Here is a 55992-nt window from a genome sequence, read left to right as displayed (position 1 = left end):
ATGCCGTCGGCTCTGATCAAGAGCTATGTCTACGATCCCGCGGGCGCGATCCTGACGATCACCTTCGTCAGCGGTCGCGCCTACGCCTATGCCGACGTCCCCAAGGCCGTGGCCGAAGGCTTGCGCCTGGCCTTCGCCAAGGGCGAGTACTTCAACAAGAAGATCCGGGACCGCTTCGAGCATACCGTGCTCTAGCCGCCGCGACGAACCGTCGCCGTCGTTTCGGCCCGCCTCGTACCCATATGCTCCTCATGCCGAAAACAGCGATGCGCCCCGCCGAACCGGCGCCGGCGGACGGCCCCTCCGCCGCCCAGATCCTTCAGCTCGAAGTCACCGCCCGGCGCGAACGGTTCGAGGCCCATGCGACCGCCACCCGCCGGGTCCGGATCTACGAGCTGAACCTGCCCGAGGGCGCCGTGGTCCAGGCCCTGGGCGCGCCCGATCAGCTGCGCGACGCGCGCGACCAGCTGCAATTGATCGTGGCCCTGACCGGCGGCGGCGTCGGCAAGTTTCCGGGCGGGCTCCTGGCCCGCGTGCCGCTGACGGCGGCCGAGCGGTTCGAGGCCATGGCCGCGCCCTTGCTCGACGCCTATCTCGTGGCGATCGGCGCCGACGAGGGCTGCGCCGGGGCTTGAGGCCTGGTCTGTCGCGAGGATCACGCCATCGACGGGCGATCCGCCGCGACCGTCGGATTGCAGACAGCCAGGGCGTTGCGCCGTGCTAAGCTTCGCCGCATGGGGAATCCACCAAACACCTACACCTTCCTCTGCCTGGCGGAGAACCAGGTCGCCACGGTCGTCGACATGCAGGCGCTCGCCGCCGAGCGCGTCCGCTCTCACGCTTTCAGCCTGCTGCGCGAGCACGCCAGCGCCGCGTCCGTCGAAATCTGGAAGGACGAGGGCCTGGTGGACACGATCGCCCGCGACGGCGTCAGGCCCTTGCCCAAACTCGCCCTCGACCAGGGCGCGGCCGAGTCGACCTAGTCGGCGTCCCATCCGCCGTCCTGGTGAGGATGGGCCATGGCCTGCGGGCCCGCGGCCGGGTCGTGGGCGATCTCGCGCCAATAGTCGACCGGCCGGCCGGCGCCGGGAAGTTCAGCGGGGCGGATTGACGCCAGGCCCCTACACTGCGGCGGGAGCCTCCGACGCGGCCTTGCGCTTGGACCAGGGCTCGTCGGTGCGGTTCATGACGATGAGATCGTCGGGGAAGCAGCGGGCCTGGAAGGCCAGCAGGTCGTCGAACGTGCCGTTGAGCCACCGGTCCCATTCATCCCGGTGCAGCAGGACGGGCATGCGGTCGTGGACGGGGCGGATGGCCTCGTTGCACTCGGTCATGACCCCCGAATAGACCGGGCCCCATTCGTCGCTGATCCGCCAGAGACTTCCCCAGGCGAACAGCTCCTGATCCTTCACATTGAACCAGGTCCGCGTCTTCTTGCCCTCGGCGCCTTCGGCTTCGGCGAAGGCGGTCAGCGGGGTCAGGGCGCGCCACCGGGTCTTGCTCGCCACGCCCTTCCACATCGGCTTGGTCAGGTCGGCGATGTTGTTGACGGGCTTGGGTTTGGACCCGGGCTTCATCGTCTTCAAGCGCAGGGGAAAGCCCCAGGTCATCGAGGACAGCTGCAGCTGGCCCTCGTCATTGGCGTGGATCGCGTAGCCGGGGCCGCCGGGATAGACCTCCTCGCCGGCGTTGGACAAGGCCGGCGGCAAGGTCACGCCGAAGAAGGCGGCGACGTCGGCGGCGCTCTTACGCAGGGTGTAGAGGTTGCAGATGTGGACGGCCCCCCGCTTGCAGTGAACGCGCAGACTGTCTGACCTAACGCTTGCTATCAGATGTCCGGCCTGTTTGCGCGAGAAGCTCGCTGGCCAAGATGGTGTTCGCTACGCGCGCTCCAAACACATTGGCGACATCGGGATGCCAGTGCAATCTTCGGAATGTCGCGCGTACCGACCGATAGGTCGTTTCCATCTGTTCGTTCGTGCAAGTCTCCTGGGCAGTCCGGGTGCAGCCTCTTTGGCTTCCGGGCGCCGGTCTCAGATCAGGTCGGGTTCAGTGCTGCGGGCCGGGTGTAGACTCCGCCCGACACCATCAGCCGCCAAGCAATCCTGGCGAACTTGTTGGCCAACGCGACCGCGACCAGCTTGGGCGGCTTCCGCTCCATGAGCTTGGCCAGCCAGGGCGATGGCTTTGTATGCCCGAGGCGCACATGGCGCAGCAGCGCTGTGGCCCCGACGATCAGCGTTGACCGGATCGATGGATCTCCAGCCTTGGTGATCCCGCCGAGTCTTGATCGACCGCCTGTCGAATGGTCTCGCGGCGTGAGCCCCAGCCAGGCGGCGAAGTCGCGCCCGGAGCCGAAGGTCTCCGCCGGCGGCGCCTTCATGCTCAGCAACGTTGAGCCGATAGGGCCGACGCCGGGAATGGTGGCGATGCGCCGGCTCAGCTCGTCGGCGCGGTGCCACTTCATCAGCTTCGCGTCGATCTCCGCCAGGCGCGCCTCTACCGCGGCGTATTCCTTGGCTTGAAACTGGAAGAGCTCGCGCGCCAGCTCCGGCAGCGTGTCATCTTCGAGGACGCGCGCGATCAGGCCATTGACGTTCTGCCGGCCGGACGGGCCCACAATCCCGAACTCCGCCGCATAACTCCGAAAAGCGTTGCTGAGCTGCGACTTCACCATGACGAGCCGCTCGCGCACCGTCATCAACATGCAGGCCGCCTGACGGTCCTTGGACTTCACAGGCACGAAACGCATGGTCGGCCTGGTGACGGCCTCGCAGAGCGCTTCGGCGTCGGCCGCGTCGTTCTTCCCGCGCTTCACGTACGGCTTCACGTACTGCGGCGGGATCAGCTTCACCTCGTGGCCGAACGACTCCAGGAGCCGCGCCCAATGGTGGGAACTACCGCAGGACTCGATCGCGACAAGGGCCGGCGGAAGGTTCTCGAAATAGCGGATCATGTCGGCGCGCCGGAGCTGGCGCCGCAGAACTACAACCTCGTTCTCATCCACTCCGTGGAGCTGGAACACGGACTTAGCCGTGTCCATGCCGATACGCACTGGTGTGACCATGTGGCTCTCCTCTCGACTGGCTTGTTGACGCTAAGCGCCATCAAACCGTTGGGATGAGAGGCCGTCCACACCAACACATCCAGAGGCTCCAGCGGTTCGAGCGCGACCCTCGATCATCGATCGCGGGACGTCAAAAAAGCGTGGGTTGAGGCGGCTGGGACGCACGGCCGCGCACCCAGGGTTGGTCGGTCGTGTCGATCGCGAAGGTGTCGATCGGGCAGGGACGAAACTGGAATTCGATGACGTCGCGGATCGAGCCGGTCAGCCAGCGCTCGTAGTCCTGGGGGAGCAGGAGGCTGGGCATGCGCGGGTTGAGCGGCGCGATCTGGGGATGGCTGTCGCAGGACATGCCGGCGAAGACCGGGCCCCAGTTGTCGGTGTTGCGGCAAAAGCCGGCCCAGGCCATCGCCGGCTGTTCCGGCGCGGAGAACCAGGTCCTGGTCTTGGCGCCGGCCGCGCCCGCCGGTTCGGCGAAGGCGGCCATGGGGATCACGCAGCGATAGCGCGGATCCGGCGCCAGATCGCTCCACATCGGATTGGTCAGGTCGGCGACCAGGGTGACGGCCGACGGCTCGCCGCCGCGGGCGGCCTGCCGCGGAAACCCCCAGGTCATGCGATGCAGGCGCCGACCGGCGGCCGCCTGTCGCACGACCAGGCCCTCGCCGCGCGTGTCGATCTCGTCCAGCCCGGCCAGCAGCGCTTGAGCGGGCGGAGCGACGTCGAAGCGCTCGGCCAGGACGTCGGACGACAGGTCTTGCCTGAAAAGCCTGGTCATCGGCGATCCGTGCGGAACATTGCACGAACAAATACCGGGCGGGCGGACGAGTCAATCGTCAGGGTCCGGAGCGGGGGCGAGGCGCCGCGCCGTCCCGTGCTAGCGCAGCTGGCTGTCCTTGCTGCCGCGACGATTGATGCCGCCGATGACGATGCGCGCGTCGCGGCCCGACTGACAGGCCACGCAGGTCCGCGCGCCGGGCAGGGCGCGGCGTCGGGCCTCGGGAATGGCCTCACCGCACTCGTCACAAAAGGGCGCGCCCTCGCCGGTGGGCAGGCGCGCGCGCGCCGACGAGACGCCGTCGGTGATGGTGTCGATGATCTGGTCGAGCACACCGTCGGCATGCGTCCAGCCGGTCGCCATGAACGTGAAATTCCCTTTTTCGTGAGACACTTAAATGGGAATTCTGATGACCCGTTCTAGGGTTCGCGATCGGTCCGCGTCATTCCGCCACGCCGGCCAGGGGCTGGCCGAAGACCGGTTCGCCGCGGCGGGGCGGGAGGCGCGGGACGGGCGCGGCGAGGACTTGGCGCTCCAGATCGGCGGCGATCTGGCCGTGACGCGCATGGGTCAGGCCGTAGCGTCCAATCAGGCCGACGCCCGCGAGCAGGCCAAGGACCGGGATGCCGCACATCACCCACATCAAGCCGGCGGGATCGCTTGGCCCAAGATCCCCGGGGGAAAGTCCCACAAGGTCGAGCGCGGCGCCCGTCAGGGCGAAGGCCAGGCCGTTGCCGCATTTGATCGCCATCAGGAACACCGCAAATCCGGTGGCCTCGAGCCGGACCCCCGAGCGCCATTGGCCATAGTCGATGGTGTCGGCGATCATCGCCCAGCCCAGCAGCGAGGTGCCGCCCAGCACGAAACCGACCAGGAAAGCCAGGACGCAGGCCACCATCATCCCGCGTCCCGCGAAGGTCAGGAAAACCAGAAGAACGGCGGCGCCGACCAGGCAGGCGGCGCGCAGCGCGTCGCGCTTGTCGAACCGGCGACCCGCCCAGATCCACAGCGGCATGCCCACGATCTGGCCAATGGTCATCGACCCGAGGACGCCGCCCGCCGCCTGGGTTTGGGAAAGATCGTACTTGGCGAAGAACGCCACGCACTTGGCGAAGACCGGACCGGTGATCGAGGTCAGGCCCACGAACGCCACCAACCACCAGAGCTGATCGTTGGAGGCCAGGGCTCGAAGGGTTCGGGAGAGCGGCAGCGGCGTCGGCGGGGCGAGGGCCGGGCCATCGACGTCGCGGGTCGAGAGCCAGGCCAGGAAGATGGTGATCAGATAGGCCGCGCCGCCCGACGCCGCGACGGCCCACAAGCGATGTTGCTGGGCGACAAGGTCGCCGGCGGCGAACACGAAGACCGAGGCCAGAGCGACGGCCAGGCCGCCGGCCGAGCTGAACAAGGATCGAAGTCCCGCCACCAGGGTGCGCCCCCGGGCCGTGGCCGACACGCGCGCCAGCAGGGCGTTGTGAGGCACGTCGGCCAGCTTGTAGCAGGTGCGAAAGAGCAGGCTGGCGGCCAAGGCCGCGGCCAGGGCGGTGTCGGGATCGCGGGCCGGGGCTATGAAGCTCATGGCGAAGCTGGCCGCGCAGAGCGGGGCGCCGACCAGGAGATAGGGGCCGTAGCGGCCCAGCGGCGTGTTGGTCCGATCGACCATCCAGCCCATGAGCGGCTCGGAGACGCCGTCCCACACCAGGCCCGCCAGCAGGATCAGACCGGCCGTCTGCGCCGGCAGGGCGCAGAACTCCACCAGGTAGAAGATCATGAAATAGTCGACGGCGCTGGCCACGACGCTCTTGCCGAAGTTGCCGCAGCTATAGCCCAGCTGCTTCAGGGTCGACGACGAGGCGGCGCGGGTCATGGCGGTGAACCTGGATCAGGCGGGTCCGGTCCGTCCTAGCCGCCGACCATGACGGTTCGACGCGCGGCGGCCCTCAGCGGCGCGGAGAGCGGAAGGCTTCGATCAAGGCTTCTGGCTCGTCGGTCTGGAAGACGCTGACGCCGCGCGCGGCCAAGGCGCGCCAACTGGAGCCCGGGACCCGCAACCCATCCACATCGCCGCCCATGGAGGTGAGGCTCAGCACCCCGATCTGGGTCAGGGTGTTGGCCCACAGGCGCACGCCGGCCGGCGCGGCGGCGGCGCGTACGGCCTCAAAACGGGCGTCGTCCAGGAACAGCATTTCCACGGCCGGGATCTTGCGCGTTCCAAGGGCCTGGGCCGAGACGCTGGCCTGAAGGAGGGCGGGATCGGCGCCGGCGGAGGGGCCGATCAACGGCATGAACAACGCCTGGTCATAGGGCGCCTGACCCGCGAGCGGCGCCTGGGAGCGGTCGACCGGCGCCTTGGCCAGGACCTCGTCCAAGACGCCGGCCTGGGCGGCGGCCGCCAGCACCTCGGCGGGGTCGGCGGCCTTGATGTCGAGATTGACCAGGATACGGCCGCGGGTGCGGGCGAAGAACTCGGTCAGGGTCGGCACGGTCTGGTCGGTGAGGTCCGGCGCCATGGCGCCGCCGGTGTTTCGGCGCAGGCGCAGGCGCTTGATTTCCGTCAGGGTCATGTCCGCGACCCGGCCCGCGCCGTTGGTGGTGCGGTCGACGGTTTCGTCGTGCAGGACCACAAGGACGCCGTCCTTGGTCTTGCGCACGTCCATCTCGACCATGTCCACGCCCAAGGCCAGGCAGTTGTCGATCGCCGGCAGGGAGTTTTCCGGCGCGGCCTGGAGGCCGTGGCGGGGCGATGGATTGTGGCAGCCGCGATGGGCGACCACGACGATCCCTCCGTTGGGGTCGACGAACTTGCGGCGCAGGTCCGCGGCGCTGGGCGGCGCGGCGGCGGCGGATCCGGCCGCGGCGGCCAGCAGACCGGTGCAGAGCATCAAGCGAAGAACACGGCTCACGGGCAATCCCTGAGTGGGGCCGCCAGACGACGGGGGTGTCGTCTGGCGGCGTTTCAAACCGGAAGGAAGGGGGCGCCTTGCGGTCAGAAAGACGGGGTGAAGCGCAGGCCCAGCCAGAACACGGTCGGCACGGAATAGCTGTCCTTGAGCAGGTTGCGGTCCGGACCGGTCTGGCTGGTCATGCGCGCGCCGGTGACGTTGCTGACCTGGCCGTAGACGGTCAGGCCGGGGCGCACCTTGTAGCTGGCCTGCAGGTCGATCTGCTCGCGCGGCGCCCAGTACATGTCCTGCCAGGCCACGTCCGGCACGATCGAGCGCAAGGCCTTGCTCTGCTTGTTGTAGGCGGCCCGCAGCTCCAGGCCGCCGTGATTGAGGAACAGCGAATAGTTCTGCAGCGTGTCGGACTGGCCGACCAGCTGCTTGACCCGTCGGATCGCGCCGTTGGCGCGGCGCACGTCGATGTCGCCGTCCAGCAGCGACAGGTTGGCGCTGAAGCCCAGGTCGCGCAGCCAGGGCTGGACCCATTCCAGCGAATTGACGATGGCGTTCAGTTCCACGCCGCGGATCGAGGCGGCCGAGGCGTTCTGCGGGGTGCTGACCACGGCGTTGACATAGGTGACGCCGTTATAGGTGTAGCCAATCGACGAGGCGTTGAAGATCTCGTCCTTGATGTCCTTGTCGAACACCGCGACCGAGAGCAGGCCGCCGTAGCGGTTGGACAGGTTCCAGTTGAGGTTGGCGTCGAGATTGGTCGACAGGCGCGGCTTGATGTCGGGATTGCCGATGCTGACCGACACGCCGGTGGCCGCGCCGTTGCCCTCGTCCGTGGCGTTCTGGAAGGCGATCGAGGTGCGGGCCGCGTAACTGTCGTAGCTGGGACGGCCCAGGGTCTGGCTGGCTCCCAGGCGCAGGTCCAAGCTGTCGGTCAGGCGATAGGTCAGCACCGCCGAGGGCAGCAGCTTGTCATAGGACGAGGCCGAGGCCTGATCCTTCCAGACCCCGTTGATCCGGGCGCGGTACTGGGTGTCGATGTCGGCCTTGTCCACGTGCAGGCCGGCCTGGGCGTCCAGGCGATCGGTGCGGAACACCGCGGCGCCGTAGGCGCCGTAGACCTTCTCGGTTTGACCAAAGTTGTCCTGGTTGCTGAAGGCGGTCTGATCGGTCTTGTTGAAGGCGCTGGCCGGCAGGGCGCGGAACGCGGCGAACGCCCTGTCCGGATCGACGATCAACAGATCCAGACCGTTGGACCACTTCAACGGCGAGCTCGTCCGCGCTCCGGCGCTGGCCAGGGTCATCACCGGCGCGGTCGTGTTGGGCGCGTATTCCGTGCGGTAGACGTTATATTCCGGACGGCTCTCGGCGTAGCTGACCCCAGCCAGGACGCCCAGGCCGCGATCGTCGGCGTCCATGTTGAACTGGTAGTCGGCCCGGCCGCTATAGACGCTGTTGCTGGCCGAACGCTTGTAGTCGGGCCGGAAGTAGGTCGGGGTGTAGAGATCCAGATTGTAGTAGGCGCCCGGGTCGATCTTGAAGACATGGTTGAGCGCGCTGGTGTCGTAGGTGAAGGCGAAGGCCGGCGTCGCGCCCGACGAGGTGCCCGAACCGCCCGGGGCCGGGCGGGTCACGCCCGTGGCGTATTTCACCATCTGGATCGGTTCGCGATAGGTGGCGCGCGACGCCGTCGCCCGGACCGACAGCCGCTGTCGATCGTCGATCCGCCAATCCACGCCCGACTGGACCAGGTTGGTGGTGTTGACCATGTTCTGCAGCGAATAGCCGACCTCCATGCCGCCGCCGGCGAAACGGCCGGTGGTGGCGGTCTGGTCCAGGACCGTCCCGCGGGCTCGGGCGTCGACCAGCAGCTCATAGCGCTCCATGGTGTCGCGGAAGCGATATCGGCCCAGGGTCGTGAAGGCGTAGAAGCGGTCCGACGGCTTGGCCTCGAGCTTGGCGGTGAACCCCGAGCGCTCGCGGCGATCCTGGACGTACCAATACTTGTCCTGCTGGGGCACGGCGAAGCCGTTGCCCAGGGCCTCGCCCGACTGCAGTTGACCGGCGGTGTTGTAGAAGCCGTAGAACACCGTGTCGGTGGTCATGTGGGTTTCGGTGAAGCTGTTGAGCTTCTGGTAGTTGGCCGACAGCACCGCCCCGAACATCTGGTCAGGACCGAAGGTGAAGCTGCCCGTGGCGGCCGCGCGCGCGCCCAGCTTGTCCTGGCCCACCGGCTCGCCGACGTCGTCGGCCTGGCCAACGGCCGCGTCCAGGGTGAAGAACGGCTGGCCGCCGCCGTCGAAGGCGCTGCGGGTCTTCAGATCGATCGCCCCGCCGATGGCGTTGGGGTCGAGGTCGGCGGTGAAGGTCTTGATGACCTTCAGCTCACTGATCATCGACGAGGGCAGGATGTCCAGGCGCACGCCTCGACCGATCGAGCCGAGATTGGCGTTGGGCGTGCCGGGCGAGGCGACGGGCAGGCCGTCGATGGTGACGTTGTTATAGGCCGCGCCCAAACCCCGCAGGACGGGCGTGGCCGCCTCGTCGCGCGGGTGCTCGTTGTCGGTGGCCGGCAGGACCGACAGGCCCGGCACGCGGCGAAGGGCTTCGACGATCGTCAGGTCCGGCAGGGCCTGGACCTCGTTGGCGCTGATCACGTCGGTGACGCCGGTGGCCTTCAGCTTGCTGTTGATGGCGTTGAGGTTTGAACGACGGATGCCGGTCACGACGATGGTGTCGACGGTGGATTCGACCGCGGCGACGTCCGCGGCGGCGGCTTGATCCGCCCCGGACGCGGCTTCGGCGCGAGCCTGGGCGGCGAAGGTCAGCGCCAGGCACGAGGCCATGGCCAGAAGACGCGGCTTGAGCGACGGATGGTGAGACGACATGGACCCCTCCAACGAAATGTGGAGTCATACATACGGTATGAATTTCTCTCATTCCTAATGAATGATTGATGACGGCGCGGTCTGGGCTTAGCGTCCGCCGGCGTTTTCGAAACGGAGCTGCGCCGCGTGAGTCGTCCTGATCTGCTCAAGCCCGCCTTCCGCCAGGTTAGCGACGGCGGCCGGGGCGTCCTGGACTGGCTGCTGCGCAACGCCGGGGCGACCCTGGCCGAACTGACCCACGCCCAACCCCTGTCCCAGCCCGCCGTGACCCGCCTGGTCCATGAGTTCGAGCGCGACGGCCTGGTGACCTTGACCGCGCGGAAAAAGCCGGGCCCGGGCTATCCCAGCGCCACCGTCAGTCTGGCGGGCGACTACGCCTATGCCCTAGGGGTGTCGATGATGGGCGACGTGGTCTCCGCGGTCCTGTTGGATTTCGCCGGCCAGGTCCGCGCCGCGCGCCAGGTGTCGATGCCGGCCATGACCACGACCCTGGTGCTGGATCAGCTGCGCGATCTGAAGAGCGAGCTTCTCGCCGCCGAAGGGGTCGATCCGCGCCGCGTCCTGGCGGCCGGCCTTGGCGTATCGGGTTTTTTCTCGGGCGAGGGTCCCGGCGAGCGGCCCAGGTTCATCCTGGCGGGCAAGCTGCGCGACTGGTCAGGCGTCGATATCGAGACCGCCGTCTCGGACGTGCTGGGCCTGCCGGTGATGCTCGACAACGACGGCAACGCCGCGGCGATCGCCGAGAGCGTGTTCGGGGTCGGCCGCCGGTTCCCCAGTTTCGTCTATCTGCATTTCACCAACGGCTTCGGCGGCGCGATCATCGACAATGGACGGGCCTTCCGGGGGCACAACGGCAATTCCGGCGAGTTCAACATGATCTGGAACGCCTTGGGCCTGGACTATGGGCGCCATCCCAACCTGGATCGGCTGCGCGGCCATGTCGCCTCGCGGGGCGACGACTACGAGACCGTCGAGGCCATGTTGGCCGAACTGTCGCCGGACCATCCTGGCGTCGACGCCTGGATCGAGGAGGCCGCGCCGCTCTTCTCCCAGCTTTGCACCATCCTCACCTGGAGCTTCGATCCGCAGGCGATCGTCTTTGGCGGCCGTCTGCCGCGCGCGATCGCCGAGCGGCTGATCGCGCGCATCGAGATTCAGGGCGGCCAGCGCGCCGAGGCGGTCATGGTGCTGCCGCGCCTGTTGCCCGGCGAGGCGCCGGCCGACGCGGTCGCTGTTGGCGGGGCGCTGCTGCCGATGAGGGCGGCGTTCTTCGCCGGGTAGAAGGCTGGGCCGACTTCAGTAGAGCCCGATGGCGCGGGCCAGGTCGTTGGGGCCGGCGGCGATCAGGGCCGTCTCCAGGGTCGAAAAGGCGCCCAGCGTGGCCTGGCGCGACACTTCCAGCGACGGGTGGCGCAAGGCTCCGCCAAAACTGGCCTCCAGCTCGCTCACGGCGCGCTTGGCGCCGATGAGCGCGGCGGCCACCTGGGGCGTCTGCTCGAAATAGCCGACGGCGGTGTCGAGCATGACCGCGGCGTTCTTGAGGTGGATGTCGTTTCTGGGATCGAGCGACAGGTCGGTGACCTGGGCGATGAAGCCGCGCGCGGAATCCAACGGTTCAAGGACGTGGGCGAGGGCGGCGGAGCGACTCATGAGGGCGGATCTCCAGTTTGGAGATCCGAGCCTGGCTCGCCACGGCCAAGCTCGTAAAGCCGGTCGTGTTGTGCAGTGGTCGTCGGATGCGGCTTTGGGCCGCCATAGGCGGCGGCCCGCTGTCGAGAAGGCGGTCTAGTCGTCTGCGGAGACGATTTCGTCGTCGCCGCTCACCCGGCCGCCGATTTTGGCCTGCTCAAGCGCCTGGCGCACCCACTCTTCGTTCATGTCGAAGGCGGTCTGCGCTATGGCCTGGCGCACGTGGGCCGGAACCGACTCGCGCAACTGGTCACGAACATGCTTGGGCAGACTTTCGTCCAGACTGGCCAGCAGGCGCGCGGCTTCGGCGGGGACCAGCATGCCGGCGGCGCGCTTGTGTCGGCTCATGCCCACGACCGCCTTGTCGCTGGCCGACGCCTCAAGCAGCTCAGGCAGCCTCTGTCGACCGACCGACGTGGTGAGATGCCGTGCGGTGGGTCGAGGGGACAGCGCCTGTTGACGGCGTGAGGTCTCAGACATGCGAAATCGGTCCGTTCAAAATTCAGTCTTGAGGTTGAGCAGGTTCAGGGCGGCGGCAAGCCGAACGGCGGCCCGACTGGGTCGGCGCCGTCGGCGGTGTCGAAACCCTGGCAGATAGAGCGCGTGCGACAAGCGCCCGGCCCAAATTGACAAGAGCGCGATTCCGAAGAATCGCGCCCGCAAGGGACTGGTCGGCCGCAAAGCGCCCGGAGGGAGTCTCCGAGCGTGTCGAGGCCGTCGAGAACAAGCTCGTCGCGCGCATCGGCCGTGAGGCTGCCGGTGGTGAAGTCGCGGTAGGCGATCGCCGGCGTCGCCCAGACACGGATCGTCGGCGCGAGCGCGTTGATGGGCCGGTCGCTGAACAGGGCGGGGCCGGCGTCGGACAGCGTCGCGTCGTCGCCAAGGCCTATCAGGCGGTCAATAAGCTCCGACAAGCCCATGCGCGCGCCGGGAGGATCGTCGGGCGGCGTGGGGAACTGGTCGAAATAGGCAAAGTCGAGAATCAGATAGCCGCCGCAGCCAGGATCACGCACCACGACGAGGTAGGCGATGTGGTCGTCGGGCGCGAAGATCGGATAGGGCTGAGACAGGTCTTGCGTCTTCTCCAGCTCCGGCAGCGTCCGGCGCGCTTCGACGCGGCAAGCTTCGAAAGCTTTGATCCACTCGACCCCTCGGGCCTTGATGCGCGCGAGACGGCCCTTGGTGATCGTGAGTTTCAGCTCGGCTGGGGCACTGATCGCGCTCATCGGACGCTCCTGTCGAGTCGAGCGTCTCATGAATTTCAGCGCTAATCAACAAACTGTCGAAAGCAGACATTTTGTACAAAAATTCTCTTGCGTGTTTCCGCTGTTTTGTACAAAAGAATCTGTGCTGCGATGGTACGGTTTGTACAAAAGTCGTGGCCGAGCAGCGGAGGACGACATGTCGTTCGATGGGCGTCGCAAGAAGCTTCCCTGGAAGACGGTGGTGTTCCTCGCCGACCGGTTCGATCCTTCGGCGTCCGACCTGCCGGCCGAAGAGCGCGACGACGTCGAGCAGACCGACGACGAAACCTTCGCCGGCGTGGAGGAGGCGGTCAAAGCGCTGGGGCTGCAGTTCGAGCACGTGCCTTCGCCCAAGGCGCTGATCGACCTGGCGCCGGATCGGCGCGAGGTGGTGGTGTTGTCGACCTACGGCGGCAAAGCGTCGCGCAACCGCCTGCTGCTGCCGCCGGCGGTGTGCGAGACCCAGGCGCTGGACTATGTCGGGCTGGACGCGGTCGGCCACGCCCTGGCCAGCAACAAGCGCGACGCCAAGCGCCTGGCCGCCGACTGCGGGGTCCTGACGCCGATGAGCCGCGAAATTCGCCAGATCGCAGACCTGGCTCTGTGCGACGAATTTCCGGTCCCCTACGTTCTCAAGCCGATCGCCGAGGGGTCGTCGATCGGAATCGGCCAACGCAACCTGATCCGTGACGCCCGCGAGGGGGCCCCCTTGGCGGCCGAACTCCTCCAGCGATTCGATCAGCCGGTCCTGATCGAGGCGTTCGCGCCTGGCCTCGAGGCCTCGCTCGTCTGTGTGGAGACCAAGGAGGGGCGGGCTTCGGCCCTGGTTCAGGTCGCGGTCGAGGGCCGGCCGGACTATTTTGATCACAACCTGTTCGACGCCGGCGAAAAGCTTAAGCGCAGCTTGCCGCGTAAGGTGGTTCCGGTCGCCGAACCGCTCCATCCCGAAGACGAGGCGGCCCTCGATCGGCTGCTGCGGGCGATCGGCCACTACGGTTACTGCCGGATCGACGGTAAGCTTCACCAGGGTCGTTTCCAGTTCCTGGAACTGACCCCCGACGCCTGGTTGGGCAAGACGGGGCAGCTGGCCGCGGGCCTGGCCACCCTGGGCTGGGACTATGAGACCCTCATCGAGGCGATCCTCATGTCGGCGACCCTGCGGCCTCGCGGTCGAGCTGCCAATGGCTGAGCGCGATGGGGTGGTAGTCAAAGCCGTAGAGGAAGGTCCTGTCGGGATCTGGAGTCGTGGTCTCGCCATAGCGGAAGGCCCAGTAGGCGTCGTCGCCGCGAACCGCCCAGCCGGCCGCCCCCGGGCGGGCCAGCATCGCCTCGGCCTCCGCGTCGCGCCCCGCGCGGCGCAGCACATAGGCCAGAGAGAAGCAGACCGGCCACAGCACGTCCCGTTCGAGAAATCCCGGATCGTCGAGGATCGCGCCGGCCCGCGCGACGCAATCGGACGCGCCGGCCAGGTCGTCGACCCCGGCGTGGGCTATGGCCAGGTTGGTCAAGATCACCAAGTCGCAGAAATCGTCGCGCGAAGTGCGCATGGCCACCTGCAGATCGGTCACGCAGCGCTCAAAGTCCGGCTTCGGCGACAACAGCTCCACCAAGCAGCGGTTGTTGCGTACGATGTGCTCGTCGCGCACGAAGGCCCGCAAGGTTTGCGCCGCTTCGTCGACCAAGGCGCGGGCCCGCTCGATTTCACCCTGCCGGGCCAGGAACCGGCTGGCCGAAAGCGCCGAATACGCCGCGCAGCGAGGCAGACCGCAGGCGGTGAACCAGTCGACGCTGGCCAGGGCGGTCGTGGTCGCCTCGCTCGGCCCCAGCATTTCCGACAGCAGTCGAAGCGCCTGACCAACGAGCGGCGATCGCGTGGCCATGCCCTTGGCGGCGACCGCTTCAAGCCGGGATCGACCCAGATCCCAGTCTCCGCCGTCCAGACCGATCGCGCCCTCGATCAGGTCGCGATGCAGATGAACATCGGCGCGAACGTCGAGCGCCGCGCCCACTTGGCGCGCGGCCGCGTGCTCGCCATCCTCGATCAGGCAGTGGGCCAGGATGATCCGATCCTGATCGGTCGGGGTCTCCAGGGTCTCCAGCAGAGCCCTGCAGCGGCGGAAGTCGCAGACGTCATAGGCCAGGTGGGCGGCCCAGGTCGTGATGCGCCGGCGCTCGGAGGCCAGGAGTCTTTGGCCGTCCTCGACCAGCTCGACGATCACGTCGACATAGACACCCTGGTCGTTCGCGCCGGGCAGGGCGGCCTCGACATCGTCGAGCAGGGCCAGGACCTGCTGGGGGTCGTCCGCGCGGGCGCTCAGCATCAGGGCCCGGCGAAGGGCGATGGTGTGGGCTACAACCGCGTCGCCCCCCGCCTTGAAAACCTTCAAGTAGAAGTCGCGCAGAGCCGACTGCGCCAGGCGCTCGGCCGCGCCGAACCCGAGGGGCGCGCCGTCGAGATCCTGGACGAGGTCGTCGTGGCGCAGAGCCAAGGCGTCGAAGTGACTGACCAGCAATTGCTCGTCCTCGACCAGGCGCCGAACCCCGTCGTTGAGATCGAAGTCGGTCTCGTGAGGCGCCAGGCGCCGCGCGACCTCGAACAATACCGATCGGGGGATCGGGTCGGGATGGGCCGCCACGATGGCGAAGAGCAGGCGCTGGGTGGCGGAGAGCGCCTCGACCTGGTCGTTGAGCACGCTCTGGACGTCGATCGGCCCCTTCAGGAGGAGCGGCGCGGTGTGGGCGGTGATCTGGGTCCGGATCGCGGCGGTGTAGCTGAGCGTCTCCAGCTGGCGCAGGTTGCCGTTCCAGTAGCCGGTCGCGCGCAGCTCGATCATCTGGGAGGGAAGATCCAGCGCCCGCAGGACCAACGACAGGTGGTCGGGGCTCAACTCAGGCAGTTGCTCGATGTGGGCGTTGGGATGGGAGCGCAATTCGCGCAGCAAGAGCTTCTCGTGGTCGTTGGCCAAAGCTCGGTCGAGGCTGGTGTATTCCAGCAGAAACAGGTTGCCGCGCGCGGTGCGACTAAGGTCCAGAAGCGTCTTCAGGCTTTCGTGGTCGAGGTGCTCGGCCTGGCGGATCGTCAGCACCAGGTCGACGGTCCGCGTGATGTGATCGAGATAGGCTTGGCATGCGCTCACGGCGTCGCGAGTGTCGCTGACCAACAATTGGTCGGCGCTGTGACGACCGAACACGAAGGCCCTCTCCAGATATTCGAACGCCAGGCCATAAGCGTTCTCCCAACTCGGCAGCTTCTGAAGGGTGTCGTCCAGTTTGCGCGACTTCACCGACGTCCAGCGCCGAGACTTCAAAAACGCCCCGAACCTTTCGAACGCGCCCGCTTGCGCCGCGGCGTCCAGCGCCTTGGCGCACTGCTGGATGAAGTAGCCATCATAGATGGCGGTCTTGCCGCCGCCCGAGCGGATCATCGGGTCGACCATAACGACCGTGCACGCCAGACCCTGGGCGCGGATGCGCTCGGCCAACTCGTCGGTCAGGCGCGATTTTCCAAACCCCGGCGGCGAGCACAGAATGACGAGCGCCGGCTCGTTCGAGCCCGGCGGCAGGAAAGCGGACAGGAACGCCAATTCCCGAGTCCGGTTTACGAATGGCGGTTCCTGAGCCGCGTCCAAGCACCCCTCCCCAGATCGCGCCGGAATTGTAGCGCTTCGAAATACGTCCCGCCAGGAGCCTGACGATCATGAGCGTGACCGTCGACCTGGCGGCGATCGCCCACAACGCCGCCACCGTGCTGGAGGCGAGCCGCAAGGTCGGGTTCACGCCCGTGGCGGTGTTCAAGGAAGCCTACGCTTTGGCGCCGATCATCGCCGCGGTCGCCAGCGGCGGGATCGTCGAGCGCATGGCCTCCACGCCCACGGGCGCAAGGGCCGTCGATCGGGTCGAAGGCCCGGCCTGCGGATTGATGGGCCTTCTCGCCCCAGAGTTCCCGACCGATCTAGTGCGCGATCACCCCGAGACCGTGCACGTGGACTTCGCCACCGCTCGACGGGCCGCGACCATCTCGCCCTGGCACATCGTGTGGCTTGAAGTGATGACCAGCGACGGCCGCGAAGGCATGGCCGCAGCCGATCTGCTGGCGGGCCTGACGACCGACGAGGCCCTCACGGCGTTGTTGGCCACGCGGGTCGGCCTCTTCTTCAACTGGGGCTGCATGGGCGCCGCGCCCGCCGACGTCGAGGTCGCGTGGGCGGCCGACCTAGTCGCGGCGGTGGCGCGACGCCTGGGCCGGCCACCCCTGATCTGCGTCGGGGGCTCGAGCTTGCTGCCCAGCCTCGACGCCGTGTCGCGGCGCCTGCCCGGCGCGCGCCTTCGGATCGGTGAAGCGCTGATCGCCGGCGGCGTCCCAAACGATGACGGCAGGCGATTTGGCCTGCGGGCCCCCGTGGCGATCACCGCCACGATCACCGACCTTCGGTCGGGCGGCGTCGCGTTGATCGACCACGGATCGACCAGCTTTGACATCACCGACACGTTCTCGACGGCGGGCGCGCTGCTGCAATGCTCGTCGGAAGCTTGCCTTCTGCAACTCGCGGACGGCGGGCGAGCGCATCGTATCGGCGACACCGTCCCCCTCGGTCTGGGCTATCAGAGCGTCCTGCGGGCCCTGCTGAACCGAAACCACCAGATCACCTTCACCGACGTGGTCAGCCAACAGGACGCGGCGGGCTCGGATCTGGCCGCCTGGTCCTGACCGCGCGCGCCTTAGGCCGAGCGTGGCAGGCGGCGAAAATCGCTCGACACGAAAGGTCCACGCAAGCTTGGGCCTCCATAGGCCAGGCGCCGCACGTGAGCGGTGCTGGACCCCCGTCTCAAGATGAAATCTCTCCCGATCACCCTTTGTCTCGCCGGCGCGGTCGTGGCGATGGGCGGCGTCGCCCGGGCCGAGAACGCCGCAAGCGACGGACTGCAGCTTTCGCTGGGCGCGGCGGCGATTTATCGCCCCGAGTATAAGGGTTCCAAGCACTACAAGGCCGGGGCGCTGCCGTTCGTCGGCCTTCGCTATGGCCACGACGAGCTCTATGTGACCCTGGAGGGCGCCACGCTGCGGGCCAATCTCGTGCCGGGCGGCCGGCTGGAAGCAGGCCCGATCCTGTCCGTTGAACGCGGCCGTGACGATGACATCAAAAATCTCGCGGTCCGCCGACTGGGCGAGATCGACAACGCCGTGAACGCCGGCGTCTTCGTGCGCAAGCGCTTCGTGGTCGGCCGGGGGGCGCTGGGTATTGAAGCCCAAGCCCTGACAGATGTCGGCGACGTCCATGGCGGCTTTCTGGCCACGGCCGGCCTCGACTATGTTCGCGCCATCACCCCCCGCTGGAGCGCGGGCGCCAACCTGTCGGCCACCTGGGGCGACCAAAACTACATGCAGACCTACTACGGCGTCTCCGCGGCCGGCGCGCTGGCCAGCGGCCTGGCTGCCTACAGGCCCGACAAGGGGTTCGAGAACATCGCGCTGGGCGCCACGCTGCGTTACCGCATCAACGGGCGTTGGAGCGCGCTGGCGCACGGGAGCTATGCCCGGATCGTTGACAGCGCCGCCGACAGCCCCGTAGTCACGCGAGAAGGCTCGGCCGACCAGGGTCAATTGGCTCTGGCCCTGATTTATAGCTTCTAGTCGCCATGCGCGTCCTGCTGATCGAGGACAATGCCCGGCTTGGCCAGGCGACCGCGCGGTCGCTGGTCAAGGCCGGCTTCACCGTGGACCTGTTCGCGACCGTCGAGGACGGCTGGCACGCTTGGCGCAGCGCGCCCTATGGGGCGGTGATCCTCGACATCCTCCTGGGGCAGGACAGCGGCCTTGATCTGTTGGCCCGCGCCAGAAGCGCGGGCCTGCGCACGCCGGTGCTGATGCTGACGGCGCTGGGCCGCATCGACCAGCGCGTGGCGGGCCTGGAGCGCGGAGCCGACGACTACCTGGTCAAACCCTTCGCCGTGGAGGAGCTTGTGGCGCGCCTGCGCGCGCTTGGGCGTCGGCCCGCGCTCACGGCCGCCGGCGTCCTGCGCTACGGTGATCTGGAATATGATCAGGACACGCGGGAGATCAGCGTCGGCGATCAGCGCCTGCCCTTGTCGCGCGGCGAGAGCATCGTGCTCGAAAGCTGCTTGCGCCGCCCCGATCGGGTGGTCAGCAAGCAGCAGCTGGGCGAAAGCCTGCACAGTCTGGAGCAGGACTACACCGACAATTCCATCCAGGTTCATGTTCACCGGGTGCGGCGCAAGATGGCCCAGCTGGGCGCCGACGTGACCATCCGCGCGCTGCGCGGCCTGGGCTACATCGCCGTCCGCCTTGACGGCGGTCGCGCCGAACCGGGCGAATAGCCTCAAGCCCGACGGCGAAAATCCAGCTCGAAGCAGGCGCCTTGCGGCGACGGCGCGAGCCGCACGCTGCCGCCGTGTCGGTCCATGATCTGACGAACGATCGACAGGCCAAGGCCCGCGCCGGTTCCTTGCGGATCGCCGCGCCTGAAGCGCTCGAACAAGTGGTCGCGGATCGCGGCCGGGACGCCTGGACCGTCGTCCGAAACGCCGACCACGCCCTTGTCGTCGAGGGTCACCAGGATTTCGATCCCGGTCGGGGTGTGACGCACGGCGTTCTCGATCAGGTTGCGCAGGGCGGTTTCGACCAGCTCAGGCTGGCCTTCGACCATGAAACTGTCGAGCGCGCTGTCGAAGCCGAGGGTTCGATGGCTGGAGAGGACGAAGCCGGCCATGTCGCCGGCCACCTCGTGCGACAGCGCCACCAGATCAAACCGGCTGGCCTGAGCGAGCGGCCCGCCTTCGGCCTCGGCCAGGGCCAGCAGCTGGCCGACGAGCCGGCCCAGCCGATCGAACTCTTCGCCGGCCACGCGACGTTCGTCAGGCTCAAGCAGGCTTTCGACCTGGGCGCGAAGTACGGCCAGGGGGGTGCGCAGCTCGTGAGCCGCGTTGGCCGAGAAGTGGCGCTGCGCTCGCCAGCCCGCTTCCAGCCGATCGAGCGTGGCGTTGAAGGCTTCGACCAGCGGCGCGAGTTCGTGGGGCGTGGAGTCCACGGGAAGGCGCACGTCGAGCGTCGCGGGCCCGATCTTCGCGGCCAGCTGGGATATCCGGCGCAGCGGTCGCAGCCCCACGTGCAGGGTCACGTAGATGGCGACCATCATCATGACGATGAGGATCAGGATCATCGGCAGACGTTCGTGCGCCTCGGCGAGGAGGCGGGCGGGGTCCAATCGCTGGATCAGCGGCAGGCCCTGGGTCTCGGCGTTGCGGCCGAGGATCGCGGCGATGATGAAGCCGAAGGCCACGACCACGACCACGGACGGAAAAAGCATCCAAAGCAGCGAGCCGCCCCGCCCGCGCGGCTTCAGCCTATGGAGCATGCCTGGCATCTGACTCTTCTCCGGCGGCGGAGGTCGAAAAAGTGGCCGCGACGCCGCGTCGAGCGAAGGGCCTTAGACCCCCTTCGTCAGGCCTGGCCTGGCGCTCCAGCCACAGCGTTGCTGGTGGCGTGAAGAGGGCTCCGACGCCGTCAAACCCGACGCGCCCGGCCAAGGGCGGGCAGGGGCGTTGCCGCGACATCCCACGCTGACGACCCAAAAAAGAAAAGCCCGGCACGAGGGCCGGGCAAGGTCATAGGGAGGAAACGCCCAGGAAGGGCAGAGGCGCTAGGCGCCTCACAAGGTGATGCTTAGCGTCATTTCGCATCCGCGAAAAGGGGGAAAATAGCAGCGGGAAAACACAGCAAGGTAAGGTGCTTGAAAATGATGCATCGCAGCAATTCGTCTTGGGGGGACGATATTGCCCTAAGAGATTGTATTAAAATCCTTTTTGGCGATCTGGACGTCTTTGCGCGGCGATGATTGGCGAGCGGCTGACGCCGTTTCGTTGACAAAATGCCTAGATGTACGGAAAGTCAAAGTCGATCCGCGCCGCTGTCGAGGCGCCGGAGCAGGGGTTGATCATGCTGAAACATCTTGGCGCCGCCGCGATCGCGATCGTCGCCTGCGCGTGGTCCGCGGCGTTCGCGCAGACGGGGGCCATCGACGACCGGCAATTTGACTGGCTGGAGGCGCCGCACAATCCGGCGGCCGTGCAGTGGGCCGCCCAGCGCACAGAAACGGCCTACCAGCGGCTGCTGGCCAGCCCTGAAGCGGCGAAGGTTCAGGCCGAGATCGAGGCTTCGGCGAAGTCCGCCTCCTCGCCGCCGCCTTTCGTCGAGCCCTATTCGGTTCTGGGCGATACGATCGCGCGCTTCGTGACCGACAGCGACCATCGGGCCGGTCAGATCCAGACCGCCCGCCTCACCGCCACGGGCGTCGCGGGCGCCTGGAAAACCGTGCTGGACGTCGACGCCCTGAACGCGCGTGAGCACAAGGCCTACGGTCTGCCCGTCCTGAAGCTCACCTCCACCTGCCTGCCGCCCGAATACCGACGCTGCCTGATCCCCCTGGGCGTCAACGGCTCTGAGATCCAGGAGTATCGCGAGCTCGACCTCAAGACCGGCCAGTTCATCGAGGGTTTCCAGTTCGCCGCGGCCAAGACCGAGGTGGCCTGGCTTGATCGCGACACCCTCCTGGTCGCTCAGGCCCTCCCGGGCGAGACGCTGAAGACCTCCTTCCCAGCCAAGGTGCGGCTTTGGAAGCGCGGCACGCCTTTCTCGGACGCCAAGGTGGTGTTCACCGCCGATCCGACCAATTCCTTCCTTCGTCTGAACGCGGTCGGCTCCGGCGCCAGCCGCAAGGGCGTGATCTTCGTCACCGTCGCGGGCGAATCCGGCAATGACGTCAGCTATGTCGTCAGTCGGGACGGGGCGGTCAAAGCCACCGGCCTGCCAACCGCGCTGCCCTATCCCGGAAGCCTGGGCCTTAGCGGGGGCACGGCCCGCTATATCGTCGCGGCGACGAGCGCGGCCACCATCTTCCAGGGCAAGGCCTATCCCGAAGGCTCGGTGTTCGCCTACGACACCGACGAGGCGACGCCGCCGGCCAAGCGCATCAGCCTGGTCTATTCGGCGCCCAAGGGCCTCTATCTGTGGGAGGCTCAGTTCGGCTTCACGGTCTCCAAGTCACACATCTACATGGTGGCCTCTCGCGACCTTGGCCGTTCGCTGCTGGTCGCCACGCGCGGCGCCAAGGGCTGGCGCGTCAGCAAGCTTTTCGATCTGCCGGCGGGCGAGGCCATCAGCCTGTGGGGCGGCAGCGCCACGACCGACAAGGTCCTGATGGCGAGGCAAGGCTATCTGCGTCCGACGAGTTTCGAGCTGGTTCAGGGCGAGACGTGCTGCCTGCGGCTGTCGGCCAATCCCCCGGTATTCGACGCCAGCCAGTTCGTGACGGACGTGCGCATGGCCACGGCCAAGGACGGCACGAAGATCCCCTATTTCCTGGTGCGGCCGCGTAACCCCAAGCCGGGGCCGGTGCCCACCATCCTGACCGCCTATGGCGGCGGCGGCCTGGCCACGGACCCCGCCTACGTCACCAAATGGCTGGACGGCGGTCTGGTGGCCTGGCTGACCCGGGGCGGGGCCTATGCCTATGCGGCCATGCGGGGCGGCGGGGAGCTTGGCGAGGCCTGGCACCGCGGCGGCATGCTCCACAACAAGCCCCAAGGCCTGGACGACGTCGCCGCCGTCGCCGATGACCTGATCGGCTCGGGCTTCACCACCCCGGCCCGCCTGGGCCTGACCGGTCGCTCCTATGGCGGGCTGATGGCCTCCGGGGTGATGATGCGGCGTCCAGAGCTGTTCGCGGCGGTCTTGCCTGGGGTGCCGGTGGCGGACCTGTTTCCTCTGAAGGACAGCACCGGCATTCTGACCATCTTGAAGGGCGAATTGGGTGATCCTGACGATCCGGCCGACCGCGCCGCGATGCTGAGCTATTCGCCGCTCCAGAACGTGCGCCCGGGTGTCAGGTACCCGCGCGTTCTGACCGTGGCGGCGACCTCCGACGATCGCGTTGGCCCAGGGCCGGCCCGACGCCTCACCGCCAAACTGGAAGCGGTCGGGGCGGACGCGATGCTGATCGAGGGCGCCAACGGCGGCCATCTGTTCCCCAAGGCCGCCAGCGCGCCCAAGGACGTGACCGCGGAGGTGATGTTCTTCATCGACGCCCTGATGCGATGAGGGCGCGGGCCGGCGGCGGCCGGCCCGCGTCCGGCGCTCCCCGCCGCCGATGCGAGAACCGGTCCTCTCCAGGTCGCTGAACAGTTGGCCGGCTGGGCGCCGTGACTCACCGCCCTGATCACCCAGAGCGACACCGACCCCCTTCTGGGTCCGATCTTCGCGCTGCCCATCGACCATCGCTGGGACCGGGCGCCCGGCCTGACCCTGGTCGGCGATGCGGCGCACCTGATGTCCCCTTTCGCGGGGGAAGGGACCAATCTCGCCCTGCTCGACGGCGCGGAACTGGCCAGGCGATCATCGTCGCGGCCGAGACGGCCCGCAATCACGAGCGATTCTTCGGCGCCGAGGCGCCTCACAGCGTCGTGGCGCGCTTTGATCGGGTCCAGGCCTAGGCGCGCCCGGCGCCTTGTCCCCCGGGGCTCCAGGAAGCCTCAGTCCTTGGCGTAGAGCGCGGCGACGTCCTGGCGGAAGGCGGCCCCGCTGGCGGGCCGCGTGTAGAAGGAATGGCCGCCGGCATAGGCCGCCAGGTTGACGCGGTTGTCGACGCCGAAGCTTGGCATCTGGTCGACGATGAGACGGCTCATGAGGTAGGGGCAGGCAAAGTCGCTCCAGCCGTGGGCGATCAGCACCTTCAGGTGCGGATCTATGGCGATCGCCTGGCGCAGATCGGTCACGGCGCTGTCGACACGATCGCGGTCGAAGATGCGATTGACCTCGAAGCCGTTGAGAACGTAGCGGCCGTCGGGGCGCCATCCCAGGACGCGCTGATCCAGGTCGGCCGCGGCCTGGGTGAACTGCGCCGCGCCCTTGGCGAGCTCCGGATCAAGCAGGTCGACGTTGGCCTTGGCCGGGAACGGATCAAACGCGGTGACCGCCGAGTCGTAGAACGACCCCAGCAGGCGCTTGTCCCGATAGGCCTCTCGCAAATAGGTGAACTGGTCGACCCGGCCATCCATGCGTCGCACGAAGGCTGGATCCAGGCCGCTGTAAGCGGCGACCTTGGCCGAAAGGCGATCGGTGGCGGTCTTGTCGGCGGCGCCGGCCATGAAGTCCTGCAGGAACTCGGTGCGGGCATAGGCCAGCACCGGCGCCATGGCCGCGGCGTCCACCGTGCGGCCCTCACGCTCCATCCGGCCCGCGGCCATGGCCGGAAGGGCCGCCATCCACCGCAGCGGCGTGATCGTGTCCTGATACATCAGCGCCGTCAGGTTCAGGCCGGGCGAGATCAGGGTCATGCCCGACACGCCGACCCCCAGGGTGGTCTGCAGGTAGTAGGCCATGCGCGGCGCGCGGTAGCCGCCATAGCTTTCCCCGACGAGATATTTGGGGCTCGTCATGCGGTCGTTCTGGGCCAGCCAGTCATAGACGATGCGGCTGAGATACTGGATGTCGGCGTCGGCGGCGTAGAAGCTCTTCTTGGACTCCGCGTCGTCGACATAGCTGCGCGAGTAGCCGGTGCCGATGGGGTCGATGAACACAAGGTCGGTGAAGGCCAGCCAGCTGTCGGGGTTGTCGCGCGCGACAGGGGCCTCGGACGGGGCGTGAGCGTAGAGGCGCTTGGGGCCGATGCCGCCGAAGTTCAGGAAGGCCGAGGCCGCGCCCGGGCCGCCGTTCAGCGCGAAGGTGACGGGGCGCTCGCCGCCGCCCAGCGAGGTGTAGGCGGTGTAGCCGACCTCGCCCAGCACCTTGCCCTTGGCGTCCTTCACCGGCAGGGCGCCGACCGTGACCTGGTAGTCGATCTTGCGTCCGCCGATGACGGCCGACTGCCTGGCGCTGCGCGCCGGCGGCAACAGAGCCGGTTGATCGGCCGCCGGCGGGGCGGCCTTGGCGGGTGGAGCGTCTTGCGCGGTTGCGGCCGCCGGCAGGGCCAGCGCCGCGAGGAGGGAGAGGCGGAGCAGGCGCTCGCGGATTCGCATCGGGGTCGGTCCAGGAAAGGCGTGAAGGGGAGGGGAGGCGCTCATGCCGTGAGCACGCCCAGCAGGGCGTCGATGTCGCCCATGTCGTTGTGGACGGAGGGCGAGATGCGGATCTTGTCGGCGCCGAGCGTCACATAGATCTTGGCCTTGGCCAGGGCGTCGCGGAACCGCGCCCGAGCGCCCTGATAGGCGAAGACCACCGAAGGGCCCTGGCGGTCGGGCGGCGTCATGGGCAGGAACCCGGCCTTGGGCAGCTCCAGCTGCAGGCGCTCGAGCATCGGCGCGCGATGGCGGGCGATGGCTTCGACGCCGATCGCGTCGATATAGGCCAGCGACCCGGTGAGCGAGGCCAGGGCCGACCAGTTGGCCGTGCTGACCTCGAAGAGGCTGGCCGTGTCGGTCCCCAGCGTCCAGTCGCCGATCACCGGCCCGGGCGGGTCGAAGGGCATGAAATGCTTGTGGAACGCGCTGATCCCGCGCCAGCCCAGCTGCACGCGCTTCATCTGAGGAAGGCGGTCGGCGCGGACATAGAGGAAGGCCGCGCCAAACTCCCCCATCAGCCATTTGTACAGGCCCGCGCAGGCGAAATCGACGCCGCTTTCGCGCACGTCCAGCGGCATGCCGCCCACGACCTGGATGATGTCGGCATAGACCAGCGCGCCCTTGCGATGAGCGATCTGGCACACGCGCTCAAGGTCATGCATGTAGCCGGTGTCGCTGGAGACCAGCGAGATCGCCACCAGGCGGGTCTGGGGCGTGATCGCCTTGTCCAGGTCGTCGTAGTCGATGCGCGTCCCGCGCGGCGCCACCACGCCGAGCGGCATGCCGGCCTTGTGGCGCTCGCCATACATCGCCAACGCCGCGTCGTAGTGGAACGGATCGGTGACCACCCCGGCGCCCGGACCAAGGCCCAGGGACTGGGCGACGAGGTTCTCGCCCTCCAGGGTGCTGGGCACGACGGCGATCTCGCTCGGCGCGGCGTTGATCAGCGCCGCGTACAGGCGCACCGCCTCGTCGCGGGCGTTCTGCACCGGCCAGTTGCGCCCCGGCTCGTCCATCCGGCTTTGCACGTAGGCCATGGTGGCCTGGGTGGTCGCCAGGCCCACGGGATGGGTATAGGCGGCGTTGAGGTGGACGCCTTCGAACGGAAAGTTGCCCCGGTCGGGCAACGCGACGCCCCCGCGCGGCGGGGGCTTGGCCGCCTGAGCGGCCAGGGATGCGGCGGGGGCGGCGGCCGCCGGCGCGCCGCCCAGCACGTGCAGCAAGGTTCGGCGCGTCAGGTCCATCCGATCGACTCCGCGACGACGGTCTAGCGACCGCCTTCACTTGTCATAAGGGACATTTAGACAATTCGTCAAACGCGCCGGCAGGTCTATTTCGTCGTCGCGCGTCTGCGTCCAGGGGCCTTTTCCTCCGCCGCCGGGGCGTCCGAGCCCTCGGCGTCCCGCGCGATATCGGCCAGCAGGTTGTAGACGCTCGCCCGGCTGATCTTCATCGCCTTGGCCACCAGAATGACGGAGCTGCGGGCCTGGAAGAGACCCGCGTCGGCCACCTGTTGAATGAGCTCGATCCGCTCCTGCCGAGTCAGGTTCTCGATCGGCTTGTTCACCTTCAAGGAGTAGTCGCGCACCATGTAGTTGATGTGCTGAGGCAGGTCCTGGCGATAGAGCGGCTCGGGGCGCTTGAGGTCCGACGAGGCGAAGCTGGTCATCATCGCCGTGGCCTTGTCGATCAGGGTCACGTCCATGTTGACGCAAAGAAACCCAATCAAAACCCCGTCCTGGTCGCGCAGACCGGCGGTGATCGACTTTGTCCGCCCCTGCGACGGAAGCGCTTTCTCATAAGGGCCCAGGATGGCCTTGTCCTTGGGGAAGAGGTCGGGCGCGTCCTTCAGATTGGACAGGTCGCCGGCCTGGCGGCCGCTGGTGCTGTTCCAGATCCTGACGATCCGTCCGGTCTGCAGATCATGCAAAACCACTTCGCCGAACGGGTGCAGCAGGGTGGCGATCGCCTCGCCGGTCGAGAAATGCACGCTGAACGGATCGGTGGCCAACACCGCCTCGGATCCCTTGCCGTTCTTCCTCGCCATTCAAACCTCGGTTGCAACTTCAGGCGTGCGATACGCCGGTCCGATCTAGCCGACAAATCGTCCAACTGGAAAGCTCGTTGTTTTTCAAAGCGGCTATCCGGCGAGCACTCGGTGCGTAAGTTCTAGACAGATCTTCCAAATGGATTCTAATAGAATCCTTAATGATAAACGAAATCATGGCGCTAGCGGCGAACCTGGGCGCACCCTCGAAAATGCGCTTTGACAAAACGTCTAATTGGACTTGACGTATTGAGACAGTTCGACGAACGGATCGTGACGGTCATCGAACGGCGTCCTTCCAAAACGGCGACGAGCAGGACCCGCGATGATCCCAGGCTCAGCAACAGGGGGTGTCCCATGACTTCCAACCAGGCGATGTGCGGCGTTTCTTCATCCACCTTGCGGCGGCGACTGTGCGGCGCCGCCTCCGTGGCGGCCGCGGCCTGCCTGCTGCCGCTCTCGGCGAACGCGCAGTCCGCGCCGGCCAAGCCCGACGACCAGGCCGAGCAGGTCCAGGAGATCGTCGTCACGGCCGGAAAGCGCCAGCAGCTGCTGAGCGAAGTGGGCGGCGGCATCTCGGCCGTCACCGGACAGCAGCTCGAGGTTCGCGGCGCGCGCAATCTGGCCGACTACATCGCCTTGGTCCCCGGCATCAACATCCAGTCCTACGGCAGCCCGGGCTACGGCTTCGTGGAGATCCGGGGGATCTCGCCCCAGAGCGTGGGCGCGACGGTCGCGACCTATGTCGACGAGATTCCGTTTGGCGGGGCGAGCGCCCTGACGCGGGGCGGCGTCTATACGCCCGACCTGGATCCGTCGGACCTTCAACGTGTCGAGGTCCTGAAGGGGCCCCAAGGAACGCTCTACGGCGCCTCCTCGCTGGGCGGGGTGATCAAGTATGTGACCAAGACGCCAAGCCTGACCGACCGCGCGTTCAGCGCGAGCGAGGAACTCGTCGGCCTGACCAATGGCGAACTGGGCGGACGGGTGCGCGCTTCGATCTCGACGCCGATCATCCAGGACAAGATCGCCGCCCGCGTCAGCGGCTACTATCGCCATGACCCTGGCTTCACCAACGATGTGGGTCTGGGGCGCTATGACGCCAACGAGGCCGACGCCTATGGCTTCAACGGCACCGTCCTGATCAAGCCGGTCGACACTGTGACGATCAATCTTCACGCCATGCTTCAGCGGAGCAAGGCCGACGGCTACACCAATGTCGACCTGGATCCCGGGACGCTTCAGCCGCTCTACGGAAAGTACGACGTCAAGCGCTACACCCCGGAATTCTTCAAGGTCGGGACCGACCTGGTCTCGGCGGAGATCAATTGGAACACCAAGCTGGGAACGGTGCTTTCGGCCACCAGCTATTCCTATCTGAAGCCCCAGGAACAGACCGATATCACCAGCTTCTATCTGGGCGTGCTTCCGTTCATCACCGCCACCAGCCCGGCCGGCACGGTGGGGACGCACTCGGCCAAGAAGGTGACCGAGGAGCTGCGCTTCACCTCCAAGCGGTTCGGACCTTTGGAGTTCATGGGGGGCGGCTTCTACCAGCATGAGAAGCTGTTCGATAACCAGGACTACTCGACCTTCGACGCCAGTGGAAACCGGGTCCCCAACATCCCCTTGCTCGGGGTCGCTCGTCGCACCGGCACGCTCGCCGAGTACGCCGGCTTCGTCAACGCGACGATCTATCTGACGCCGCAGTTGGACATCACCGGCGGCTATCGTCACAGTCAGATCGACCAGACCCGAGATCGCTACACGACCGGCCAGCTGTTTGGCGGGGTGACCAGCACGCTGTCCCAAAGCTTCTCGGAGATCTCCAACACCTATCTGGCCGGGCTGCGCTGGCGACCAACCCAGGACGTCATGGTCTATGCCCGCGCGGCGAGCGGATACCGGCCCGGCGGCGGGCGCAGCGTGCCGCCCGGCGCCCCGGCCAATTTCGGGCTCACCTACACGGCCGACAGCATCTGGAGCTATGAGGCGGGCGTGAAGGCCCGGGCGCTCGACGGACGCCTGACGGTGGACGCCGACGTCTTCCGGATCGACTGGTCGGACATCCAGACCCTGGTCCAGGTCGGGCGCTATCTGACCGACGGCAACGGCGGCACCGCGCGCAGCAGCGGCGCGGAAGTCCAGTTCGAATACAAGCCGGTCCGAGGCCTGACGATCGGCGGCAACGCGGCCTATACCGACGCCAGGTTCACCGAGGACAGCGCGGCCAGCAACGTCACGGCCGGCACGCCGATCTACTATGTGCCCAAGTGGACCGCCACCTTGAGCGCCGACTACGACTGGAGCCTGGGGTCCAATCTCAGGGCGGTGATCGGCGGGACCTACGAGTATCGGTCCTCGCGCGACGACCTCAACCACTTCCCCATGCCGGCCTATACGCTGATCGGCCTGCACGCGGGCGTTCAGACCGACCACTACGAGGTCAGCCTCTACGTCAAGAACCTGACCGACAAGTACGCGGTCGTCGGGGACCAGGGCCACTATCCGGGCGCGCCCCCCTACACGATCACCGTCAACACGCCGCGAACGATCGGCGTCTCGTTCAGCCAGAAGTTCTGATGTCGCGGGGCGGTCGGTCCCCGGACCGGCCGCTCCTGTCGCCTTGCGTCGCGGCGATGAACCCGCACGGCACGAAAGGGGAGAAGGGCCGATGGCTGATGTTTTGAAGGCGGCGTTGATGTGCCTCGCCATAGGCCTTGGCGCAGGGGGACCCGTCCGCGCCGCGGAAGCCTCGCCGCCGCCCCGGGTCATCGCGCCGCTGGTTCAGGGCGACGAGCCGATCGTCGTCACGACCCACCAGATCAGGGCCGCCGGCGGCCCGCTGACCTACGAGGCGCGCGCCGGGAGACTGCCGATCCGCAGCCAGGAAACCGGCGAGGTTCGCGGCTATGTCTTCTTCGTGGCCTATGTCGTCAGGAGCCAGGGCGCGCCGCGTCCGCTGACCTTCGCCTGGAACGGCGGGCCGCTGGTGGCCTCCAGCATCATCCACATGGAAGGCATGGGCCCCAGGATCCGTGGCCAGGCCAAGGGGGAGATGGTCGACAACCCCGACACCCTGCTGGCCACGTCAGACCTGGTGTTCATGGATCCGGTGGAAACCGGCTTCAGCCGGCCCGCCAAGCCCGAGTTCGCGCCGGAGTTCATGAACCTGCAGGGCGACGTGGCGGCCACGGCGGAGTTCATCCGCGCCTATCGCGCCCGATTTGGCGCGGGCGCCCAACCGCTGATGATCGCCGGCGAAAGCTATGGCGTGTTCAGGGCCGCCGCCCTGGCCGATTATATGAGCGAGCGGGGCGGCAAGATCGCCGGGACGATCCTGATCTCGGGCGACATCCCAAACATCCCCCAATCGACCGGCTTCTATAACGCCATGCACGTGCCGGCGCGCACGGCCGCGGCCCTGTTTCACAAGCGCCTTGCTCCCGACCTGGCGGCCGATCCGCAAGGGGCGATGACGGCGGCCATCGCCTGGGCGCGCGACGTCTATTGGCCTGCGCTCGACAAGGTCGACACGCTGGACGACGCCCAAAGGACCGCGATCGCAGACACCCTGGCGCGCTTCACCGGCGTCCGGCCCGACCAGATCGATCGCACGACCCTGGTGGTCTACGCCGAACGCTATCAGCGCCTCCTTTTCGACGGGGACGGCACGAAGGTCCTGTCGGACGAGGATATGCGCCTGCTGCTGGGCGATCCGGGACAGGGCTATGGCACGCCCGACGCGATAGACCCCTATCTGCGCGGCGAGCTCGGCTACGCGACCGACCTCACCTACAGCGGTTATGAAAAGGGCTACACGCCGACCCCAGGCCCGCTGGCGCGCGGCCCCGGCGAGCAGTTCCTCTACAATCAGCCGGGCATGACCGACGAGATCCGCCGCCTGACCAAGAAGCACGGCGAGGTCACCTACATCGCCCAGGCCAATCCGCCGTGGATCGTCAATGCGATGCGCCGGGACAAGGCCATGGGCGTCTACGTCGCCACCGCCCGCTACGACCTGCTCAACATGTGTGAGGGCGACGTGATCGCCACGGCGACCCTGCCGCCGGACCTGTCGAGCCGCATCACCAATCGCTGCTACCAGGCCGGTCACGTCATTTTCCGCGACGCCGACGCCAGGCGGCGCTTGTTGGCCGATCTGGCCGTCTTCGTGCGGCGGGCCGCCGGGAGCCAGGCGGCAGCCGCCCGTCCGTGATTTGAGCTGATCGCCGCCTCGCCCGCCTTTGACGACGGGCAAGGCCGGTGGCGCGCGCGACGACGACGCCCTGATCGTGTCGCTCCCGCCGCGCCTTGAACCAAGGAAGGATTTTTGAGCGTGGGTCCACGGTTGGACAACAAACAGGCCGGCTTGGCCGCATCACCTCTTGGCGGCGCCGACAGACGTTCGCTGACCATCGTCAACGCCGCGACCTTGGAGCGGTTGATCTCGATGGAGCAGGCCATCGGCCTGATCGATGCGGCCATGCGCTCGCTGTCGGCGGGCGAGATCTCCGCGCCGGCGCGGTGGGCCATGCCCGTCGGCGTGGACGGCAAGCTTGTCCTGATGCCGGGCGCCGCGCCTGGCGACGGGCCCTTCGCGCTGAAGGCGCTCAGCCTGTTCGACGCCGAGGCGCGGGGCGATCGTCCCGGCCATCAGGGCGTGGCGGTTCTTTTCGACGGCCGCACGGGGCAGCCCCTGCTGATGGCCGACGCGGCCGCCGTTACGGCCCTTCGCACCGCCGCGGCGACAGCGGTCGCGACGCGAGCGCTGGCGCGGCCCGACGCCAGATCCCTGGCCTTGCTGGGCTGCGGAGAGCAGGCGCGCTGGCACGCCCAGGCGCTGCGCCTGGTGCGCGACATTCGCGAGGTGCGGCTTTGGGGGCGCGACCGCGCCCGCGCCGAACGCTTCGCCGACCTCAACTTGAGCGGATTCGAGCGGGTCCATCTGCTCGACGATCCGCGCGAGGCCATGCGCGCCGACATCGTCTGCACCCTGACCCATGCTCACGAGCCCTTCCTGCGCGGCGACTGGCTGGAGCCGGGACAGCATCTCAATCTGGTCGGCGCCAGCACCGTCTATTCGCGCGAGGTCGACGATCGGGCGGTGGCGCGCGGCACGTTCGTGGTCGACTGCCGAGCCCACGCGCTGTCCCAAGCCGGGGAGCTGCTGCACGCGATCGCCGCGGGCGTGGCCACCGAAAACGACATTCACGCCGAGATCGGTGAAGTTCTGGCGGGCCGTCGGCCAGGGCGGCAGGGTCCGGCTCAGATCACGATCTACAAATCCCTGGGGCATGTCGTGCAGGACCTGGCGGTGATGGCCGCGGCCGAGGAACGCACGCGCAGCGATCGATCGGCCCTTCGCGTCGACTGGTGACTCAAAGCACAGCCAAAAAGGAGGATCCTGACATGGACGCCGACCGGTCCGCCCTGTTTCGCATCGTTCCGCTTTGCTTGCTGATCGCGGTCTTCGAAGGCATGGACATCCAGTCGATGGGCGTGGCCGCGCCCAGCATGGCTCCGGCCCTGGGCCTTGGTCCTTGGCGCATGGGCGTGCTGATGAGCGCCAGCACCCTGGGCATGCTGATCGGCGCGGCCCTGGGCGGGCGGCTGGCCGACCGGGCGGGGCGCAAGGCGCTCCTGGTGGCTTCGATGGCGGTGCTGGGATTGTGCTCGCTGGCGACGACGGCGACGTCGAGCTTCCCCCTGCTTGCCGTGATCCGCCTGTTGGTCGGACTTGGCCTGGGCGGCGCCTTTCCCAACCTCATCGGGATGATCTCCGACGGCGCGCCCGCCCGATGGCGCGTGACGTTGCTGGGTGTTGTCTATTGCGGAATTCCGCTGGGCGGGATGCTCGCGGCGATCGTGGCGCGCCTGGTCCTGGCGACCGACTGGCGTCTGGTGTTCGTGGCCGGAGCCCTAGGACCCCTTCTGCTCGCGCCGCTCCTGGCCGTGCTGCTGCCGCGCGACCCGACCGCGCGCGGGACGGGGCAGGAAGCCGAGCGAGGAGGGCTATTGGGCGTGCGAAGGGGTGTCACCCTGCGCCTTTGGACCGCCTACTTCTTCACCCTGTTTGCGATCTATCTGCTGCTCAACTGGCTGCCCTCGCTGCTGGTCGCTCGAGGTTTTGGCAAGGCGCAGGCGGCCGACAGCTCGATCCTGCTCAATCTGGGCGCGGTGATCGGCAGCGTCGTGCTGGGCCAACTGGCCGATCGCGCGCGCGCCTCTCAGGTCTTGCTCTACACCTATGCCGGCATGATCGTCGCTCTGGTCGGGCTGGCCTTTTCGACTGGAGCCTCCTTCTGGGTGGCGATCTTCCTGGCGGGCTTCTTCGTGATCGGCGGCCAGCTCATTCTCTACGCCGCCGCGCCACCGATCTATCCGCCAGCCGTGCGCGGGGCCGGCGTCGGAGCCGCCGTGGCGGCGGGGCGCGCCGGTTCGATCGCCGGGCCGCTGTTGGCGGGCAGCATCCTTGGCGCGGGCTTCGGCGCCGGCGCGGTCGTCGCGACCGCCTTGCCAGGGTTGCTGCTGGCGTTTCTGGCCATGTCGGGCGTGCGCGCTGTGCGAGCGGACGCAGATGAGGGCTGACCCACGACGCCGATCACACGGTCGCGGGATCCAGGATGGACAAATAGAACCAGGTCGGTAATTTACAAACGAGTGTTGAAGCGCACCCTAACGTCAAGTTGATCGACCGTTTTGTGGGAATGCAAGACACGGGCGTCTGCGCCGCCAACCCTCAAGCGTCGGGGTGGAGCATGTTGGAAACCTGTCCGGCTGACGGATCGCTGCGCTATCGCCCCGCGACCAGGCGGCCCGTGCGGGGGCTGGTCTTGCTCCTCCATGGCGTGGGCTGGACGCCCGGACATATGGCGCCTCTGGCCCAGGGCGTCGCGCGGTCCTTGTCCGATGTCGCCGTGACCGCGGCCACGGGTTTTGCCCCATACGACCGGGGGCGCGAAGGCCGCCAATGGTTCAGCACCATCGGCATCACCGCGGAAAATCGCCAGCAGCGAATTGACGCCGTCCTGCCCGGGGTCCAGGCCCTGTGGGAGAGCGAGGCGGCCGGCCTGGGCCTTTGTCCACGCCAAGTCGCGATCGTGGGATTTAGCCAGGGCGCGATCTTGGCCACCCACCTGGCGGTGTGGTCGGCGCGGCCGCCCGCCGCCGTCGTCGCCCTGGGCGGCCGTCTGGCGCGTGCGCCGTCCGTGGCGCGCGCCGAGCGACCGCGGGTCCTGCTCAGCCATGGGGCGGAGGACAGGACCATACCGCTGTCGGACATGGAGAGCACGGCGGCCGAGCTGCGCGCGGCCGGTTGCCAGGTGCACACCCAGACGGTTCTTGGCCACGGACACGACATCCATTCCGAGCAGGTCCGCCGCGCCATCGAGCATCTCGACGCCTGTCTTGGCCCTTTGGAGGTTTAATCCGATTTCTCGACCGACCTTGTTCGATTTGCAGAAAGGATTGTACTAAAATCAGGTGATCCTAAGCGTTCGTTCGTGACGCCAGGGCAGACGCGGCGGCCGCGAACGCCTTCCATCGCCGCGCGCTTGTCGCCGGCGGCGGGAACGAGGCCAGAGGCGGGGTCGCGATCGGGAAAAGCGCTCTAGGACGGGCGTCGGAAACAAAAACGGGCCGACCGGCAAGGGCGAGCCCGAGGGGAGGGGACGAGTGTATCAAAGGATCATCCTGGCGTTCGACGGCAGCCATGAGGCCCGGACGGCGCTGCGGGAAGGGGCCCTGCTGGCCCGGCGTTACGACTCCACGGTCTGGCTGCTCTGCGTCCTGCCCGACAACGCCGCGATCTCCATGGCCGAGGGCATCCAGCCCGGCGCGGCCGAGCATGCCCTGGCCGCCGGCGATGCGATGGTCGAGGAGGGTCTGGCCAAGTTGCGGGGCTTGGGGCTCAAGGCCTCCGGCCACGTCGCTCGAGGCGATCCGGCCCCGACGATCAGCGCCTTCGTCCAGGAGGTCGGCGCCGACCTGGTCGTGGTCGGACACCGGCGCCGCAGCTTCCTGGAGCGCTGGTGGTCGGGGCCGTCGGGCGCCTACATCGTCGACAACACCGACTGCAGTCTTCTGGTCGCCCGCAAGCCCATCAGCGATGCGGAGTTCGCCGCCGAACTCGCGCGCTGTACCCCAGGGGTTTCCACGCAGTAGTCTCAAAGCAAGCTTGGTTCGCTAAGTCGCACGACGAGAGACCCATGGCCGATCCCGACCCCATCGCCAAGGCCGCCCTGACCGTCATGGACGCCATGCTCGATGCGGTCGTGGCGATCGATCCGCACGGTGTCGTCCTGGCGTGGAACATGGCCGCGACCCAGATCTTCGGGTGGTCGCCCGAGGAGGCGCTGGGACGGCCGCTTGAGGGCCTGATCGTTCCGCCCCAGCACCGGGCCGCTCACGGCGAGGGTCTTCGCGTCTTCCAGGAGACGGGTCTGGCGCGCGTGCTCAATCGGCGCATCGAGATCAGCGCCGTGGACAAGGGGGGACGGGAGTTTCCGGTCGAGCTGTCGATCATCGCCACGCCCGGCGGTCCGGCGGCCTTCATCGGCTTCCTGCGCGACATCAGCGACCGTCGTCGATCCCAGGAGCGCCTGGTGCTCAGCGAGGAGTCGCTGCGACTGACCACCCAGGCCGCCGAGATCGGCACCTGGGACCTGGACCTGCTGACCGACACCCTGACCTGGTCGGATCGGACGAAAGCCATGTTCGGGATTTCGCCGAACGTGCCCTGCTCGTTGGACGACTTCTATGGCGGCCTGCATCCCGATGACCGCGCCGCCACCAGTGAGGCCTTCGACCGGGCGCTCGACCCGGACCAGCGGGCGACCTACGACGTTCAGTACCGCACCATCGGCAAGGAAGACGGCGTCGTTCGCTGGGTGGCGGCCAAGGGCAAGGGTCTGTTCGACGACCAGGGCCGATGCGTGCGCGCCGTGGGCACCGCCATCGACATCACCGCCGACAAACTTGCCCAGGCCCGCCACGCCTTCATGCTTGAACTGAGCGATGTGCTGCGCGGCGCCGAAACCGACATCGCTCTGCGCGAAGCCAGCGCCCTGATGGGCCGGTTCTTCGGGGTTTCGCGGGTCGGCTACGGCCAGCTCGATCCGGTCGAGGACGTGTTCGACTATTCCATCTGCTGGACGGACGGCACGGTGCCGCCGCTCCTGGGCCGCTTTCCGGCTCACGCCTTCGGCCGCAAGATCGTCGCCAAGCTGGGCGTGGGCCAGACCGTGGTGGTCGAGGATCTGTTCACCGCCGACATCAGCGACGAGGCCGAAACGCGGGCCACGGCCTCGAGCGTCGACACCCGGGCCATCCTGGTGGTGCCGTTCCTGCGGGCCGGCCGGCTGCACACCATCGTCTATCTGAACGACCGGCCGGCCCGGCGCTGGCGCGCCGATGAAATCGCCTTCATGGAGGAGGTGGCCGAGCGCACCCGCCAGGTCATCGAGCGCGGCGAGGCGGAAGCGGCGCTGCACGCCTTGAACGCCACGCTGGAGGCGCGGGTCGAGGCGCGGACCCGGGAACTGCGAACGACCGAGGAGGCGCTTCGCCAATCTCAGAAGATGGAGGCGATCGGCCAGCTGACGGGCGGCATCGCCCATGACTTCAACAACCTCCTGCAGGGCATCACCGGCAGTTTGGACCTGATGCAACGGCGTCTGAGCGAGGGGCGGACGGCAGATCTGGAACGCTATCTGGTCGGGGCGACGGCCTCGGCCAGCCGCGCCGCGGCTCTGACCCACCGGCTGCTGGCCTTTTCGCGCCGCCAGCCGCTCGACCCGCGCTTGGTGCGAGCCAATCCACTGATCGCCTCCATGGAGGAGCTGCTACGCCGCACGCTGGGGGAGTCGATCGCGCTGACCCTTCGCCTGCCCGATGACCTCTGGCCGACGCGCTGCGATCCCAACCAACTGGAAAGCGCGGTTTTGAACCTGGCGATCAATGCGCGAGACGCCATGCCCGACGGCGGTCGGCTGACGATCGAGACCCGAAACGTCGACCTGAGCAGTGTCTTTGGCGATCTGCCGCAGGACCAGGGTCAGTACGTGTGCATCAGCGTCAGCGACACCGGCGTGGGCATGAGCCGGGAGATCATCGCCCGGGCCTTCGAGCCGTTTTTCACCACCAAGCCGACAGGGCAGGGGACGGGTCTTGGGCTGTCGATGATCTATGGGTTCGCGCGCCAGTCGCAGGGCTACGCCAAGATCGACAGCGAGCCGGGCAAGGGCGCGACCGTCAAGCTCTACCTGCCCCGGGACGAAGGTCCGGGCGACGACCTCGACCCGACGGTCGCCTTGGTCGAGCCGGCCGTCGCCCGTGACGGCGAGACCGTGCTGGTGGTCGAGGACGAGCCCGTGGTTCGGGGCTTGGTTGCCGAGGTGCTGAGCGACTTGGGCTATCAGGTCCTGGAAGCCGATGACGGCCCCTCGGGCCTGGAGATCATCCAGTCCAGCCGTCGTCTGGACCTGCTGATCACCGATATTGGCCTGCCTGGCTTGAACGGCCGTCAGATCGCCGACGCCGCGCGCGTGCTTCGGCCTGGCCTGAAGGTGATGTTCATGACCGGCTACGCCGAAAACGCCGCCGGGTCGGACGGCTTCCTGGAAGCCGGCATGGCGATGATCACCAAGCCCTTCTCCGTGGAGGCCCTGGTCGCGCGGATCCGCGACCTGACGGAAGCCGGCTAGTCGGTCTCGACCGGGATCGTTGTGCTCGGTTCGGTCACGAGATCGTCGAGCTTGTGAAACACCCGGACGCCTTGCCCGCAGTTCAGGATCGCCGAGCTTGATCCGAGCCACAGCACGTCCACGCCCACGCAACCTTTGTCCACTTTGCTCTCGGGCGAGACCCGAAGGCCGGTGTGATAGGCGGCGGGCCAGGCGACACGATGGTTGACCAGGCGCCAGCCGGACTTGAACAAGCCTCCCGCGCCCCACAGGCTGATGAAGAGGGTGCCGGACAGGGCGACGCCCAGCACGACATAGAGCGAGACCAGACGCTCCTGCCGCGCTTCCGCGATCAGCTCCTCGACGCTTTGACGCCGATGCGAGCCGGGAGCGAGCTTTTCGCCAAGGCGCGCAAAGGCCCATTTGAATGCGCTCAGAACAATCAGCACCCCCACGAAGGTCATGGCAAACTTGGGGAAGAGCGAGAACCCGCCCATGATGACATCGTTCGTGCTGGCGATCCTGAAATAGCTCGCCCGCCAGGCCGCCCAGAACAGGAACCCGTTCCAAAGCGCGCTGATGGCGAAAACGCCGGCGGTCGCTACGCTGCAGAAATAGAGGGCTCGGACAATTGGCGTGTCGGTGTTCGACAAGGCGACGCCTTTCAAGCTTCGACGCTGACCAGCACAGCGGCGGCAGGCGCATGGGGCATGGCCCGTCACATGTCAACTAGAGTGACGGATCAAAGAATATAAGGCCGTATCGTGAGTAAAAGTGAAGATTGAGTTTAGAAAGGTGCGCGCATTGAAAGGTGTAAATTGATTTATTGCTCGCTGACCGGCTGGGGAATATTTGCGTCTTTCGACGGCCCGATGAGCGCGTTCTCGATTGCGGCATAGAGAAGCTCGACGGACAACGGTTTGGCCACATGACCGTCCATCCCCGCCATGAGATAGCTTTCGGCCTGATGCTGTAGCGCATCGGCCGTGATCGCCAGGATCGGCGTCTTGCGGCGCCCCTCTTGGTCTTCGATGGCCCGGATCGCCTTGGTGGCGGCCAAGCCATCCATAATCGGCATCTGTATATCCATCAGGACGATATCGACCATGTGGTCGCGAAAGAGAGAGACCGCCTCCTGGCCGTCCCGGGCCAGTATCAGTTCCGCTTCGAGCGGCGCCAACAGCGCCTGCAGGACGAGACGGTTCGTGGCGTTGTCCTCCGCGGCCAGGATGCGCAGCCCCTTCGAAACGGCCGGTTCTGGCGAGGCGATCTCCCTGGCCGCTTCCCTAGCGGGCGGCCGCGCGAGCGGCAGCCGCAAGGTGAAGGTGGAGCCCTGACCCTCGGTGCTTTCAACGCTGATGTCGCCTCCCATAAGAGCGGCCAAACGCCGGGAGATCGCCAAACCAAGGCCCGTGCCGCCAAATCGCCGGGTGCTGGAGTTATCGAGCTGGGTGAAAGCGTTGAAGAGTTCGCCCAGGCGTTCGCGCGCGATGCCGGGGCCATCGTCGCGGACCCGGACGACCAGGCCGTCGTCCAGGGCTTGGGCATCCATCTGGACGGCGCCGAGATCGGTGAATTTAACAGCGTTGGAAACCAGGTTGAGAAGGATCTGGCGAATACGGCCCTCGTCGCCGATCCAAGAGCCGCCCGCGTCGCCAGCGCGCCAATCGAGCCTTATGCCCTTGCCCTGGGCCACGGCCTCATAGGTCCGGCAGACCTCCGACAGCAATGGCGCCAGCTCGAAGGGCGCATCCATGATCTCCAGCCGGCCGGCCTCGATCTTGGAAAGATCCAGGGCGCTGTTGAGGATGCTCAGGAGCCCCTTGCCCGATTGCAAAATGACGTCGACGCGATCGTGCTGGGGCGGAGGGAGATCGTCGCGCGCCATGACTTGGGCCATGCCCATAATTCCGTTCAAGGGCGTGCGGATTTCGTGGCTGATATTGGCGATGAACTCGCTTTTCGCGACGCTGGCGGCGCGGGCGTCGTCCCGCGCGACGGTGAGCGCGTGCAAGGTCTCATGCAGCGCGTCTTCCTGAGCGGAAAGATCGCGGAGCATACGCGCGATGCACATGCCCAAGAGCGTGAAAACCAAGGCCATGACAAGCCCGGCGATGATCGCGGGTTCGGCGAGCTTGCGCAGCGCGTCGGCGCCGGGCTGGCTTGGCGTCCAGACGAGCGCCCCCAGACCGCGTCCGTCCGGATCGATCAGCGGCACAACGCCGGGCCCCGAGGTGAGCGACGGGTCGCGTCGGAACCCCAGGTCCGGCACGCCGATGTCCTGAGAGAGCTGGGCGAGGAGTTGTCGGTCCAGAAGCCAGCCGGTCACCACCACGCTCGCCGCTTGCGGATCGCGCATCAGGCCGTTGCGCGGCAAGATCGCCGCTACCGCGAGGAAATAGACACGTCCGTCCGGGGCCACGATGATTGAACGCTGCGCCGCGGCCTTCGCTCGGCGCCCGCCCTGCGACGCATAGAGATCACGTTGCTTGAGTTCGCTTCTTTGCACCGAGCGAACGGTCGACAGGATCGACGCCTCGAGATCTTCCTCTTGGCCGAGGGCGACCCGCTCGCCGTCCCGGGCCGCATACTGGAGGCGACCACGGCCATCGAAGAGCAGCGTGACGTCGTGGTCGAAGGAGAGGTGGTAGTACTCGGTCAGCTTCTCGTCGACCCAGTCGGGATCGATCGAACCCTTGGTCTTGAAATAGGCCTCGTCCCAGGCCGTCACCGAAACCGTCTCTTCGTGCAGGCGCGCGAGGTTCCTGTCGACCTTGCGATCGACCAGCAAGGTCTCCTGGCGCGCCTCGGCCTGGTTCAGGTCCGCCCAGATATAGGCGAACAAGGCGACCGCTCCGGCGATCACCAAGCCGACGGCCAGCAGCCCCAGCTGCAGGATGTCCCATCGTGTCTTCTGCGGTGTTTGCCGGCGCATGGATGACCTCTCGGGCACCTGCTAACCGTGTCGCGTACAGAGAGGAGTTAATGTCCATGCGAACGCGACCTTAGGTCGCACGACGTCGTCGCGTGGATTTGTCCGTGACTATCAAATAAAATCCGCATGAACTTTAGATAAGGTGAGACACCTATATCAAATGATAACAGTGTCTTACTGGATAGGAGCAAAAAAATAAGGATCAAATGCATCGCGCGGGCAAGCAATGGCGGCCGACGCCCATCCAGTGAAATGCGCCTCGGTCGCGAGGTTTGCGGCCCGCCATGACCTGAAACTCTCGATCCTCGACGCGCAAACCCTGGAACGGTAGGGTGCTTTCGTGAAGTGATATCCTGTTGGGCTTGGAAATGGTCAAGACAGTCCCGCGATGGGCGCTCTGGTCTTCCGCAATGATGCTAATTGCAGCATTCGTCGCGATGACATTTTGTGGCGCGTTAGGTGCGGGCGTGTTCAAGGCTTGGCGTCCAGAGTCCTTGGGGCTCGATCCTTGGCAATACTTCACAATGCTCAGGAAGTTTGGCGTCTGGGCCTTCTGCATCGCTGTGCTCAATGCCGCTGTGCTTTGGCCCAATCGGCATCGGCTCTGAGGCGGTCGCAGGATTTAGAGTCGGAAACTCAGTACACTGACGGTCAATATATTTGACGTCTAACATATCTTATCGGAAACTGGTACAATTGGTGGACTAGCCAGCCTCTTAGATTGGCAAGGCATACCGTTGGACCTGGATGATGTTCGACCCATCAGCCGCGAGCGACACCTCAAGCACCTGATTGACCAGGTCGGGCTCGGCGGTCAGCGTTTGCAGCGCGATCTCGAAAAGCTCGCGCTGCAAATCCAGGTCCATGCCGACCGGACCATTCAGGCAGATCAGGCCCGCATGGAGGTCGGTCTTGCTATATTCGCCCTTCGTCCCCGGAGCCGAGGCTGGACCACGAAAATCGTAGGCGTTCTTGGTCACGAAGGTCCAGTCACCCTCCAGGATAATGGGAAGGAGCTCCCAGTCCTTGGCGCCGCCCTTGCCGATCCACCGTACGTGCATTGTGGCCTCATGGCCTTGCTCGATGGCGTCGTGAGCCAGCCGGTCGCTCAAACACTCGTCGATCAGGAACTTCATGACCGCGGGCGACGGGCGACCGTGTGCGTCGAGATCAACTTGTGGCCGGAACGAAGGCTCGCGGGCTTGCGCGGACGGCCCCGCAGAGGATTGGCTTCGGCGTAGAGCCGGGCCAATTCTATCCGCTCCTCGTCGAGGTCGTAGGCTTTCTGGACCTCGTCTACCGACTTGCCCGCCGACAGGCTCGCGGCGATGTCGTGCACCGGGATCCGCGTGCCCTTGAGGACCGGGGCGCCGCCGAGGATCTCGGGATCCTGCACGACGGCTTGGCGGGCATGATCCAACTGATCGCGGCGATGGTCGGTCTGGCTGACGAACGATCCAAAATCAAAGATAAGGTAGTGGTGCTTGATTGGCAGATGGAGTTCGCGAAGCGGCGTCTTGATAAGATTGTGGATGACGTCGGTTCGCGCCTCGGCGGTCAACACCGGCGCGGTGTGGAAATAGAACCGCACGAAAGCGCAGGCGTCCGATCGCAGCCAGCGTCCGCCGTCGGTCCGATAATATGTCTTGGGCAGGATATGCTCGTCGATCATTCGGTTGACGTCGCGCACGCTGACCTCGGCGACGACGGCCGCCTCGGACGGCGTCAACATGTCGTGGGCGGCGGTCGCCAAGGCGGTCTCTCCAATTCTTCCGAACGATCGGAAGATATATAGTCAACACTGACAACTTATGAAAGCTCCGCACGCCAAGCCGCACGGGCCCGGTCGCCGTCTCTGGTCAGCTTGATCTCGCCAAAGGCCTACAGGCGGGCGGCGATCGCCATGTTGTCGGCATAGCCGCGCGGGCCCCCTATTCCGGGTCCCGCGGACCGGTCAACGGGCTCAACTCGCTCAGCCACTTCGGCATCATTTTCTCGATGGAGTCGAACGCATGGCTGAACAACGCCATGGATGCGGCGGTGATATGCGCCGCTGAGTTTCCAATTGGGCTGGGCCTGACATCCCGTCCGAACGTCGTGCGGTACTGATCATGGTCGGTGTGCGTGTAGAGCCCAGAGACCCCACCGTAGTTGGGATGCGCCGCTTCGCTGAAGGTGTCGTAGGCGCGGCGAACGCCTGGGATCGCTTTATCCAACCGGTCGATAAGGCTTAGGACATTGACCGCTTGAGGAAAGTCGGCCTCGCTTCTGAACCCCATCATCATTGGCGTCAGCATGTCGTTGAGGGCGTTGGAGGTGTGAACAGCTCGCCCCTCCAAAAGTTTGCTCAGTCGCCAGAGCATCGCGGTGTTTTCGATGATCGAACGCGCCAAGGTGATGCCAACCGCCCGGTCGGAGCGATCCAGAGCGTCGCAGAGAGTCCGGGCCATCTCCTCTGTGCGCCATGCCAGAGCGCCACGAATGACCAACGCCTTGTAGGGCGCTTTGGACCAGACGCCGATTTCCGCGACATCGACAATCCGTGGGAGCCTCGCGCGAAGTTTCGCCGTTCGCTCGCGGATAGTTGCGATGTCCTCGGCCAGCTGCTCCGCGTCGCTCAGATCGGCCATGTCGCCTCGCGAAAGCTCCGTTTCAAGGAGGGTAAGCGGCTAAGCCAGACATTGCTAACGCCCTATCCGGTGGACGACGACGAATTGCGTTCGGCAGGGCCTGAACGCCGCGAAGACGCCACGATCTAGGGAGCTTGCTGCACCGCAACATTCTGACGATGGCCGCGTTGGTCATCGTCGCCCCCGGAGGGATCCCTGATGCGCCTGCCCCTGATCGCGCCCGCAGACCTGACGCCCGAACAGAAGCCTCTATACGACGACATGAGACAGGGGATCGCCGGTCACTTCAACGCCTTCAAGGTCGAGCGCGAGGACGGCGCGCTGATGGGGCCTTGGAACCCCTGGCTGCACGAGCCGGCGATCGGCAAGGCGATCTGGGACTTCACCCTGGCCATGACCGCCAACGCCGTCCTGCCCGACAACGTCCGCCAGATCGCCATCCTGGTGGTGGGAGCTCGCTACGACGCGGCCTACGAGATCTACGCCCACATCGCCGTGGCCGAAAAGGAAGGCATGCCGGCCGAGCGCCTGGCCACCCTGGTCGCCGACCTCAAGCCCAATGACCTGGCCAAGGACGAGAGCGTGGCTTTCGACGTCGCTTATGCGCTCAGCCGCGGCGGCGTGCTGCCCGAGCCGCTGTACGCTCTGGCGATCAAGACCTTCGGCCAGCACGGGACCAACGAACTGATCTATCTGGTCGGCCTCTACGCCTTGGTCTCGGTGACGCTGAACGGCTTCAACGTGCCGGTCCCCGAGCGTGAATAGCCGCGCCCAGAAGGCGGTCGCCGCGCCGGAAAAGCCCAAGCCCAACGCCACCGCCTTCGAGAGCGTGGCCCTCCTGTTGCAGGGCGGCGGCGCGCTGGGCGCCTATCAGGCCGGGGTCTATGAGGCCCTGCTGGAGGCCAATGTCGAGCCGACCTGGATCGCCGGCATCTCGATCGGCGCGATCAACAGCGCCATCATCGCCGGCAACGCCCGAGAAAACCGCGTGGCCCGGCTGCGCGAGTTCTGGGAGACCGTCAGCGCCCCTCGTGACGGCGGCCTGTCCAGCTTCTGGTCGGACATGTTGAACGGAGACGCCGCGCGTGGCTGGGTCAATCAGCTGGCGGCCGGCGAGATCATGGCCAAGGGCGTGCCGGGCTTCTTCACCCCTCGCGTGCCGCCGCCCTTCCTGATGCCCGCCGGCGTCGGCGGGGCGACCAGTTGGTACGACACCGCGGCGCTGCGCCTCACTCTAGAGCGACTGGTCGACTTCGACCGCATCAACGCCAAGACCGTACGCTTCAGCGTCGGCGCCGTGAACGTGCGCACCGGCAACTTCGCCTATTTCGACAACGAGACCGACGTCATCGGCCCCGAGCACATCATGGCCAGCGGCGCCCTGCCCCCGGCCTTCCAGGCGATCGAGATCGACGGCGAGTTCTACTGGGACGGCGGCATGGTCTCCAACACCCCGCTGGACTGGGTGCTGTCGGCGCGGTCGGACCTGGACACCCTTATCTTCCAGGTCGACCTGTGGAGCGCCCAGGGCGTGCTGCCGCGCGACCTGTCGGAGGTGGCGGTGCGGATGAAGGAGGTGCAGTTCTCCAGCCGCACCCGCGCGGCGACCGACAGCTTCAAGAAGCTGCAGAGGATGCGCGCCACGTTCAACGAACTGCTGGCCCAGATGCCGCCCGAACTGGCCGCCACGCCACAGGCGCGGCTGCTGGCCGAGGCTTCCGATCCCGCCGTCTACAACATCGTGCAGTTGGTCTATCGCTCGGCCACTTACGAGGGCCAGTCCAAGGACTACGAGTTCTCGCGCCGGACCATGGAAGAGCATTGGGCGGCCGGTCGCCGCGACGCCCTGACCACCCTGTCTCACCCCGAAGTGCTGACCCCGCCCACGGCGGCCCACTCGGTCCAGACCTTTGACTTCACCGCCCCCGCGCCCTCCCCCGCCAAGGATCGATCATGAGCACGTCCAACAGCCTGCAAGACAAGGTCGCGGTCATCACCGGCGCCGCCAGCGGCATCGGCAAGGACATCGCCAAGGAGTTCCTGGCCAATGGGGCAAAGGTGGCCATCGCCGACCTCAACATCGAAGCGGCCAACGCCACGGCGCTGGAGTTCGACCCTACCGGCGAGCGCGCCTTCGGCGTGTCGATGGACGTCACCGACGAAGACCAGGTCAACGCCGGCATCGAAGCGGTGGCCAAGAAGTTCGGCGGGATCGACATTCTGGTCTCCAACGCCGGCATCCAGATCGTCGGTCCGATCGAGACCTACAAGTTCTCCGACTGGAAGAAGTTGCTGGCCATCCACCTGGACGGCGCCTTCCTGACCACCCGGGCTTGTCTGCAGCACATGTACGCCCAAGGGCGCGGCGGCAGCGTGATCTACATGGGCTCGGTGCATTCCAAGGAGGCTTCGGTGCTGAAGGCCCCCTATGTCACCGCCAAGCACGGGCTGGAAGGCCTGGCCAAGGTGGTGGCCAAGGAAGGCGCCAAGCACGGCGTGCGCGCCAATGTCATCTGCCCCGGCTTCGTTCGCACGCCGCTGGTCGAGAAGCAGATCCCCGAACAGGCCAAGGAGCTGGGCATCAGCGAGGAAGACGTCATCAAGACGGTGATGCTGAAGGACACCGTCGACGGCGAATTCACGACCGTGGACGACGTGGCGCGCACCGCGGTGTTCCTGGCCAGCTTCCCGACAAACGCCCTGACCGGCCAATCGATCGTCGTCAGCCACGGCTGGTTCATGCAGTGAGATGCGGCTTGGCCGGTTGGGGCCCCTTCGCGTTCCTTGCGCGGCTCCACGCTTCAGGTGGTCGCGCCCGCAGCGCACAACCGGTCAGCTGAACGTTCGGGACGTTCTGGACATTTTGTACAATTGACGCTACAAGGTCGACATCGATTGTTTTGTACAAAACACGCAACGTGCCGAGGAATGCGAAATGGCGTCTAACGCCGCCCGTCGAAACCTAGACGCAGAAGCCCCCCTTCGGGAAGTGGTGGCCGCCTTCACGGCCGCCGTGCAGAAGCTGTCCGCCGGTCAGCGGGGGCAATTGTTCGTCCATCGGCGGGAGATGCCCAAGTTCGTCTCCAGCATCATCGCGCAGCTGGAGGCTCCGGCCGAGGACAGCCCGCTCCCGACGCAAGGCGAAGGTGTCGAGGCGCTGCTGACGGCCGCTGAAGGCCGTCGCCGACTGTCGCCCCTGGTTGCGCCCTTGGCGCTGGAGGAATGGGCAGGGCCCGTCGCCGGTCCGTCCGACCTGGAGCGCAGCCAGGGCATCGCGCGCTCGACCCTGCATGCCTGGCAAAAGCAGGGCCTGGTGATCGGCTTGCTCAAGAGCGCACGCCATCACGTCTTCCCGCTGGCCCAGTTCATTGACGGTCGCCCGATCCAAGGTCTCGACGCGGTCTTGGCGACGGTCGGCGATCCGCGCACGGCCTGGCTATGGCTGGTCACCGAGCACCCGGAACTGGGCGGCAAGAAGCCGGTCGATCGCCTGAAGGCGGGCGCGGTTGATGTCGTCAGCGACCTGGCGGGCCGAGACTTCGGTCAATCGTGATCTTCGACCCGGCCGTCATCAAGCGGCTGACCCTGCCGTTCCGCCCTCGGCGCTGGCTAAGGGTCACGCCGCTTGCCTTCAAGGCCACGCCGCTGGGCCTTGGCTTCGGCAGGACGCGCTTCGCCAGCCCGGACGACAGGTTCAAGGTGCTCTATATCTCGCCAGCCATCGACACGGGCGTGGCCGAGACCCTGATCCGCGACCGGTTCGTCGGCAAGGCCCGGCGGCTCATCACCCAAACCGAGGTCGAGACCTGGGGCGTCTGCGAGGTCGAAGCGGTCTTGGACCTGAACCTGCTCGACATCAGAACGACGGGCCTGCTCCAGCTGGGCGTCGCCACGGACGCGGCCAGGGCCAAGTCGCACAAGGCGGGCCGGGCCTTCAGCGCCCGGGTGTTCGAACAGGCCCCCGAGGTCGATGGCCTTCTGTATTCGTCGCGCCTTACTGGCGGTCCTTGCGTGGCCGTCTACGAGCGGGCCGTCGCCAAGTTGGAGGGTGGTCCGGTTGTTGAGCTTTCCCGCCTGCCCCAACTGGCGCCGGCGCTGGCGGAACTCAATGTCGAACTGATCGCGCCGTAGGCCTGTCCACCGTGGCCCCAATCGGCCTAGCCTTCGTTCCCCCGGCCCAACTTTAAGCGCTGACCACGCACCAAGGACCACCATGACCGAGAACCCCATGCTTGAGGGCCCCAGCGCCGCCCCAGCCTCTGGCGGCAAACCCAAATCGCTGGTCATTTTCCTGCATGGCTATGGCTCCAACGGAGCCGATTTGATCGACCTGGCCCCCTACTGGGCAGGCGCCTTGCCCGACACCCTGTTCTTGGCGCCCGACGCGCCGCAGTCGTGCGAGGGCGTGCCCTTCGGCCGGCAGTGGTGGGCGCTCACAAGTCTCACGCCCCAGGCGCGAGCCGCTGGCGTCCGCGTTTCCGCGCCCGCCCTGAACGCCTTTATCGACGCTCAGCTGGAAGCGCATGGACTGACCGAGGATCGGCTGGTCTTGGTCGGCTTCAGCCAGGGCACGATGATGGCCCTGCACGTCGGTCCCCGTCGGGCCCGACGTCTGGCGGGCGTCATCGGCTTCTCCGGCATGTTGGCCGATCCGGACGCCCTGGCCGCCGAGGTGATCTCCAAGCCGCCGATCTTGCTGGTTCACGGCGATCGGGACGAGGTCCTGCCCGTCAGCGCGCTGGAGGCCGCCAGGACCCGGCTGGAGGCCCTGGATTTCGACGTCGCCGCTCATGTCTCCCACGGGCTGGGCCATAGCATCGACGAGGCCGGGTTGCATCTTGGCGCGCGCTTCCTCGCCGAGCACTTGGCGTGATCCTCGTCCAGCGCCACACGCCCGGCTGACCGATGCTGGCCGCCACAAGCACGGCCCCGCCGCGGCGCCCGCGATGGGGATGGTCGGGAAGGTCCCTGTTCGTACCTTCAGGCCGGGCGCGGCAGGCCAGCGTCGCTCAGTTCGTCCTTGGTTACGTAGCGCTCGGAGGCGTAGTAGGCATTCAGGCGCTGGGGATCGTTCTGGCTGGGATCGGTCAGCCAGCGGGTGTGCCAGGTCATGAACCACAGCCAGTCGGCCTTCGGTCCCAGAAGCGCGGGGTCCGGGATGGGCCCGTTCTCGTGCAGGCAGATCGGCAGGGTGTCGCCGACGACGGCCTTCACGGCCTGGTACATCGAGGCCAGGTCGCCGTGGTCCTCGACATAGAGGTCCGCGCCGGCGACATCGACGCGGCCGCGTCCCGGAAACCAGGCCGGATCGACGTTCTGTCCAGCCCAACCGGCCACCCAGATCAGATTGTCCAGACCACGCCGCTGGGTGAACTCGTCGTGCATCAGCGCCCAGAGCGCCTTGAACGCCTCGGGTCCATGCTTGCCCCACCAGAACCAGTCGCCGCTGAACTCGTGCAGCGGCCGCCACAGCACCGGGACCTTGCGGTCGCGCAACACCGTGAGCCGGTCGCCGATCCTCGCGAGGTCGCGGTGCAGGGCCAGATTCTGGGGTGAGCCGGGCTGGAGAGCGGCGATCAGGTCGAAGTCCTTCTTGGCGTTCTCGTAGCCTGGTCCAACATCGGGCGCGCCCCAATGCCAGCACAGGCTGACGATCCCGCCCGATCGATGCCAGGCGATCGCCCGCGCGTTGACGGCTTCGTTGTCGCGCGGGTCGATGTAATCGAGGCCAAGGATCGCCGGCAGGCGGCCGGTCACCTTCTCGATGTAGTCGAGCTCAATCGGGCTGGCGTGGGCCACGCCTTCCTGCTGACCGGTCAGGGTCCGGCGGCCATAGAGACTCCAGAGAAAATCATAGAGGGCGCGCGCCTGCGGGGATGCGCCTGGGTTGCTCAGCCTGGGCCGACCCGACGCGGCGCGGGCGGCGTCGGCCAGCGCGGCCGCGGCCAGTCCCGTCGTCAGCGTCGCTCGCCGCGAAAGTCCCATGATCGTTCCCCCCTGCCCTGCTGCGGTAGGCGTGACCCAAGTCGAGATCAACATGGGAGGCTGCCGCCCTGACGTTCGCGTCACCTTGACACCGTTCGATGAAGAGTGAGGAAGGAGCGCCGGCCTTCGAGCGTTCTGGAGTTGATACACAGAGTGTCTCGCAGGGCGTCGGCCGCGAAATCCCCTGGGGAGCATGGTCTATGATAAAGGTTGTCAGCGGAAAGCTGCACGGCATCAAGGTCACGGACGCCAATCTCAACTATCATGGTTCCATCACCCTGGATCCGGTGCTGTGCAACGCAGTCGGCATCGCGCCTCTGGAATTTGTCGAGATCTGGAACAAGGCCTCCGGAGCCAGAATTTCCACCTATGTCATCTACGGAGAGCCCAACTCGGGATGTTGCATCCTGAACGGCGCGGCCGCGCGCACCTGCCAGCAGGGGGATGAGATCATCATCGCCAGCTCGGCCTATATCGAGCCGAATACGATCACCGACATCCGGCCCAAGGTTCTCACCTTCGGTCAAGACAACACTGTCCGTTCGCACTTTGCCTACGTCGTCGGCCGAGCCCAGAGCGGGGACCTCACCTTCTCGACCGAGGAGATCGACTGGCCCAGGTCCGAGGCGGACCGGCGCGGGGCCTCGCTGCAGGTCCAGCTGTCCAAACTCTCCGACACGCTGCGCGCGAAGGGTTGGAGCGAGATCGAGATCGCCCAACTCGTCGAGCGCAGCGTGGCGGACCCTGTTGCCGGCGCCTGAGCCCGTGGCGACAGGGATTTTCTCGCGACCATTGGCGCGGAGCTATCCGCCGAGGCCGCAATCAGCCTAGCTTTGGTCAACGACCCAGCTTGACCTCCCGCGCGGCGGCCGGCGGGCCGGATGCGTACGAGCTTCGGGTGCGAGAACGAGGACCTGCGACATGGGCGAGATCAATATTCCCCGCCGCGAGCAGCAGGCCCTGGCGGCGATCGACATGCGTGAGCTTGAAAGGCTGATAGACCAGGCGATCTCGACCGAGCAGATCGGCGCGTTGCGTAGCCTGCTTTACGATTGCGGTCCCTATATCGCCAGGGAGCTGAGTTCATTCGAAACAGCGCTTAAAAGACATCGAGACGCCAAGTCGGCGCGTAAGCGCGAGGAGACCGACAGGGACGTACGCAAGGAAGCGTACGACCTCTCCCACGCGGTGGCGACGATGAAGGACCGGATGGAAGAGGAACTGAAGGACGGCGAGCGCTTCTATGTCGACGACCAGATCATCGCGCCGTTTCGTTTCGACAAGCATCTCAGCGTCACGATCCACTACCGGTGGCGACAGGCGCTCGAGGATCCGTGGACCCATGGCGCGATCACCTTCGAACACGAGGTTGACCTGCGCCCGGACTATTCAAGGCCCCTTCCCAAGCGGAAACCGAGCGCGGCCAAGGCGGCGCAGGAGCGGCAGACCCTGCTCTACGAGACCTGGCAACGCCTCATGAGGGGCGCGCTCTGTTCGGTCAGGGACTTTCTCAAGGACGGCGGCGACGGGCGCGCGATCCCCAAGGTCTTTCAGGCGACGGTCGATTCCCATTCTCGAGGGCTGAACAACTACAGCACCCAGTTCTGGCGACAGCAGGCTTGATCCGCGCCTCGCTCGGGCCGCCGTGCTCACATCCGGTCGGTCTAGGCGTTCGGGGCAAGGCCGCCGCTAGACCCTCCGAAGCAACCAGGAAACCCGCTCACCGTGTCGAGCCGCCATGGTCTTTCAATTCGCGCCGCCAATGGCGGCGACCTTGACGGGATCGCCGAGTTGCTCGGCGCAACGGTCCCCCGAAACCGGTTGGCCGCGCGGCTTGCGGCCCTCCAGGACCAGCCGGGCGTACTTCTGATCGCCGAGGAATGGGGGCCGCCATCAGGATTGATCGCGGCCCACTGGCACGCGGTCTTGACGGCCGACCTCAAGGTCGGCTGGATCTCCACGCTCCTGGTTGATCCAGACCGCCGTCGCAACGGCGTTGCGCGGCTTCTGCTGAAGGCTGCGTCCCAGGCCGCGCGCTCGGCGGGATGCGGCGATCTGGAACTTCACGCGCCGCCCGAGGCCGCAGAGTTGCGAGCGTTCTGCCTGGCCACGGGGTTCGTCCAAGGCGGTCATGTGTTCAGCCGGCCGTTGCGCAAGCGCGTTTAGCGGCCGTCCGTTCAGGCCAGATCCGGCGCGACGACAGGGGCGAGGGTCGGAGCGGTCCGAGGCGTCTCACGCAGCGTTGCGTTTTCATGCCGTCTCCATGCGATCTGCACATCCGTTCGGTCTACTGACTCCAACTTCGCGCGAGAGAGCAAGCTGATGAGCTATTCCAGAACGGCGGAGCGGGTTTGGGCGCTCGCCCGTCCGGCGGCCTGGCTCCTGATCGCCGTGGCGCTGATCGCGCCCGCGGTGGCGATGCGATTTACGTCCGAAGTCAAATGGACGCCGTCGGATTTTGCCGCCGCGGCCGTCGTTCTGATCGGCGCCGGCCTGATCTGCGAGACCTTCGCCTGGCGCGTTCGAAATCCGATCGCGCGCATCCTCTTCTCGTTGACGATGGTCGTGCTCGTCGCCTTGCTTTGGGGCAGCGCCATCAATTGAGGTCAGCGGCGGGCCGACCTTCGAGCGCGCCCGGTGAGACCGTTTGAGATTTGCCCGAACTGGTTCAGTCCTGGTCGCTCGCCCGCGCCCGCTCTCTGCCTAATCCTTCTTGCGCAGCGCGCCGGCCAGCTGTTGATCGGCGTCTTCGCCGGCGGTTCTGCCCAGGGCCTCGGCAAGATCATAGAACGTGGTCGACGACACTGAGGCGGTGAAGGACAAATCGCCTCTCCCCGCCATGAGGCGCCTGACGATTTCGCCCTTCTGCTCTTCGGTCGCGTGGTCGAACTGGGGGTGGTTACGGTGGTAGCGAGGGGTCCAGTCGTCGTCACCGTTGTCTAGCCAGAGTTCGGCCGAATAGTTGAGCGTCTGCGGCGAGCTCACCGTCAGCGACATGTTGGTGATCGGCAGGCCGTAGCCCTCGTCATCGAAGCCATCCTCCGCCGCGTAGCTGAGGAAGATCGCGTCGAGCGCCTCGCCCAGCCCATGGCGCCGGCTAAACAGCGGATGATCCAGGATGGGCCGCACCGTTTCGCCGCCCATGTTCTTGTCGGGATCGGTCGCCGCCTCGCGAAATCTCGCGACCGTGAGGCCGGCTTCGGCCGCCGCGCATCGCGACATGACCGCCAGCAGGATGTTGGTGAGGCTCGTCGCCGTCAGGCGCTGTCCGTGGGACATGGCCTTGTCCCCCAGCATCGCGGAAGCTTCGAGGCCGGCCGCAAGCGCCTCTATTTCCGCCTGGGGAAGCCCGAGGGTCTGGGCCACAACGGTTGTCAGCTCATCGAGGGTCATGAAACCAGGACAACCAGTTTAGGCTCGCGCCGCAAGGTCATCTGTCAGGAAGATCGTCGGGGATCAGTCCGCGGATCTGTGCCGCCAACAGGTCTGGCCCCCTGTAGAAGCTCGCGATCATCGCATTCATCCAGGCCTGCGGATCGAGCTTCGTGAAATCCAGGAGGTGGCCGGCCTCGGCCGCGAGCATCGCGAGAAAAGCCGTCTGCGCCCGGCCGTTTCCTTCCCGAAACAGATGGATCGCGTTGAGTTCGGCCAGAAAGTGGGCCGCGTCGACGGCGAAGGCGGCGGCGTCTCGCCCGCGAAGGTGGTCGCGCGCCTCAAGCCAGCCAAACAGCTTTTCAAGCTCTTGGTCGAAGCTTTCGGGATAACAGAACGGGCTTCCGTCCTTGAAAATGCGGATCGTCCTCGGCTTCCCAGCCCAGTCGTAGACGTCCTGAAACAGGTGGCGGTGGACAGCCTGGAAATGCGCGGCGTCGAACGCCCCTGCGGGAAACGGTTCTTCCGACCGCTGCGTGACCGACAGGGCTTCGAACGCCTCAAGCTCGTCGGGGTCGGTCAGTCCGGGCCGGTTGCGCAGCACCGGCGCCCCGGCCGCCGCATAAGGGTCCTCATCGGCGAAGTAGTCGTCGCTCAGGATCTAGGCCTTCACGGACTTCGCGCGACCGCTGTGGCCCTTCACGGTTCCGGTCGTGCCGGCCGCAAGCGTGGTCAGTTCCTTGCGAAGCTTCGCGCGCCGTTGCGTCGGCGTCAGGTCTTCACGATCGAAATCTTTGAACGCCCGCTCCCCGGCCGGGCCCAGTTTGACGCCCTCGACGGCGTTCAGCTTCGTCATCGCCAGGCGACCTAGGGTGAAGCTGGCGCTGACACGGCCGTTGGGACCAGCGACCTGAAGAAGACCGCCGTCTTCTCGGACGATCCGCCTGGCGGCCGCCAAGGCCGCCGCCTTGGTGTCGAAGACCTGAGATGTGTTCGCGCCATGGGTCGTGACGGACCAGCCGCCTTTGGCGTTCTTGGCGACAAGAAGCGTTCTGCCTGAAGAGCGTGTCATCAGGGATGTTTGTAGCACAGGGTCGCGATCAACGCCCAGATCGATCACGCGCAAAGCCTGCGCCGATCAAGGTTGGCGACGGAGTGGCCGGTCGTCGGGGGTGTTGGCTCATCGCCGGCTGAAGCTCTGCGGCGCATCGCCGCGCCGCGCCTCGTTTCTCGATCCGGCTACGGAGAAAACACCAATCCGTAACGGCGTTCAGTGCATCAAGGGATCCGAAGGTGCGCAGTGACCCGTCGAAACATAGAACTCAAGATCTTTGGCATGATCGTCGGCCTGGCGGCGATCGTTCTGGTGATGGCCGCGATCGGCCTGGTCGCGGGCGCGCGCCACGCCGACACCCGCGAGCGGCGCTACGAACAGGAACTGGTCGCCGAGGGCTTCGCCCAACGCAAGGCCGAGATCCAGACCAGCCTCAATCCCTTCGTCATCTGGGACGAGGCGATCATCAAGATCGACAACCAGTTCGACCGCGCCTGGATCCGCCAGAATATCGGCGCCTCGATCACGGCCAATCTCGGTTTTCCCACGGTGTTCATCCTCGATGGGCGCGACGTTCCCATCTATGGCCGCCAAGGCGATCAGGACGTGTCGGCCTCGGACTTCGCACACCTGGCGGTGGCGACGTCTCCCCTGATCGCTCGGGTGCGCGCCATCGAGGCCGACAAGGGCCAGATGGCCGCGCTGCACGCCGTCCATGTCACCGGCGTCGAATATCTCGACGGCGCGCCGGTGGTTTTGACCGTGTCCTTGATCCGGCCCGACCTGAAGGCGCGCCTGACCGGGGCGCGCGCCCCGCTGCTGGTGACCGGCGCGCCGGTGTCGCGAAGCATCGTGGCGGCCTTCTCGCGGCGCTACCGGCTGGACCGCGCCCACATCCAGGTCGGCGCCGGAGACCTGCGCCAGGCGGCGTCGGTCACCATGGGGCGAACGCCCGATCAACGTCCCATCGCGCTGGTCTGGACGCCGCGTCGTCCCGGCGCTGAGTTGCTGCGGCTTTCTTTGCCGCTGCTGGGCTTGGCGGTCGTGGTGGTGTCCATCAGCGGCGGTCTGCTGTTTCGCATGACGCGCCGCGCCGCCAAGCGCCTGATCCTGAGCGAGGCGGAGGCCAAGCACATGGCGCTCCACGATCCCCTGACGGGCCTGGCCAATCGCGCCATGTTCAACGCCGAACTGAACAAGGCCAGAATGGATCTTGGCCGCCGCCCGGGCCAGGTCGCCCTGCTCTGCATCGACCTGGATCGCTTCAAGGAGGTCAATGACACCTACGGCCACAAGGCCGGCGACATGGTGATCGCCGAGGTCGCCCGCCGCCTCAAGGCGGCGTGCCGGGCGAACGACACGGTCGCGCGCCTGGGGGGCGACGAGTTCGCGGTCATCATGACCGACACCACGCCCGACGGCGCGGCGACCCTGGCCGGTCGGATCGTCCAGGCGATGCAGGATCGCGTCGACGTTTCGGTGGGCCTTGCGCAGTTGGGATGCTCCATCGGCGTCAGCGTCGTGCAGGATCCGGAAGTGCTGCAGGTCGACGCCTTGCGCCAAGCCGACGTCGCCCTCTATCGGGCCAAGCAGGGCGGCCGCAATCGGTTCACCTTCTTCGAGCCGGAGATGGATTCGGCGCTGCGCCTGCGCAAATCCCTGGAGCAGGATCTACGCGCCGCGCTCCAGGCCGACGCCATCACCGTGGCCTATCAGCCCATCGTCGACCGCAAGGGGCGCCGCATCGGACTGGAGGCGCTCGCGCGGTGGACGCACGCCGAGCGCGGCGTGATCACCCCGGCGATCTTCATTCCGCTCGCGGAAACCAGCGGCATGATCGGCGACCTTGGCGCCCGGGTGCTGGGCCAGGCCGCGCGACACAGTCATCGTCACGCGGGCCTGGAGATCTCGGTGAACGTCTCGGCGCTGCAGCTGTCGGCGCCGGGGTTCGTCGACGAGGTCAGCGCGATCTTCAGCGAGACGGGCGCTCTGGCCAGGAACTTCACCCTGGAGATCACCGAGACCTGCTTGCTGGGCGACGATGCGTCGACGCGCGAAGCGCTGCGCCGCCTCAAGGAGCTTGGATTCCGCCTGGCCCTGGACGATTTCGGAACGGGCTACTCCAGTCTGTCCTATTTGCGCCTGCACCCGATCGACAAGCTGAAGATCGATCGCTCGTTCGTCAGCGCCCTGCCCGAAGACGCCACGGCGCTGTCGCTGACCAAGGCGCTCATCGGCATGGCCAAGTCCCTGGATCTGAAGGTGACCGCCGAAGGCGTGGAAACCGAGGCCCAGATGGCCGCCCTGGTCAAACTCGGTTGCGACGAGTTCCAGGGCTTCCTGTTCGGCCGGCCGGTCGAAGTTGTCGACGAGGTTGGCTGCCTCACGCGATAGGCTCCGGCGCCGAACCGTCGGCGCCGCTTTTGGACCCACGTCGGGCGCGCGAGGCGGCCAGGGCGGCGCCCGCCACGGCGGTTCGCGGCGGGCGCTCCGTCGGCTACTCCCAGTCCAGTCGTGGCGACAGCTTGGCGTAGGCGGGAATCTTCCGCGACGTCCCCCGGGCTGCGTACTGGGCGGCGATGGCCCCATGCAGGCCGGTCACATCCGGCTCGAGCATGTCCAGCATGGCGTCGGCGAGAACTGGAAGACCCTGAACGC

The 55992-nt window shown here is 66.8% G+C and carries 54 protein-coding genes (1 of these 54 only partly in view); 28 read left to right on the top strand and 26 right to left on the bottom strand.

Going from position 1 to position 55992, the window contains the following annotated elements:
• From AC07NI_RS25455 to AC07NI_RS25445, 3 genes are all read left to right on the top strand, one after another.
• Positions 1 to 195, top strand: coding sequence for a KTSC domain-containing protein (locus AC07NI_RS25455; protein WP_494624368.1), 195 nt, complete (start codon positions 1 to 3; stop codon positions 193 to 195).
• A 71-nt stretch (positions 196 to 266) separates the two neighbouring features.
• Complete coding sequence (locus AC07NI_RS25450; RefSeq protein WP_494624366.1) at positions 267 to 635, top strand: hypothetical protein; 369 nt, start codon at positions 267 to 269, stop codon at positions 633 to 635.
• Positions 636 to 734: 99 nt separating this feature from the next.
• The gene (locus AC07NI_RS25445) at positions 735 to 983 is read left to right on the top strand and encodes a hypothetical protein (protein ID WP_494624365.1); all 249 of its coding nucleotides are present in this window, start codon (positions 735 to 737) and stop codon (positions 981 to 983) included.
• A 138-nt stretch (positions 984 to 1121) separates the two neighbouring features.
• On the opposite strand, the gene AC07NI_RS25440 is transcribed toward AC07NI_RS25445, so the two are convergent.
• The 7 genes from AC07NI_RS25440 to AC07NI_RS25410 form a co-directional block, all read right to left on the bottom strand.
• On the bottom strand, positions 1122 to 1772 hold the full coding sequence (locus tag AC07NI_RS25440; RefSeq protein ID WP_494624581.1) for an SOS response-associated peptidase: 651 nt from the start codon (positions 1770 to 1772) through the stop codon (positions 1122 to 1124).
• A gap of 266 nt (positions 1773 to 2038) precedes the next feature.
• Positions 2039 to 3067, bottom strand: a complete 1029-nt coding sequence (locus tag AC07NI_RS25435) for an IS110 family RNA-guided transposase (RefSeq protein WP_494624363.1) — start codon at positions 3065 to 3067, stop codon at positions 2039 to 2041.
• A gap of 130 nt (positions 3068 to 3197) precedes the next feature.
• A complete protein-coding gene (locus AC07NI_RS25430; RefSeq protein WP_494624361.1) occupies positions 3198 to 3842 on the bottom strand; it encodes an SOS response-associated peptidase family protein in 645 nt (214 codons plus the stop codon).
• 99 nt (positions 3843 to 3941) lie between these two features.
• Complete coding sequence (locus AC07NI_RS25425) at positions 3942 to 4205, bottom strand: DksA/TraR family C4-type zinc finger protein (protein ID WP_494624359.1); 264 nt, start codon at positions 4203 to 4205, stop codon at positions 3942 to 3944.
• Between the two features lie 79 nt (positions 4206 to 4284).
• Entirely contained in the window at positions 4285 to 5706 is a 1422-nt protein-coding gene (locus AC07NI_RS25420) for an MFS transporter (protein WP_494624357.1), read from the bottom strand.
• Between the two features lie 73 nt (positions 5707 to 5779).
• Positions 5780 to 6742, bottom strand: a complete 963-nt coding sequence (locus AC07NI_RS25415; protein ID WP_494624355.1) for a glycerophosphodiester phosphodiesterase family protein — start codon at positions 6740 to 6742, stop codon at positions 5780 to 5782.
• 83 nt (positions 6743 to 6825) lie between these two features.
• Complete coding sequence (locus tag AC07NI_RS25410) at positions 6826 to 9621, bottom strand: TonB-dependent receptor (RefSeq protein ID WP_494624353.1); 2796 nt, start codon at positions 9619 to 9621, stop codon at positions 6826 to 6828.
• Positions 9622 to 9747: 126 nt separating this feature from the next.
• Between AC07NI_RS25410 and AC07NI_RS25405 the strand changes: the two genes are divergently transcribed.
• Positions 9748 to 10902, top strand: coding sequence for an ROK family transcriptional regulator (locus tag AC07NI_RS25405; RefSeq protein ID WP_494624351.1), 1155 nt, complete (start codon positions 9748 to 9750; stop codon positions 10900 to 10902).
• 15 nt (positions 10903 to 10917) lie between these two features.
• Here AC07NI_RS25405 and AC07NI_RS25400 read toward each other — a convergent pair whose 3' ends face one another.
• From AC07NI_RS25400 to AC07NI_RS25390, 3 genes are all read right to left on the bottom strand, one after another.
• The gene (locus AC07NI_RS25400) at positions 10918 to 11271 is read right to left on the bottom strand and encodes a hypothetical protein (RefSeq protein ID WP_494624349.1); all 354 of its coding nucleotides are present in this window, start codon (positions 11269 to 11271) and stop codon (positions 10918 to 10920) included.
• Between the two features lie 135 nt (positions 11272 to 11406).
• Positions 11407 to 11658, bottom strand: a complete 252-nt coding sequence (locus AC07NI_RS25395; protein ID WP_494624347.1) for a hypothetical protein — start codon at positions 11656 to 11658, stop codon at positions 11407 to 11409.
• A 176-nt stretch (positions 11659 to 11834) separates the two neighbouring features.
• A complete protein-coding gene (locus AC07NI_RS25390) occupies positions 11835 to 12536 on the bottom strand; it encodes a hypothetical protein (RefSeq protein WP_494624345.1) in 702 nt (233 codons plus the stop codon).
• 28 nt (positions 12537 to 12564) lie between these two features.
• Between AC07NI_RS25390 and AC07NI_RS25385 the strand changes: the two genes are divergently transcribed.
• Positions 12565 to 13743, top strand: a complete 1179-nt coding sequence (locus tag AC07NI_RS25385; RefSeq protein ID WP_494624343.1) for a D-alanine--D-alanine ligase family protein — start codon at positions 12565 to 12567, stop codon at positions 13741 to 13743.
• Here AC07NI_RS25385 and AC07NI_RS25380 read toward each other — a convergent pair.
• Positions 13697 to 16183 (bottom strand): AAA family ATPase, encoded by a 2487-nt coding sequence (locus tag AC07NI_RS25380; RefSeq protein ID WP_494624342.1) that lies wholly within the window; start codon positions 16181 to 16183, stop codon positions 13697 to 13699. The genes AC07NI_RS25385 and AC07NI_RS25380 overlap by 47 nt on opposite strands.
• Positions 16184 to 16251: 68 nt before the next feature.
• Between AC07NI_RS25380 and AC07NI_RS25375 the strand changes: the two genes are divergently transcribed.
• The 3 genes from AC07NI_RS25375 (at position 16252) to AC07NI_RS25365 (ending at position 18890) form a co-directional block, all read left to right on the top strand.
• Positions 16252 to 17262, top strand: coding sequence for a hypothetical protein (locus AC07NI_RS25375; protein WP_494624340.1), 1011 nt, complete (start codon positions 16252 to 16254; stop codon positions 17260 to 17262).
• Between the two features lie 123 nt (positions 17263 to 17385).
• Positions 17386 to 18186: a MipA/OmpV family protein gene (locus AC07NI_RS25370; RefSeq protein WP_494624338.1), complete on the top strand. Its 801-nt coding sequence runs from the start codon at positions 17386 to 17388 to the stop codon at positions 18184 to 18186.
• A 5-nt stretch (positions 18187 to 18191) separates the two neighbouring features.
• A complete protein-coding gene (locus AC07NI_RS25365; RefSeq protein ID WP_494624336.1) occupies positions 18192 to 18890 on the top strand; it encodes a response regulator transcription factor in 699 nt (232 codons plus the stop codon).
• A 2-nt stretch (positions 18891 to 18892) separates the two neighbouring features.
• Here AC07NI_RS25365 and AC07NI_RS25360 read toward each other — a convergent pair whose 3' ends face one another.
• Positions 18893 to 19927, bottom strand: a complete 1035-nt coding sequence (locus AC07NI_RS25360) for a sensor histidine kinase (RefSeq protein ID WP_494624334.1) — start codon at positions 19925 to 19927, stop codon at positions 18893 to 18895.
• A gap of 581 nt (positions 19928 to 20508) precedes the next feature.
• Here AC07NI_RS25360 and AC07NI_RS25355 point away from each other — a divergent pair.
• Together AC07NI_RS25355 and AC07NI_RS25350 are read left to right on the top strand one after the other, a co-directional pair.
• Positions 20509 to 22668: a prolyl oligopeptidase family serine peptidase gene (locus AC07NI_RS25355; protein ID WP_494624332.1), complete on the top strand. Its 2160-nt coding sequence runs from the start codon at positions 20509 to 20511 to the stop codon at positions 22666 to 22668.
• Positions 22669 to 22896: 228 nt separating this feature from the next.
• Entirely contained in the window at positions 22897 to 23115 is a 219-nt protein-coding gene (locus tag AC07NI_RS25350) for a hypothetical protein (RefSeq protein ID WP_494624330.1), read from the top strand.
• Here the strand turns inward: AC07NI_RS25350 and AC07NI_RS25345 are convergent.
• From AC07NI_RS25345 to AC07NI_RS25335, 3 genes are all read right to left on the bottom strand, one after another.
• Positions 23100 to 24584 (bottom strand): S10 family peptidase, encoded by a 1485-nt coding sequence (locus AC07NI_RS25345; RefSeq protein ID WP_494624328.1) that lies wholly within the window; start codon positions 24582 to 24584, stop codon positions 23100 to 23102. The genes AC07NI_RS25350 and AC07NI_RS25345 overlap by 16 nt on opposite strands.
• A gap of 41 nt (positions 24585 to 24625) precedes the next feature.
• Entirely contained in the window at positions 24626 to 25870 is a 1245-nt protein-coding gene (locus tag AC07NI_RS25340) for an aminotransferase class V-fold PLP-dependent enzyme (RefSeq protein ID WP_494624326.1), read from the bottom strand.
• Positions 25871 to 25956: 86 nt separating this feature from the next.
• Positions 25957 to 26673, bottom strand: coding sequence for a helix-turn-helix transcriptional regulator (locus tag AC07NI_RS25335; protein ID WP_494624324.1), 717 nt, complete (start codon positions 26671 to 26673; stop codon positions 25957 to 25959).
• Positions 26674 to 27030: 357 nt separating this feature from the next.
• On the opposite strand from AC07NI_RS25335, the gene AC07NI_RS25330 reads away from it, so the two are divergent.
• The 7 genes from AC07NI_RS25330 (at position 27031) to AC07NI_RS25300 (ending at position 37379) form a co-directional block, all read left to right on the top strand.
• Positions 27031 to 29256, top strand: a complete 2226-nt coding sequence (locus AC07NI_RS25330) for a TonB-dependent receptor (RefSeq protein ID WP_494624322.1) — start codon at positions 27031 to 27033, stop codon at positions 29254 to 29256.
• A gap of 91 nt (positions 29257 to 29347) precedes the next feature.
• The gene (locus tag AC07NI_RS25325; protein ID WP_494624320.1) at positions 29348 to 30892 is read left to right on the top strand and encodes a S10 family serine carboxypeptidase-like protein; all 1545 of its coding nucleotides are present in this window, start codon (positions 29348 to 29350) and stop codon (positions 30890 to 30892) included.
• 153 nt (positions 30893 to 31045) lie between these two features.
• Positions 31046 to 32053, top strand: a complete 1008-nt coding sequence (locus AC07NI_RS25320) for an ornithine cyclodeaminase family protein (RefSeq protein WP_494624319.1) — start codon at positions 31046 to 31048, stop codon at positions 32051 to 32053.
• Between the two features lie 32 nt (positions 32054 to 32085).
• The gene (locus AC07NI_RS25315; RefSeq protein WP_494624317.1) at positions 32086 to 33264 is read left to right on the top strand and encodes an MFS transporter; all 1179 of its coding nucleotides are present in this window, start codon (positions 32086 to 32088) and stop codon (positions 33262 to 33264) included.
• Positions 33265 to 33383: 119 nt separating this feature from the next.
• Positions 33384 to 34103, top strand: a complete 720-nt coding sequence (locus AC07NI_RS25310; RefSeq protein WP_494624579.1) for an alpha/beta hydrolase — start codon at positions 33384 to 33386, stop codon at positions 34101 to 34103.
• A gap of 247 nt (positions 34104 to 34350) precedes the next feature.
• Positions 34351 to 34839, top strand: a complete 489-nt coding sequence (locus AC07NI_RS25305) for a universal stress protein (RefSeq protein WP_494624315.1) — start codon at positions 34351 to 34353, stop codon at positions 34837 to 34839.
• A 44-nt stretch (positions 34840 to 34883) separates the two neighbouring features.
• Positions 34884 to 37379 carry a PAS domain S-box protein gene (locus AC07NI_RS25300; protein ID WP_494624313.1) on the top strand — a complete coding sequence of 832 codons (2496 nt, stop codon included), beginning with the start codon at positions 34884 to 34886 and terminating at the stop codon, positions 37377 to 37379.
• Here the strand turns inward: AC07NI_RS25300 and AC07NI_RS25295 are convergent.
• The 6 genes from AC07NI_RS25295 to AC07NI_RS25270 all read right to left on the bottom strand — a co-directional run bounded on the left by AC07NI_RS25295 (position 37376) and on the right by AC07NI_RS25270 (position 42923).
• The gene (locus AC07NI_RS25295) at positions 37376 to 38011 is read right to left on the bottom strand and encodes a hypothetical protein (RefSeq protein WP_494624311.1); all 636 of its coding nucleotides are present in this window, start codon (positions 38009 to 38011) and stop codon (positions 37376 to 37378) included. The genes AC07NI_RS25300 and AC07NI_RS25295 overlap by 4 nt on opposite strands.
• Before the next feature lie 170 nt (positions 38012 to 38181).
• Positions 38182 to 40293, bottom strand: coding sequence for a hybrid sensor histidine kinase/response regulator (locus AC07NI_RS25290; protein ID WP_494624309.1), 2112 nt, complete (start codon positions 40291 to 40293; stop codon positions 38182 to 38184).
• A 202-nt stretch (positions 40294 to 40495) separates the two neighbouring features.
• Positions 40496 to 40852, bottom strand: a complete 357-nt coding sequence (locus AC07NI_RS25285; RefSeq protein WP_494624307.1) for a hypothetical protein — start codon at positions 40850 to 40852, stop codon at positions 40496 to 40498.
• Positions 40853 to 41009: 157 nt separating this feature from the next.
• Positions 41010 to 41429 (bottom strand): DUF5615 family PIN-like protein, encoded by a 420-nt coding sequence (locus AC07NI_RS25280; protein WP_494624305.1) that lies wholly within the window; start codon positions 41427 to 41429, stop codon positions 41010 to 41012.
• On the bottom strand, positions 41426 to 42046 hold the full coding sequence (locus AC07NI_RS25275) for a DUF433 domain-containing protein (RefSeq protein ID WP_494624304.1): 621 nt from the start codon (positions 42044 to 42046) through the stop codon (positions 41426 to 41428). The genes AC07NI_RS25280 and AC07NI_RS25275 overlap by 4 nt, the downstream gene beginning before the upstream one ends.
• A gap of 178 nt (positions 42047 to 42224) precedes the next feature.
• Positions 42225 to 42923: a hypothetical protein gene (locus AC07NI_RS25270; RefSeq protein ID WP_494624302.1), complete on the bottom strand. Its 699-nt coding sequence runs from the start codon at positions 42921 to 42923 to the stop codon at positions 42225 to 42227.
• Between the two features lie 198 nt (positions 42924 to 43121).
• Between AC07NI_RS25270 and AC07NI_RS25265 the strand changes: the two genes are divergently transcribed.
• The 6 genes from AC07NI_RS25265 to AC07NI_RS25240 all read left to right on the top strand — a co-directional run bounded on the left by AC07NI_RS25265 (position 43122) and on the right by AC07NI_RS25240 (position 47796).
• Positions 43122 to 43688 (top strand): carboxymuconolactone decarboxylase family protein, encoded by a 567-nt coding sequence (locus AC07NI_RS25265; RefSeq protein WP_494624300.1) that lies wholly within the window; start codon positions 43122 to 43124, stop codon positions 43686 to 43688.
• On the top strand, positions 43681 to 44880 hold the full coding sequence (locus AC07NI_RS25260; protein WP_494624298.1) for a patatin-like phospholipase family protein: 1200 nt from the start codon (positions 43681 to 43683) through the stop codon (positions 44878 to 44880). The genes AC07NI_RS25265 and AC07NI_RS25260 overlap by 8 nt, the downstream gene beginning before the upstream one ends.
• Positions 44877 to 45671, top strand: a complete 795-nt coding sequence (locus tag AC07NI_RS25255) for a 3-hydroxybutyrate dehydrogenase (RefSeq protein WP_494624296.1) — start codon at positions 44877 to 44879, stop codon at positions 45669 to 45671. Before AC07NI_RS25260 ends, AC07NI_RS25255 begins: the two co-directional genes overlap by 4 nt.
• A gap of 244 nt (positions 45672 to 45915) precedes the next feature.
• The gene (locus tag AC07NI_RS25250) at positions 45916 to 46476 is read left to right on the top strand and encodes an antitoxin Xre/MbcA/ParS-like domain-containing protein (RefSeq protein ID WP_494624294.1); all 561 of its coding nucleotides are present in this window, start codon (positions 45916 to 45918) and stop codon (positions 46474 to 46476) included.
• Positions 46473 to 47054 (top strand): RES family NAD+ phosphorylase, encoded by a 582-nt coding sequence (locus AC07NI_RS25245; RefSeq protein ID WP_494624292.1) that lies wholly within the window; start codon positions 46473 to 46475, stop codon positions 47052 to 47054. The genes AC07NI_RS25250 and AC07NI_RS25245 overlap by 4 nt, the downstream gene beginning before the upstream one ends.
• Positions 47055 to 47136: 82 nt before the next feature.
• Positions 47137 to 47796 (top strand): alpha/beta hydrolase, encoded by a 660-nt coding sequence (locus AC07NI_RS25240; RefSeq protein ID WP_494624290.1) that lies wholly within the window; start codon positions 47137 to 47139, stop codon positions 47794 to 47796.
• Between the two features lie 107 nt (positions 47797 to 47903).
• On the opposite strand, the gene AC07NI_RS25235 is transcribed toward AC07NI_RS25240, so the two are convergent.
• Positions 47904 to 48908, bottom strand: coding sequence for a glycosyl hydrolase (locus tag AC07NI_RS25235; protein ID WP_494624288.1), 1005 nt, complete (start codon positions 48906 to 48908; stop codon positions 47904 to 47906).
• Between the two features lie 200 nt (positions 48909 to 49108).
• On the opposite strand from AC07NI_RS25235, the gene panD reads away from it, so the two are divergent.
• The 4 genes from panD (at position 49109) to AC07NI_RS25215 (ending at position 51512) form a co-directional block, all read left to right on the top strand.
• Positions 49109 to 49669 (top strand): aspartate 1-decarboxylase, encoded by a 561-nt coding sequence (gene panD / locus AC07NI_RS25230; RefSeq protein WP_494624287.1) that lies wholly within the window; start codon positions 49109 to 49111, stop codon positions 49667 to 49669.
• A 160-nt stretch (positions 49670 to 49829) separates the two neighbouring features.
• Positions 49830 to 50531, top strand: coding sequence for a hypothetical protein (locus AC07NI_RS25225; protein WP_494624285.1), 702 nt, complete (start codon positions 49830 to 49832; stop codon positions 50529 to 50531).
• Positions 50532 to 50633: 102 nt separating this feature from the next.
• Positions 50634 to 51074, top strand: a complete 441-nt coding sequence (locus AC07NI_RS25220; protein WP_494624283.1) for a GNAT family N-acetyltransferase — start codon at positions 50634 to 50636, stop codon at positions 51072 to 51074.
• Positions 51075 to 51230: 156 nt separating this feature from the next.
• Positions 51231 to 51512, top strand: a complete 282-nt coding sequence (locus AC07NI_RS25215) for a hypothetical protein (RefSeq protein WP_494624281.1) — start codon at positions 51231 to 51233, stop codon at positions 51510 to 51512.
• Between the two features lie 99 nt (positions 51513 to 51611).
• Here AC07NI_RS25215 and AC07NI_RS25210 read toward each other — a convergent pair whose 3' ends face one another.
• The 3 genes from AC07NI_RS25210 to AC07NI_RS25200 are packed head-to-tail and all read right to left on the bottom strand — an operon-like array spanning position 51612 to position 53400.
• Entirely contained in the window at positions 51612 to 52301 is a 690-nt protein-coding gene (locus tag AC07NI_RS25210; protein ID WP_494624279.1) for a hypothetical protein, read from the bottom strand.
• A gap of 37 nt (positions 52302 to 52338) precedes the next feature.
• On the bottom strand, positions 52339 to 52884 hold the full coding sequence (locus AC07NI_RS25205) for a Fic/DOC family protein (RefSeq protein WP_494624277.1): 546 nt from the start codon (positions 52882 to 52884) through the stop codon (positions 52339 to 52341).
• A 57-nt stretch (positions 52885 to 52941) separates the two neighbouring features.
• Complete coding sequence (locus AC07NI_RS25200; RefSeq protein WP_494624275.1) at positions 52942 to 53400, bottom strand: DUF2188 domain-containing protein; 459 nt, start codon at positions 53398 to 53400, stop codon at positions 52942 to 52944.
• A gap of 216 nt (positions 53401 to 53616) precedes the next feature.
• Here AC07NI_RS25200 and AC07NI_RS25195 point away from each other — a divergent pair, with 216 nt between their 5' ends.
• Positions 53617 to 55728, top strand: a complete 2112-nt coding sequence (locus AC07NI_RS25195) for a putative bifunctional diguanylate cyclase/phosphodiesterase (protein ID WP_494624273.1) — start codon at positions 53617 to 53619, stop codon at positions 55726 to 55728.
• Between the two features lie 103 nt (positions 55729 to 55831).
• On the opposite strand, the gene AC07NI_RS25190 is transcribed toward AC07NI_RS25195, so the two are convergent.
• Positions 55832 to 55992 carry the 3' portion of a hypothetical protein gene (locus tag AC07NI_RS25190; protein WP_494624271.1) on the bottom strand. The gene runs 784 nt beyond the window's last position, so the window shows 161 of its 945 coding nt (coding positions 785–945); its start codon lies off the right edge, out of view; its stop codon occupies positions 55832 to 55834.

Source organism: Caulobacter sp. GW821-FHT10E02 (assembly GCF_059415225.1).
This window is presented reverse-complemented; position numbering and strand designations above follow the sequence as displayed.

What these genes read in the sequence shown, in the direction of transcription:
- AC07NI_RS25300 (WP_494624313.1), top strand. Translation starts at nt 34,884, where the DNA reads ATGGCCGATCCCGACCCCATCGCCAAGGCCGCCCTGACCGTCATGGAC.
- AC07NI_RS25310 (WP_494624579.1), top strand. Translation starts at nt 33,384, where the DNA reads ATGCAAGACACGGGCGTCTGCGCCGCCAACCCTCAAGCGTCGGGGTGG.
- AC07NI_RS25240 (WP_494624290.1), top strand. Translation starts at nt 47,137, where the DNA reads ATGACCGAGAACCCCATGCTTGAGGGCCCCAGCGCCGCCCCAGCCTCT.
- AC07NI_RS25390 (WP_494624345.1), bottom strand. Translation starts at nt 12,536, where the DNA reads ATGAGCGCGATCAGTGCCCCAGCCGAGCTGAAACTCACGATCACCAAG.
- AC07NI_RS25425 (WP_494624359.1), bottom strand. Translation starts at nt 4,205, where the DNA reads ATGGCGACCGGCTGGACGCATGCCGACGGTGTGCTCGACCAGATCATC.
- AC07NI_RS25430 (WP_494624361.1), bottom strand. Translation starts at nt 3,842, where the DNA reads ATGACCAGGCTTTTCAGGCAAGACCTGTCGTCCGACGTCCTGGCCGAG.
- AC07NI_RS25455 (WP_494624368.1), top strand. Translation starts at nt 1, where the DNA reads ATGCCGTCGGCTCTGATCAAGAGCTATGTCTACGATCCCGCGGGCGCG.
- AC07NI_RS25420 (WP_494624357.1), bottom strand. Translation starts at nt 5,706, where the DNA reads ATGACCCGCGCCGCCTCGTCGTCGACCCTGAAGCAGCTGGGCTATAGC.
- AC07NI_RS25400 (WP_494624349.1), bottom strand. Translation starts at nt 11,271, where the DNA reads ATGAGTCGCTCCGCCGCCCTCGCCCACGTCCTTGAACCGTTGGATTCC.
- AC07NI_RS25375 (WP_494624340.1), top strand. Translation starts at nt 16,252, where the DNA reads ATGAGCGTGACCGTCGACCTGGCGGCGATCGCCCACAACGCCGCCACC.
- AC07NI_RS25370 (WP_494624338.1), top strand. Translation starts at nt 17,386, where the DNA reads ATGAAATCTCTCCCGATCACCCTTTGTCTCGCCGGCGCGGTCGTGGCG.
- AC07NI_RS25365 (WP_494624336.1), top strand. Translation starts at nt 18,192, where the DNA reads ATGCGCGTCCTGCTGATCGAGGACAATGCCCGGCTTGGCCAGGCGACC.
- AC07NI_RS25325 (WP_494624320.1), top strand. Translation starts at nt 29,348, where the DNA reads ATGGCTGATGTTTTGAAGGCGGCGTTGATGTGCCTCGCCATAGGCCTT.
- AC07NI_RS25315 (WP_494624317.1), top strand. Translation starts at nt 32,086, where the DNA reads ATGGACGCCGACCGGTCCGCCCTGTTTCGCATCGTTCCGCTTTGCTTG.
- AC07NI_RS25330 (WP_494624322.1), top strand. Translation starts at nt 27,031, where the DNA reads ATGACTTCCAACCAGGCGATGTGCGGCGTTTCTTCATCCACCTTGCGG.
- AC07NI_RS25235 (WP_494624288.1), bottom strand. Translation starts at nt 48,908, where the DNA reads ATGGGACTTTCGCGGCGAGCGACGCTGACGACGGGACTGGCCGCGGCC.
- AC07NI_RS25445 (WP_494624365.1), top strand. Translation starts at nt 735, where the DNA reads ATGGGGAATCCACCAAACACCTACACCTTCCTCTGCCTGGCGGAGAAC.
- AC07NI_RS25285 (WP_494624307.1), bottom strand. Translation starts at nt 40,852, where the DNA reads ATGCAGAAGGCCCAGACGCCAAACTTCCTGAGCATTGTGAAGTATTGC.
- AC07NI_RS25280 (WP_494624305.1), bottom strand. Translation starts at nt 41,429, where the DNA reads ATGAAGTTCCTGATCGACGAGTGTTTGAGCGACCGGCTGGCTCACGAC.
- AC07NI_RS25450 (WP_494624366.1), top strand. Translation starts at nt 267, where the DNA reads ATGCGCCCCGCCGAACCGGCGCCGGCGGACGGCCCCTCCGCCGCCCAG.
- AC07NI_RS25395 (WP_494624347.1), bottom strand. Translation starts at nt 11,658, where the DNA reads ATGAGCCGACACAAGCGCGCCGCCGGCATGCTGGTCCCCGCCGAAGCC.
- AC07NI_RS25345 (WP_494624328.1), bottom strand. Translation starts at nt 24,584, where the DNA reads ATGCGAATCCGCGAGCGCCTGCTCCGCCTCTCCCTCCTCGCGGCGCTG.
- AC07NI_RS25215 (WP_494624281.1), top strand. Translation starts at nt 51,231, where the DNA reads ATGAGCTATTCCAGAACGGCGGAGCGGGTTTGGGCGCTCGCCCGTCCG.
- AC07NI_RS25340 (WP_494624326.1), bottom strand. Translation starts at nt 25,870, where the DNA reads ATGGACCTGACGCGCCGAACCTTGCTGCACGTGCTGGGCGGCGCGCCG.
- AC07NI_RS25385 (WP_494624343.1), top strand. Translation starts at nt 12,565, where the DNA reads ATGAATTTCAGCGCTAATCAACAAACTGTCGAAAGCAGACATTTTGTA.
- AC07NI_RS25355 (WP_494624332.1), top strand. Translation starts at nt 20,509, where the DNA reads ATGCTGAAACATCTTGGCGCCGCCGCGATCGCGATCGTCGCCTGCGCG.
- AC07NI_RS25435 (WP_494624363.1), bottom strand. Translation starts at nt 3,067, where the DNA reads ATGGTCACACCAGTGCGTATCGGCATGGACACGGCTAAGTCCGTGTTC.
- AC07NI_RS25195 (WP_494624273.1), top strand. Translation starts at nt 53,617, where the DNA reads ATGATCGTCGGCCTGGCGGCGATCGTTCTGGTGATGGCCGCGATCGGC.
- panD (WP_494624287.1), top strand. Translation starts at nt 49,109, where the DNA reads ATGATAAAGGTTGTCAGCGGAAAGCTGCACGGCATCAAGGTCACGGAC.
- AC07NI_RS25225 (WP_494624285.1), top strand. Translation starts at nt 49,830, where the DNA reads ATGGGCGAGATCAATATTCCCCGCCGCGAGCAGCAGGCCCTGGCGGCG.
- AC07NI_RS25255 (WP_494624296.1), top strand. Translation starts at nt 44,877, where the DNA reads ATGAGCACGTCCAACAGCCTGCAAGACAAGGTCGCGGTCATCACCGGC.
- AC07NI_RS25360 (WP_494624334.1), bottom strand. Translation starts at nt 19,927, where the DNA reads ATGCTCCATAGGCTGAAGCCGCGCGGGCGGGGCGGCTCGCTGCTTTGG.
- AC07NI_RS25265 (WP_494624300.1), top strand. Translation starts at nt 43,122, where the DNA reads ATGCGCCTGCCCCTGATCGCGCCCGCAGACCTGACGCCCGAACAGAAG.
- AC07NI_RS25350 (WP_494624330.1), top strand. Translation starts at nt 22,897, where the DNA reads ATGTCCCCTTTCGCGGGGGAAGGGACCAATCTCGCCCTGCTCGACGGC.
- AC07NI_RS25335 (WP_494624324.1), bottom strand. Translation starts at nt 26,673, where the DNA reads ATGGCGAGGAAGAACGGCAAGGGATCCGAGGCGGTGTTGGCCACCGAT.
- AC07NI_RS25410 (WP_494624353.1), bottom strand. Translation starts at nt 9,621, where the DNA reads ATGTCGTCTCACCATCCGTCGCTCAAGCCGCGTCTTCTGGCCATGGCC.
- AC07NI_RS25270 (WP_494624302.1), bottom strand. Translation starts at nt 42,923, where the DNA reads ATGGCCGATCTGAGCGACGCGGAGCAGCTGGCCGAGGACATCGCAACT.
- AC07NI_RS25290 (WP_494624309.1), bottom strand. Translation starts at nt 40,293, where the DNA reads ATGCGCCGGCAAACACCGCAGAAGACACGATGGGACATCCTGCAGCTG.
- AC07NI_RS25210 (WP_494624279.1), bottom strand. Translation starts at nt 52,301, where the DNA reads ATGACCCTCGATGAGCTGACAACCGTTGTGGCCCAGACCCTCGGGCTT.